Source organism: Candidatus Methanoperedens sp., assembly GCA_027460535.1.
In the GTDB taxonomy this organism is placed as follows: domain Archaea; phylum Halobacteriota; class Methanosarcinia; order Methanosarcinales; family Methanoperedenaceae; genus Methanoperedens.
This window is the reverse complement of the sequence record JAPZAR010000030.1, coordinates 1-57,671: the sequence shown is the minus strand read 5'-3', so window position 1 is coordinate 57,671 and position 57,671 is coordinate 1. Positions and strand designations below refer to the sequence as shown.

The 57,671-nt window shown below is 41.4% G+C and carries 56 protein-coding genes, 1 tRNA gene and 1 CRISPR repeat array (1 of these 58 running past the window's edge); of the genes, 18 read left to right on the top strand and 39 right to left on the bottom strand.

Annotation, left to right across the window (positions count from 1 at the left end; genetic code table 11):
* The 3 genes from O8C65_13915 to proS form a co-directional block, all read right to left on the bottom strand.
* On the bottom strand, positions 1-957 hold the 5' end (the start) of the coding sequence (locus O8C65_13915; GenBank protein ID MCZ7358016.1) for a beta-CASP ribonuclease aCPSF1. Its footprint begins 957 nt before the window's first position; only the first 957 of its 1,914 coding nucleotides appear in the window; it begins with the start codon at positions 955-957; its stop codon lies beyond the left edge, outside the window.
* Positions 958-999: 42 nt separating this feature from the next.
* Positions 1,000-1,629 carry an archaeal proteasome endopeptidase complex subunit beta gene (gene psmB, locus O8C65_13910; GenBank protein MCZ7358015.1) on the bottom strand — a complete coding sequence of 210 codons (630 nt, stop codon included), beginning with the start codon at positions 1,627-1,629 and terminating at the stop codon, positions 1,000-1,002.
* A gap of 88 nt (positions 1,630-1,717) precedes the next feature.
* Entirely contained in the window at positions 1,718-3,163 is a 1,446-nt protein-coding gene (gene proS / locus O8C65_13905; protein MCZ7358014.1) for a proline--tRNA ligase, read from the bottom strand.
* Positions 3,164-4,013: 850 nt separating this feature from the next.
* On the opposite strand from proS, the gene O8C65_13900 reads away from it, so the two are divergent.
* The gene (locus tag O8C65_13900) at positions 4,014-4,745 is read left to right on the top strand and encodes a hypothetical protein (GenBank protein ID MCZ7358013.1); all 732 of its coding nucleotides are present in this window, start codon (positions 4,014-4,016) and stop codon (positions 4,743-4,745) included.
* 357 nt (positions 4,746-5,102) lie between these two features.
* Positions 5,103-5,726 carry a hypothetical protein gene (locus tag O8C65_13895; GenBank protein ID MCZ7358012.1) on the top strand — a complete coding sequence of 208 codons (624 nt, stop codon included), beginning with the start codon at positions 5,103-5,105 and terminating at the stop codon, positions 5,724-5,726.
* 458 nt (positions 5,727-6,184) lie between these two features.
* Here O8C65_13895 and O8C65_13890 read toward each other — a convergent pair whose 3' ends face one another.
* Both O8C65_13890 and O8C65_13885 read right to left on the bottom strand, forming a co-directional pair.
* Complete coding sequence (locus O8C65_13890; GenBank protein MCZ7358011.1) at positions 6,185-6,346, bottom strand: hypothetical protein; 162 nt, start codon at positions 6,344-6,346, stop codon at positions 6,185-6,187.
* Positions 6,347-7,036: 690 nt separating this feature from the next.
* Positions 7,037-9,580, bottom strand: coding sequence for a HEAT repeat domain-containing protein (locus O8C65_13885; protein ID MCZ7358010.1), 2,544 nt, complete (start codon positions 9,578-9,580; stop codon positions 7,037-7,039).
* Between the two features lie 382 nt (positions 9,581-9,962).
* Here O8C65_13885 and O8C65_13880 point away from each other — a divergent pair, with 382 nt between their 5' ends.
* The 6 genes from O8C65_13880 (at position 9,963) to O8C65_13855 (ending at position 15,354) form a co-directional block, all read left to right on the top strand.
* Entirely contained in the window at positions 9,963-12,092 is a 2,130-nt protein-coding gene (locus tag O8C65_13880) for an SIR2 family protein (protein MCZ7358009.1), read from the top strand.
* A 709-nt stretch (positions 12,093-12,801) separates the two neighbouring features.
* Positions 12,802-13,053 (top strand): hypothetical protein, encoded by a 252-nt coding sequence (locus O8C65_13875; protein ID MCZ7358008.1) that lies wholly within the window; start codon positions 12,802-12,804, stop codon positions 13,051-13,053.
* Positions 13,054-13,442: 389 nt separating this feature from the next.
* Positions 13,443-13,760, top strand: coding sequence for a hypothetical protein (locus tag O8C65_13870; GenBank protein MCZ7358007.1), 318 nt, complete (start codon positions 13,443-13,445; stop codon positions 13,758-13,760).
* Positions 13,761-14,257: 497 nt separating this feature from the next.
* Positions 14,258-14,479, top strand: a complete 222-nt coding sequence (locus O8C65_13865; GenBank protein MCZ7358006.1) for a type II toxin-antitoxin system HicB family antitoxin — start codon at positions 14,258-14,260, stop codon at positions 14,477-14,479.
* Entirely contained in the window at positions 14,476-14,709 is a 234-nt protein-coding gene (locus O8C65_13860) for a type II toxin-antitoxin system HicA family toxin (protein ID MCZ7358005.1), read from the top strand. The genes O8C65_13865 and O8C65_13860 overlap by 4 nt, the downstream gene beginning before the upstream one ends.
* Before the next feature lie 318 nt (positions 14,710-15,027).
* Positions 15,028-15,354 (top strand): GYD domain-containing protein, encoded by a 327-nt coding sequence (locus O8C65_13855; protein ID MCZ7358004.1) that lies wholly within the window; start codon positions 15,028-15,030, stop codon positions 15,352-15,354.
* Positions 15,355-15,487: 133 nt separating this feature from the next.
* Here O8C65_13855 and O8C65_13850 read toward each other — a convergent pair whose 3' ends face one another.
* Positions 15,488-15,994, bottom strand: coding sequence for a hypothetical protein (locus tag O8C65_13850; GenBank protein ID MCZ7358003.1), 507 nt, complete (start codon positions 15,992-15,994; stop codon positions 15,488-15,490).
* 407 nt (positions 15,995-16,401) lie between these two features.
* Between O8C65_13850 and O8C65_13845 the strand changes: the two genes are divergently transcribed.
* Positions 16,402-17,037, top strand: coding sequence for a DUF6064 family protein (locus O8C65_13845; GenBank protein ID MCZ7358002.1), 636 nt, complete (start codon positions 16,402-16,404; stop codon positions 17,035-17,037).
* Between the two features lie 122 nt (positions 17,038-17,159).
* On the opposite strand, the gene O8C65_13840 is transcribed toward O8C65_13845, so the two are convergent.
* Positions 17,160-17,669: a flavodoxin domain-containing protein gene (locus O8C65_13840; protein MCZ7358001.1), complete on the bottom strand. Its 510-nt coding sequence runs from the start codon at positions 17,667-17,669 to the stop codon at positions 17,160-17,162.
* A gap of 392 nt (positions 17,670-18,061) precedes the next feature.
* On the opposite strand from O8C65_13840, the gene nikR reads away from it, so the two are divergent.
* Positions 18,062-18,484 (top strand): nickel-responsive transcriptional regulator NikR, encoded by a 423-nt coding sequence (nikR, locus tag O8C65_13835; GenBank protein ID MCZ7358000.1) that lies wholly within the window; start codon positions 18,062-18,064, stop codon positions 18,482-18,484.
* 8 nt (positions 18,485-18,492) lie between these two features.
* On the opposite strand, the gene uppS is transcribed toward nikR, so the two are convergent.
* Positions 18,493-19,440: a polyprenyl diphosphate synthase gene (uppS, locus tag O8C65_13830; protein ID MCZ7357999.1), complete on the bottom strand. Its 948-nt coding sequence runs from the start codon at positions 19,438-19,440 to the stop codon at positions 18,493-18,495.
* 45 nt (positions 19,441-19,485) lie between these two features.
* A complete protein-coding gene (locus tag O8C65_13825) occupies positions 19,486-21,687 on the bottom strand; it encodes an ATP-dependent DNA helicase (GenBank protein MCZ7357998.1) in 2,202 nt (733 codons plus the stop codon).
* Between the two features lie 108 nt (positions 21,688-21,795).
* Between O8C65_13825 and O8C65_13820 the strand changes: the two genes are divergently transcribed.
* Positions 21,796-22,281 (top strand): hypothetical protein, encoded by a 486-nt coding sequence (locus tag O8C65_13820; GenBank protein MCZ7357997.1) that lies wholly within the window; start codon positions 21,796-21,798, stop codon positions 22,279-22,281.
* Positions 22,282-22,867: 586 nt separating this feature from the next.
* A complete protein-coding gene (locus tag O8C65_13815) occupies positions 22,868-23,137 on the top strand; it encodes a hypothetical protein (GenBank protein ID MCZ7357996.1) in 270 nt (89 codons plus the stop codon).
* A 62-nt stretch (positions 23,138-23,199) separates the two neighbouring features.
* On the opposite strand, the gene thiC is transcribed toward O8C65_13815, so the two are convergent.
* Together thiC and O8C65_13805 are read right to left on the bottom strand one after the other, a co-directional pair.
* Positions 23,200-24,465: a phosphomethylpyrimidine synthase ThiC gene (thiC, locus tag O8C65_13810; GenBank protein MCZ7357995.1), complete on the bottom strand. Its 1,266-nt coding sequence runs from the start codon at positions 24,463-24,465 to the stop codon at positions 23,200-23,202.
* Positions 24,462-26,168 (bottom strand): ATP-binding protein, encoded by a 1,707-nt coding sequence (locus O8C65_13805; protein MCZ7357994.1) that lies wholly within the window; start codon positions 26,166-26,168, stop codon positions 24,462-24,464. Before O8C65_13805 ends, thiC begins: the two co-directional genes overlap by 4 nt.
* Before the next feature lie 92 nt (positions 26,169-26,260).
* On the opposite strand from O8C65_13805, the gene O8C65_13800 reads away from it, so the two are divergent.
* From O8C65_13800 to O8C65_13790, 3 genes are all read left to right on the top strand, one after another.
* On the top strand, positions 26,261-26,962 hold the full coding sequence (locus O8C65_13800; GenBank protein ID MCZ7357993.1) for a PspA/IM30 family protein: 702 nt from the start codon (positions 26,261-26,263) through the stop codon (positions 26,960-26,962).
* Positions 26,959-27,237 (top strand): hypothetical protein, encoded by a 279-nt coding sequence (locus tag O8C65_13795; protein ID MCZ7357992.1) that lies wholly within the window; start codon positions 26,959-26,961, stop codon positions 27,235-27,237. The genes O8C65_13800 and O8C65_13795 overlap by 4 nt, the downstream gene beginning before the upstream one ends.
* Positions 27,238-27,382: 145 nt before the next feature.
* A tRNA-Gly gene (locus O8C65_13790) sits at positions 27,383-27,454 on the top strand.
* 228 nt (positions 27,455-27,682) lie between these two features.
* Positions 27,683-30,514: direct repeats of the CRISPR family, unit length 30 nt; unit sequence ATTTCAATCCCTCCAAGGGCTGATTTTAAC.
* Between the two features lie 195 nt (positions 30,515-30,709).
* Here O8C65_13790 and cas2 read toward each other — a convergent pair.
* The 15 genes from cas2 to O8C65_13715 all read right to left on the bottom strand — a co-directional run bounded on the left by cas2 (position 30,710) and on the right by O8C65_13715 (position 44,512).
* Positions 30,710-30,973 (bottom strand): CRISPR-associated endonuclease Cas2, encoded by a 264-nt coding sequence (gene cas2 / locus O8C65_13785; protein MCZ7357991.1) that lies wholly within the window; start codon positions 30,971-30,973, stop codon positions 30,710-30,712.
* Between the two features lie 2 nt (positions 30,974-30,975).
* On the bottom strand, positions 30,976-31,965 hold the full coding sequence (gene cas1b, locus O8C65_13780; GenBank protein MCZ7357990.1) for a type I-B CRISPR-associated endonuclease Cas1b: 990 nt from the start codon (positions 31,963-31,965) through the stop codon (positions 30,976-30,978).
* Positions 31,962-32,528, bottom strand: a complete 567-nt coding sequence (cas4, locus tag O8C65_13775) for a CRISPR-associated protein Cas4 (protein ID MCZ7357989.1) — start codon at positions 32,526-32,528, stop codon at positions 31,962-31,964. Before cas4 ends, cas1b begins: the two co-directional genes overlap by 4 nt.
* 85 nt (positions 32,529-32,613) lie before the next feature.
* The gene (locus tag O8C65_13770; protein ID MCZ7357988.1) at positions 32,614-33,213 is read right to left on the bottom strand and encodes a nucleotidyltransferase domain-containing protein; all 600 of its coding nucleotides are present in this window, start codon (positions 33,211-33,213) and stop codon (positions 32,614-32,616) included.
* 223 nt (positions 33,214-33,436) lie between these two features.
* Positions 33,437-33,859, bottom strand: coding sequence for a PIN domain-containing protein (locus tag O8C65_13765; protein ID MCZ7357987.1), 423 nt, complete (start codon positions 33,857-33,859; stop codon positions 33,437-33,439).
* A complete protein-coding gene (locus O8C65_13760; protein MCZ7357986.1) occupies positions 33,860-34,090 on the bottom strand; it encodes a hypothetical protein in 231 nt (76 codons plus the stop codon).
* Positions 34,091-34,876: 786 nt separating this feature from the next.
* The gene (gene cas3 / locus O8C65_13755) at positions 34,877-37,057 is read right to left on the bottom strand and encodes a CRISPR-associated helicase Cas3' (protein MCZ7357985.1); all 2,181 of its coding nucleotides are present in this window, start codon (positions 37,055-37,057) and stop codon (positions 34,877-34,879) included.
* On the bottom strand, positions 37,029-37,682 hold the full coding sequence (gene cas5b, locus O8C65_13750) for a type I-B CRISPR-associated protein Cas5b (GenBank protein ID MCZ7357984.1): 654 nt from the start codon (positions 37,680-37,682) through the stop codon (positions 37,029-37,031). Before cas5b ends, cas3 begins: the two co-directional genes overlap by 29 nt.
* A gap of 1 nt (position 37,683) precedes the next feature.
* Positions 37,684-38,727, bottom strand: a complete 1,044-nt coding sequence (gene cas7i, locus O8C65_13745) for a type I-B CRISPR-associated protein Cas7/Cst2/DevR (GenBank protein ID MCZ7357983.1) — start codon at positions 38,725-38,727, stop codon at positions 37,684-37,686.
* Positions 38,724-40,115 (bottom strand): type I-B CRISPR-associated protein Cas8b1/Cst1, encoded by a 1,392-nt coding sequence (gene cas8a1 / locus O8C65_13740; protein ID MCZ7357982.1) that lies wholly within the window; start codon positions 40,113-40,115, stop codon positions 38,724-38,726. The genes cas7i and cas8a1 overlap by 4 nt, the downstream gene beginning before the upstream one ends.
* Positions 40,115-40,555, bottom strand: coding sequence for a hypothetical protein (locus tag O8C65_13735; GenBank protein MCZ7357981.1), 441 nt, complete (start codon positions 40,553-40,555; stop codon positions 40,115-40,117). The genes cas8a1 and O8C65_13735 overlap by 1 nt, the downstream gene beginning before the upstream one ends.
* A 128-nt stretch (positions 40,556-40,683) precedes the next feature.
* The gene (gene cas6 / locus O8C65_13730) at positions 40,684-41,451 is read right to left on the bottom strand and encodes a CRISPR-associated endoribonuclease Cas6 (GenBank protein ID MCZ7357980.1); all 768 of its coding nucleotides are present in this window, start codon (positions 41,449-41,451) and stop codon (positions 40,684-40,686) included.
* Positions 41,452-41,643 (bottom strand): hypothetical protein, encoded by a 192-nt coding sequence (locus tag O8C65_13725; GenBank protein ID MCZ7357979.1) that lies wholly within the window; start codon positions 41,641-41,643, stop codon positions 41,452-41,454.
* Between the two features lie 306 nt (positions 41,644-41,949).
* Positions 41,950-43,152, bottom strand: coding sequence for an LUD domain-containing protein (locus O8C65_13720; protein MCZ7357978.1), 1,203 nt, complete (start codon positions 43,150-43,152; stop codon positions 41,950-41,952).
* A gap of 109 nt (positions 43,153-43,261) precedes the next feature.
* Positions 43,262-44,512: a cation:proton antiporter gene (locus O8C65_13715; GenBank protein MCZ7357977.1), complete on the bottom strand. Its 1,251-nt coding sequence runs from the start codon at positions 44,510-44,512 to the stop codon at positions 43,262-43,264.
* Positions 44,513-44,598: 86 nt separating this feature from the next.
* Here O8C65_13715 and O8C65_13710 point away from each other — a divergent pair, with 86 nt between their 5' ends.
* Positions 44,599-45,369, top strand: a complete 771-nt coding sequence (locus O8C65_13710; protein MCZ7357976.1) for a methyltransferase domain-containing protein — start codon at positions 44,599-44,601, stop codon at positions 45,367-45,369.
* Positions 45,370-45,388: 19 nt separating this feature from the next.
* On the opposite strand, the gene O8C65_13705 is transcribed toward O8C65_13710, so the two are convergent.
* The gene (locus tag O8C65_13705) at positions 45,389-45,610 is read right to left on the bottom strand and encodes a hypothetical protein (GenBank protein MCZ7357975.1); all 222 of its coding nucleotides are present in this window, start codon (positions 45,608-45,610) and stop codon (positions 45,389-45,391) included.
* A gap of 4 nt (positions 45,611-45,614) precedes the next feature.
* A complete protein-coding gene (locus O8C65_13700; GenBank protein ID MCZ7357974.1) occupies positions 45,615-48,380 on the bottom strand; it encodes a heavy metal translocating P-type ATPase in 2,766 nt (921 codons plus the stop codon).
* Positions 48,381-48,577: 197 nt separating this feature from the next.
* Between O8C65_13700 and O8C65_13695 the strand changes: the two genes are divergently transcribed.
* Entirely contained in the window at positions 48,578-49,756 is a 1,179-nt protein-coding gene (locus O8C65_13695) for a TIGR03118 family protein (GenBank protein ID MCZ7357973.1), read from the top strand.
* Positions 49,757-49,986: 230 nt separating this feature from the next.
* On the opposite strand, the gene O8C65_13690 is transcribed toward O8C65_13695, so the two are convergent.
* The 5 genes from O8C65_13690 to O8C65_13670 all read right to left on the bottom strand — a co-directional run bounded on the left by O8C65_13690 (position 49,987) and on the right by O8C65_13670 (position 52,673).
* Positions 49,987-50,601 carry a lactate utilization protein gene (locus O8C65_13690; protein ID MCZ7357972.1) on the bottom strand — a complete coding sequence of 205 codons (615 nt, stop codon included), beginning with the start codon at positions 50,599-50,601 and terminating at the stop codon, positions 49,987-49,989.
* 68 nt (positions 50,602-50,669) lie between these two features.
* A complete protein-coding gene (locus O8C65_13685) occupies positions 50,670-51,059 on the bottom strand; it encodes a CoA-binding protein (protein MCZ7357971.1) in 390 nt (129 codons plus the stop codon).
* Position 51,060: 1 nt separating this feature from the next.
* The gene (locus O8C65_13680; GenBank protein MCZ7357970.1) at positions 51,061-51,183 is read right to left on the bottom strand and encodes a CcmD family protein; all 123 of its coding nucleotides are present in this window, start codon (positions 51,181-51,183) and stop codon (positions 51,061-51,063) included.
* Positions 51,184-51,883: 700 nt separating this feature from the next.
* Positions 51,884-52,462, bottom strand: a complete 579-nt coding sequence (locus O8C65_13675; GenBank protein MCZ7357969.1) for a methyltransferase domain-containing protein — start codon at positions 52,460-52,462, stop codon at positions 51,884-51,886.
* A 28-nt stretch (positions 52,463-52,490) separates the two neighbouring features.
* Complete coding sequence (locus O8C65_13670; protein ID MCZ7357968.1) at positions 52,491-52,673, bottom strand: hypothetical protein; 183 nt, start codon at positions 52,671-52,673, stop codon at positions 52,491-52,493.
* Positions 52,674-52,721: 48 nt separating this feature from the next.
* Between O8C65_13670 and O8C65_13665 the strand changes: the two genes are divergently transcribed.
* A complete protein-coding gene (locus O8C65_13665; GenBank protein ID MCZ7357967.1) occupies positions 52,722-53,366 on the top strand; it encodes a hypothetical protein in 645 nt (214 codons plus the stop codon).
* Between the two features lie 106 nt (positions 53,367-53,472).
* Here O8C65_13665 and O8C65_13660 read toward each other — a convergent pair whose 3' ends face one another.
* The 6 genes from O8C65_13660 to O8C65_13635 form a co-directional block, all read right to left on the bottom strand.
* Positions 53,473-54,579 carry a hypothetical protein gene (locus tag O8C65_13660; GenBank protein ID MCZ7357966.1) on the bottom strand — a complete coding sequence of 369 codons (1,107 nt, stop codon included), beginning with the start codon at positions 54,577-54,579 and terminating at the stop codon, positions 53,473-53,475.
* A 71-nt stretch (positions 54,580-54,650) separates the two neighbouring features.
* On the bottom strand, positions 54,651-54,935 hold the full coding sequence (locus O8C65_13655) for a GYD domain-containing protein (protein MCZ7357965.1): 285 nt from the start codon (positions 54,933-54,935) through the stop codon (positions 54,651-54,653).
* Positions 54,936-54,983: 48 nt separating this feature from the next.
* Complete coding sequence (locus O8C65_13650; protein MCZ7357964.1) at positions 54,984-55,256, bottom strand: hypothetical protein; 273 nt, start codon at positions 55,254-55,256, stop codon at positions 54,984-54,986.
* A gap of 494 nt (positions 55,257-55,750) precedes the next feature.
* Complete coding sequence (locus O8C65_13645) at positions 55,751-56,302, bottom strand: hypothetical protein (GenBank protein ID MCZ7357963.1); 552 nt, start codon at positions 56,300-56,302, stop codon at positions 55,751-55,753.
* 318 nt (positions 56,303-56,620) lie between these two features.
* A complete protein-coding gene (locus O8C65_13640) occupies positions 56,621-57,331 on the bottom strand; it encodes a nitroreductase family protein (protein ID MCZ7357962.1) in 711 nt (236 codons plus the stop codon).
* On the bottom strand, positions 57,328-57,671 hold a 344-nt coding region (locus tag O8C65_13635; GenBank protein MCZ7357961.1), incomplete at its 5' end, for a hypothetical protein. The genes O8C65_13640 and O8C65_13635, both read right to left, overlap by 4 nt.

Below are 57,671 nucleotides of genomic sequence, written 5' to 3'. Positions count from 1 at the left end.
ATCAGGAGCTATGTCGGTAACATCACCGTAATTCAATGTGATGGTATGCTTCAGAACCTCCCGGATCATGGCAGATTCATACGGTATTTTCCTGCCCTCACGGGCCGCCACATCGATGTAGTCCAGCTGCAGCAAAGCCATAAGATCACGGGTGGGTGGGGTGCAGTAGACCGGCCCTTCGAACCCGTATTTATATAACAGGGGCACAAGCCCTATATGATCAAGGTGTGCATGGGTCAGGATTACCGCATCGATCTGGTTTATGGGATGGGCTTCGGGCACGTATAGGTAAGGCGTGCCATTATCCTCTCCGCTGACGGATACCCCGCAGTCGATCAATATCCTTGTTTCAGGTGTTGATAGCAGGAAACAGCTGCGTCCTACTTCACGGCAGGCTCCCAGGGTTGTCAGTCTGACCCATTTGTCCTTGGAGGTGAGGCCGCGGTGTATTTTTCTGCCTATTGTCTTCAATATGGTCTTGCGTTCATCCTTGTTTGCACGCATGAACTGGCGAATATTGTTCACTGTAGTGGATTTCATTGGAGGCGTACGAACAACCTTTGATGTCCAGCCAATCTCTTTTGTGATCTCGCGCAGCGTCTCGCCGTGTCTGCCTATGACAAGACCCGGCTTTTCAGCTTCTATTACCACTTCTCCTGTGTCCACGTCAAAAAAGTGGTTGGAAATCCCCGACTCGGGAGGGACGATTCTTGATATTGCCGCTATAGCCTCTTCTGGCTGGGCCAGAACCTTTGGATCCGGTCTGACTACGAGACGTTTCCTGAGATCCTTTGCAAGGTTTTTTATGATATCCCCGTTGTCTGCGAATTTTCTTGGCTCTTCCGTATAAATAACGAGTTCGGGTCCCTCAAAATCTACATCCGATATTGTAATATCTTTTGGAAGTTGGGCTCTTATTTTGTGTTTCAGGTCGTTCAATACTTCATCAACTGTCATCGTGATTTTCCTTCTAAAAAATGTTAAAAAAATAAAAAAGAATTATGTAAAGGTATCGCGCAGCTTCTTGATCTCAGAATCTTCTACTTCGATATATCCTTCCGGTGTGATCTTAACTACATTGATACCGTCGCCGGAAGCAGAGTCGCGCTTCATGGCATTATGCAGGGCACGAACGGCCAGTTCTACCCCATCCTCGATAGGCATGTTTTCCACATATCTGTCCTCCAGCACTCCGTATGCCATCGGGGAACCTGATCCTGTTGACACGGCCTTCTTTTCTTCGATTATTCCACCAACCGCATCAAGTGAGTAGACGCTGGGTCCGTTCTTATCCACCCCTCCGACGAGGAGCTGGACAAAATAAGGATAGTACCTGTTGCCGCTCAGGATATTTGCAAGTAAACTTACTATCCCTTTCACTGTCATGGACTCTTCCCTGCGCATCTTGTAGAGTTTCGACTCGACCTGCATCCATTTTACAAGCCTCTGGGCATCCCCCACAGAACCTGCTGTGGTCATTGCGATCAAGTCGTCGATCTTATAGACTTTTTTGGCATCTTTACTAGCAATAAAGTGCCCCATCGTCGCTCTCCTTTCAGACGCTAAGACGACACCTGTATCGCAGACTAACCCAATTGTAGTAGTTCCTTTGTATTCCATATTCTCCATTTTAAATACCTCTCAAATACTCATCACTGAAAAATGAGAAAATTAGCAGCATATAATCTGATTAAAGGTATTTAAAGTTTATTCAACTCTAATATGTCTTGGCCATTATCACCATCTTTTCTGTCTCCTTTTTACAGATAGGACAGGCTCCGCCGCCGCTTCCGAGCTCACCCTCAGGTATTCCCAGAATGCCTGCACCGACCGATTCTTCCATGGCAAGGCCGCATTCACGTTCGCAGCACCATGATATCCTTGCGATGCCTTCCGGGATTTTTTCTTTCACTTCTTCCAGATTATTGCAATCGAATATGCGTTCCTTCAAAGATCTTTGGGCTTTCTCAAATAACTTATTATGGATGTCCTCAAATCGCTTTTGGATCTCTTCCACGATATTATCCAGCGGAACATTTTCCTTGCTTCCGCTGTCCCTTCTTACAACTGTAGCCACATTATTTTTCAGGTCCCGCGGTCCGATCTCCACCCTCAAAGGCACGCCCTTCATTTCCCATTTATAATATTTGGCTCCAGGACGTTCATCACTCTCATCAAGTGCCGTGCGGATCCCTTTTTCCTTTAATCGGTCTGCAACATCGCGGCATGCTTTCGTTATCTCATCGCTCTTCCCGAATAAGATCGGGATGACCACGACCTGGGTTGGCGCGACTTCCGGCGGGAATACCAATCCCTTATCATCCCCGTGGACCGAGATCAGGGCCGCGATGCTGCGCTCTGAAATGCCGTAGCATGTCTGGTGCGCGTACTGCTGCTCTCCGTTCATATCTTCATATTTGATCTCAAACGTCTTTGCAAAATTGTCCCCCAGGTGATGGGCCGTTCCGATCTGGAGTGTTTTATTGTCCGGCATCAACGTATCCACGGCCATCGTATAATCCGCACCCGGGAATTTATCCCATTCAGGGCGCTTTGAAACAATGGTGGGAATCGCAAGCCTCCTGTAGAATTCCTGGTATATGCGCGTGGCTTCCCTGACCTGCTCCGCAGCTTCATCCCAGGTGGCATGCACGGTATGCGCTTCCTTGAACGAGGTTATCTCGCGCAGGCGGATGAGGGGACGCGTGTGTTTTGTCTCGTACCTGAAGGTGTTCACTATCTGGTAGATCTTGATGGGCAGGTCGGCATGGGAGCGAACCCACACCTTATACATGGGATAGATGGCCGTTTCGCTTGTCGGGCGCAGGGCAAGCTTGACATCAAGCTCGTTCTTGCCGCCGCGAGTGACCCAGTAAACCTCATTCTCAAAGCCTTTTATGTGCTCTGCCTCCTTCATGAACTCGCTCTCCGGGATCAGAAGCGGGAACAGGGCTTCTTTGTGATCCTTGTCAAGCAGTTCTCTTATTATGGCGTAGGTTCGCTTCCGCACCTCGAACCCGAAAGGGAACCAGACGTAAAGCCCTTTTACAGGATAGCGCACATCCATTATCTCTCCCATCAGGAGAAGTTCATTATACCATTCGCTGAAGTTTGATTTTGAAGGGAGGACAGCTTTTTTTTCTTCGGTCTGCTTTTCTGCCATTTGGTGCTACTACTGTCTTATTGGCTATAAATTTTTTTAGGGATAATGTATTTTTAGATCGGTTTTTATGAATCTTCGGGAATGGTGTGATGATCTCCCGGCTGCTATCACGCTTCAGTTGGACAGGGCTGGGAAGTGGTCGAAAAAAACATTTCCTCCCAGAATTGGGAGAAATCTTTATAGCAAAAACGCTATCAAGCTCTGTATCCTTCAAGTATGGGGTTATGGTAAATTGAGGTTACGTTTATACATATTTAGCAATCCCCAATCATAACTGCAAATAATTTATAATTTAGGATATATGCATTTTTTAGGATAGTTTCAATTTGCCAACACATTATTTATATTAATGCAAAATATATAGTACAACTATATAGTTGAATAAATTTAAACTATAAGAAGAGTAAAAATGTCTCAACAAAGCGACTCATTCACTCAATTATTTTTGGAGGGTAAATTCCTCCTGCAAATATTTGATTTAATCTCATTTTTTATTTCGAATTTAGTAGTATTCTATTTAGTCAATCAATTTATTGAAGTTACATTAATAAAATTTTTACTAATTTTCCTGTTTAATTTGATTTTGATAAAACTAGACATAATAATTTTCTTTATCCGAAGTATAAATAAGATATTATTTATAACAATATCCAATTTAAAATCAATAAAATGGAATTTTATAATCAATATTGTTAATTATCTAAAAGTTATAATTTTCTCTGTTGTAAAATTACCTTTCTATATATACCACAAATTTTACATGAGTAAACTGGTTCTCATTCTAATTTTATTATTAAGAATTATTTTTTTAAACAGCATTCAATATCTATTATTTACTTTGATAATTTGGATGTTTTCTGTAGCTGTACTTATTAATTATGGATACATTCTTCTGAATGAAGGAATACCGACAAATTTTTACAATATAATAGGACTTGTTGGTATTTTAGCAGGATTTTTTCAATATTATATTCAAAGATATGAAGATAAGATTCAAACTAAACTGTCATTAAAAATGAATAGGTTGGTATCAATTTCAGATAGAGAAGTCTCATTTGGTAATTTTAAAGAGTTCTTGAATAAAAGTAAAAATTTTACTATACTAAATAAGACGTTAAAAAAAATTACTGAAGAAGATGAAAGGAATAAGCACAAATTTAAATTGGTTCAGTTCACATTGGCAAGAATGCCAGGAAAAGAAATTAACATATACCCTCTACTGATGCCACCGTCCAGACAAGATGAGTATAAGTTATTAGAGGATGAAATTGCAGGATATAATGACTCAATATATGCAGAGCTATTGGAAGCATATAAAAGATTTTTCTCAATAAAAAGGGGGGAAATTTTAGAGAAAATTAATAAAGAAAATGTTGCCAATGAACTTATCGAGATGCTATTCCTAAATATTAACTTCATAACCGAAGTCAAAAGTGATATTATTGGACTCAAAAAAGAAGATATAGAGAATTTAAAAAGTGCTAATGAATTTATTGACAACATGAAAGTAGAAATTTTTGATGATTTGTTATCGAACAGTTTTATAAAAAAACATCACGAACAAGCTAACCTTTTTTCATAAGAAGCTCCAGAATGCGACCTTAATTTATACAACTCTCATAAAAAATCCATCCCCCAATCCTGACGGTCAATTATTGTATATGAGCAAAGACGGAGCCATCAAAGCAATCATGAGGACTGCCCCCCGCCCTAAAGGGAGCACACAAAAGCGAATGTGCGCTTACCCCGCGAGAACAGCCCTTCAGGAGAGGTTAAACCATGTACACGTTTGTACCTTTTATTGACAAGTTTCATTTACGGGGTTATGATGAATTGAGGTTACGTTTATTCCATATTCATTAAAAAATACCATGTCCCGTAGAAGTTAGGAATGATTTATTGGAAAAATATAAGCCCTTATCAGACTAATAAATTTAAAATGATATATCCAGATGCTGAAATTCAGATAACTATAAACGATGAGGTTATAGAATTTATACCTTGGCAACCAAGTACTTGGCCAGATTCTCCTACAACATCTCAATTTCCTGAAATAATGAAAAAAATTTTCAAAGAGACAATGGTCGGGGAGATAAATGATGTAATAAAAGATATATTAAAGAGTAATAAAAGCCTAGTACATCGTGGTCATGCTGTTGCCATTCCTATGTTATGTGCCATTGATTCCTTATCAAAATATGCGTATGTGAACGTAAAATCTGAAGAATGCCCTAGCTGTGGTCGTTCAGATAGAGTTGGTCCAAAGTTCGCAAAGTTTATTGAAACTTATTTTCCCAATGAATATAAACCTTATTCCAATGAAATTTATAAGTTATATAGAAACGGTTTAGTTCACGAATGGAACCTTTTTAGAGCTAGTATGTGGCCAGACAACAGAAACATAACAAAAGATGGCGAAAACTTAAGTTTTGGATTACTTAATTTTTCCGATGCTTTAAATTCAGCAGTTGATGATTTTTTAATAGATTTAGCCAACGATCCAAAGCTACAAAAAAATGTTATGGATAGATATAGTAAATTGAAATCTATGGCTAGACATTAATATAAGATAAAAATTTTTCTAGAAGCAATCCATGACCAAACTACTCAGAGCACACAAAATTTTATAATACCAAAATATTCAAAAGATCACCTATCCAAACCAAAATCCATCTCCCGATATCAACGGTCAATTATTGTATATGTGCCAAGGATTTTTACCAAGACCTAGATTTAAAAAACAGCAAGATTGTTGAAATCGACAATGACTTTAAGGCATTTTTTCTAATTTAGCCATAGACTTAAAATAATCATTAATGATTACTGTCATTAATACAACAACAATTATTAATACAAAAAGAACAAACACTTTAGACTCTTTTGACATGGTTTTAATCAGAGATTCATTTTGCATTACACTCCAAAAAACAATCAAGAAAAATCCAAAAACTGCCGATAATACGAGTTTAAGTAAATCAAGGTATGCTTTTATAGAATCTGCTTATGACATTCTTCAATCCATTATTTAAGGTACTTATTTTTCAAATAATATAAAACAGCAGCATTACCAGCTATATAAAGAGGCCATCCAAAATAGCCATATCCGGGTGTAGTTTTAGTGAAGCCATCAACTATAACATAAGCCATATAATCGACTATAATAAATCCTATAACATCTTTCATTTAGTAACCTTTGAATACCTTATTGTAGAATAATATAGTTGTAGGGAGCAACGTGAAAGTAAAACTTTGATTCTTTTCACACACGCACGTATCCAGTGCCATGACACGTGGTACACTTACTAATATGCAAAAAATCTAACCATCCAGTTCCATTACAAGCACGACAAGAGACGAGTTTTTTACCTCCGGTTTTTGAGCCACTTCGGGGTTTAGCTCTTCTTATGTTGTTTTGCTCCATTTTGTTGATTATTGTGATTTTATCTGCCATTTAAACACCTAATACTTAAATATATAGATATGCGTTTATACTTTTCTATGTGTTAAGGGTACGCATAACCGCGCTATAATCGATTTGGATTTTTTGTTATCTCGATTGACCAAGACGGAGCCATCAAAGCAAAATCATGAGGACTGCCCCCCGCCCTACAGGGAGCGCGCAAAAGCGAATGTGCGCCTACGAACAGCCCTTCGGTCCAGTAACGCATGCACCAGTATGCCTCGGACGAAGGTCCGAGCGTGGTCACAGCGTTCTATGGGGTTGTGCGCATCCAAATAAATGAATAAAATCGTTATGATCTAAAAGATGGCACGGTTTTCTCAAATCGTCAAGATGAATCTTGAGTAAGTTTGATAAATTTTACCTTGACTCATAGGTCATTCGAGCAAATGCAACAAAAGTTAAGGCAGAACCTAAGAAATTGGTAGCTTTTTAATACGTTTCACACTTGGTTCCAGAGGCACTGAAGGATTTATTGGCCCAATAGTTTTAATAGTTAGATTGAAATCAGCGATTATAATTTCATCTTTTCCTTTTTTAGCTTCGCATAATTTAAACGACATATCTCCATCATCTTTACAGCCATCACCGATCAATCTATTAAAATAATTTTTATGAACCTGCCCAAAAATCGCGCTCCCTCCATAAACGCCTGTATTCGCTATCAATATGTAGGAAGGTTTTTTTGTAACATGGTTGTTGGCTTCAGCATGAAATCTGTCATTAGCTTCATTGAATGCCGGGCAAAATATAAAATCGATATCACTTTCCCTGAAATAATGAGCAAATCTATCAAAGTCCCTGCATATAAGAATCACAAATTTTCCAAACCGAGTTTCGTATTTGTAGATTCTATCTCCAGGTATCATCCCGTTTTCCCACATTTCCTTGTCTTCAGAAGCAGATGGCGTGATTTTTGCCTGAGGGACTATTTCTATATCGGATTTAGTTATTATGGGGCAGACGTTACTATTATTTTTATAAAATCCTCCACAAATAACGAGCATTTCAGGATAATTATTCTCTATTTCAGGTTTCCATTCTTCGCATAAACACAGTTCAGGAAGGCAAGCGATATTTGCATTATCTTTTTTTGCCATGTCAAGTCCTGAAAAAATCTTTGCTTTAACCATATCTTTATTTTTAATTACAGGAGGAAATGATTTTGTCAATTCATAACAGAATTGAATTACAGCTATTCTGACTAATTTTTCTTGGGTGCCACAGATATGAACCGTCTCGATGCGAGGAATATTAAGATTCTTGGAAATATCTTCAAAAATTTCAGAAATAATTATAACTTTTTCTTGAGTTTCCAGATTCTCCAGAGATTTGAGTTTCTCACATGCTGATTTCTTTTTACCTTCATACCCTATATGTTCGCACCACTCCTTTGCTGTGTTAATTATCCTCCCTAGCCCGATCTCTAGACCAACCGGATTTTTCAAAGATAATTCCTGCGCTTGCCTGCAAGTTCTCATTCCGATATCCATTAGAGGAGTATCTTTTGTATGGTTGTATATTGCTATAGCTTTATCACGAATTTCTGGCAGTATATTCTTTATCCTATTATCGATTATCGGTAGACTTTTCATAATCAGCCGTGTGGCATTTGGGGCCTTCTCCCCCGTTATTTCAAGAAGCTCAGATGCACGCTCGCAGTATCGCCTGTATGCTTTGAGGTCGGATTTCTCATCATTGAAATCCCGCGCTTTCTGCGCCTCTTTCAGCGCATTTCCCAGATTCTCAACAGCTACAAGGAGTTTTTCCCTGCCTTCTGAACTGCCGACTGCACTTCTGGCTTCATTAAGATATTCCTGGACTTTAGCCTCTGCATTGTCCTTCTCAAAAATAGTTGCATGGAACGATCTGTAAAATGGAAGACAAAATCTGGCAGGCTGCGAATATATTTCTTCATTTGAAGATTTCTCAAAAAATTTCAGAGCATTTTCTAATTCTTTTCTGAATTTTTCTATATCCTCTGCTTCTGTTGCCTTATAAATATGTACTCTCCCCAGTGAATGGTTGGCATATGCTCGCACAATACTATATTTGTCATTTGTCAGAGAAAGCAGGTCTTTCGCTGCCTGATCTCTATCTGTGAGGTCAGCAAAGGCGGAACCAAGGGCATATGCTACACCACTTCGCACATTCCAGTTCTCGTCCTTTGTCAGGGTTAACAGGTCTTTCGTTGCCTGGTCTTTATCAGTGACGTGAACAAAGGTGGAACCAAGGGCTTCTGCTGCTGTCTTTCGCACATCCCAGTTCTCGTCCTTTGTCAGGGCAAGCAGGTCATTCCATGCATGATCTTTATCAGTGATGTGAGCAAAGGCGGAACCAAGGGCTTCTGCTGCATTCCTTCGTACAAAGCTGTCTTTATCCTTTGTCAAAGTTAGCAGTTCTTTGGTTGCCTGATCTTTATTTGTGAGGTGGACGAAAGCGGAACCAAGGGCATATGCCACACCACTTCGCACATCCCAGTTCTTATCCCTTGTCAAAGTTAGCAGGTCTTTGGTTGCCTGATCTTTATCAGTGAGGTGGACGAAAGCGGAACCAAGGGCATATGCCACACCACTTCGCACATCCCAATTCTCATCCTTTGTCAGGGTTAGCAGGTCTTTGGTTGCCTGATCTTTATCAGTGAGGTGAACAAAGGCGGAATCAAGGGCTTCTGCTGAAACACTTCGCACATCCCAGTTCTCGTCCTTTGTCAGGGCTAGCATGTCCTTCCATGCCTGATCTTTATCAGTGATGTGAGCAAAGGCAAAACCAAGGGCTTCTGCTGCTGTCTTTCGCACAGAGCTTTCTTTATCTTTTGTAAGGGTTAGCATGTCCTTCGTTGCCTGATCTTTATCAGTGAGAGTTGAGAATTTTTTCTTGAGTTCATGCAGTGCTACTATGCGATCATACACATTTCCACTCTTCATCATTCTGTGAATTTCAGGTTCAGTAACCAAACTCCATCACCCATTAATCTGATAGAACCATGTATTCAAAATTCATTCTAAATATTTAAGTATATCTTTCTGATAACAAGAAACCATGTACAACATATAAATGCATATAATTCCAATAGTGATATCCAATTAAATGAATAATAAGTTATAATAAACCAGTTGATGAGGGGAAGAAAGATTGTACCAAGAAGGACTCTTGGCGCATAAGAACATCAAGAATTCATGTTATTCGACGACAATATGAAATTAACAAACATGCTCGATAGAGAAATTGATGAGCTTTTTCGAGTATGCCTTAATGCTGTCAGTAATGAAAATTGCAACGAATTCGATTTTTATGTGAATTTCCCTAAATATGTTTTAGAAGAAAAGAGGTTATCTTATGAATGGATTTAGCATAGACCCTGATGAAATCAATTATCTTTTAGATAAGGGAAAATCAGAACTTAAGAATGTTGACAAAGTTCTTGAGAAGGCGCAAAAATTAAAAGAGCTGAATGAACTAGAAATTGCTTCACTTCTCCATATAGATCCAAACACCAATAATAAAGATTTTCATAATCTGTTGAAAACTGCAAGGTGTGTCAGGAATGATGCGCTAGGACATCAAATAAATCTAATGGTTCCGCTTTACATTACAAATTATTGTATAAACAAATGTCCTTATTGTGCATTTAATTGTAATAATGACAGCCACAGCAGAACCCGCTTATTTTTTGACCAATATTGTAAGGAAATTGATTATTTGACGGAAGAAAATAGTTTTAGAACAATAGAATTGGTTTTCTCAGACGACCCGAAAATTGGCATAAAGGAAATGATGGAATATATAAGATATTTGAAAAATAAACTAACGCAGAAAGAAGGTGGTGGGATGATTGGTTTAAACTCTCCTCCTTTATCGCAGGAGAGTTATAGTTCGTTGAAGAGTGTGGGTTTAGACAGTGTGCTATCGTGGCAGGAAACATATCACCAGAAAACATACGACGAGCTTCATAAAGAGTGTGTTTCAAAAAAAGATTATCAGTACAGGCTAGAAACTCAAGAAAGAATTTGTAATAGTGGAATAAGAAATGTGGGGATTGGTGTGTTGCTCGGATTATATGATTTCAAATTCGATATCATGGCATTGATCAAACATGGATTGTTTTTAAGAAATAAATTCAACTGCTTTCCGATATTTGGGATACCTCGTTTGAAAACAGCTACTAGAATGACATTCCAGCCAAAGCATGAATATCAGGTCTCCGATAACCACTTGAAGCTTATCACCGCAATTCTTAGACTGGCATTCCCATATTCACATATTTTCATAAGTACAAGAGAAAAAAAAGAGATGATTATGGAATTGTTGAATGATGGCGGAGGATCTATCACGGCCGCTCTTTGTAGCGTAGCTCCAGGTTATATTTCCTACAAGAATTGCGAATTAAGTCAATTCGATGTTTTTTCATACAAACCCGCTGAAATGGAACAAGATTTAGTTAGAAATGGGTTTATTCCTACATATAATCCTCCCTTTTTTGATCAGATTAGTTTGAAACGATTAATTACTGAGATATTTGAGGGGAATGCAGTTTTATTTATTGGTTCCGGATTAACAGACGTTATCATGAATCGTGGCGGTAATTCCTCGATTTATGAAAAGATTGCAGATATTTTAACTATCAAAAATTCTATCACAACGAATAATGACTGCATTTTAGAAGATGCGATCAAAAAACGTAGAGGAAGAATTAATCTAATTCAAGAAGATAAAGACATGTTGGAGATGAAATCTGATACAACAATTTACAAAATACATGGTTCCTTTGATAGAGATTATATTATCTTCAATAAACTCGAGGAGCTTTTTTTCATAAAAACCATTTTATTTGTTGGATATAGTCTGGATGATGATAACATTAATAATATTATTAAAGATACCAATCGGCATTTAGAGAACAAGGTTCAGTTCTATGCCATTATGAGAGATCCAACAGAAGTTGAACTTAATTTTTGGGAGAGTAATAATACTGTAATTTTTAACATAGATATCAATCACTTCTTCGATATTTTAACTGAAAAACTCCGAACAGATTATAGAAAAGATATCTGCACTTTTGAAGCGATTTGGGAAGTCCGCAAACAGATGGAGTTAAGTTCAGTAAGACTGGCAGCAAAATATAGAGATACTCGGAACATAGAGGCTCTAAAGACCATTTTAGGAGAATTTGAAAAAGCTCTAGGAGATGAAAAAGCAAAGGAGAAGGATATATGGGAGTATGATTTTGACTTCCATGTGGGGATATCTGTCGCAAGTGGAAACAGTCTATTCTATGATATTTGCAGATTGTTATATAGATCATTATCTCCGCTAAGCAGACAAGTTCAATCTTTTGAGACTTTACGTCAACACAGCAAAATATTGGATGCTATCATCGACAAAGATGAAGAAAGAGCAATTAAGCACATGGAAGCTCATATCGATTATGTAAGGAGTGTCTGGGAACAAGGATTTAATGCTAAGTGATTATTCTTCTAATATCCTCAAGTGTACGGTCAACGATCTTATGGGATTCAGGTTCATGCATCTCACCACACCTAATCCTTTCAAATAACCGATTCGGTGTTTCCCACATTCTTTATCTCTCATAACTATATTTTTAAGGCATATTAATTTCTTTAGCAAATATTCTTGTCTCTGTGTCATATTGTTCCAGCATATAACACTTCCAAGACCCACCCCCCTGAACACGCTGCCCAGAGGGTTCGAGGATAGCCCAAACCCGTTTGCGGGCGTCCTTAGTGCGGTTGGGCGACAGTCCTACGCTCCAGCAGACAGAAGCGGTTAATTGTGTTTTCATTCATCAAAAGCACGCTTCGCAAAGGCAACGTATCGCCGTTGCATCAATCACAAAGTCTTGAAAATTGCCCCCCGCCCTAAAGGGATCATGCAAACGCGAATGTGCGCCTGCCAACAACCCTTCAGGTAGGCTAAGTGCATGTACCGGCGATGAGGGTTGTGTGCATCCAAAGAGTATATTATGCGGAGTACCAATTGCATCCCTAAAAAAAGGGCAGTGTCCTAATTTAGAATACTTAATTGAAATAATGCTCCCGATTCCATTGATGATTGGCCCCACACAGGCACAAGCTGCACCGCCCGCTCATAGGAAATTATAAATTCTCTGAGTACCATGAGTTTTGTTGAATAAAATAAATAGAAAGAAGAAATCGATATGGATGTTGCAGTAAAAGCCATTGAAACAACAGGAACTGTTGACGCACAGCACAGGCTTCTTTTAGACGAACCGTTGCCAGTTGCCGGTCCAACACGGGTTCGTGTCATTATCCTGCTCCCTGAAGATGCAGACATTGACGAAAAGGAATGGCTTTATGCAGCCGCCGCCAATCCTGCTTTTGATTTCCTGAAGGAACCTGAAGAGGATATTTATACATCCGAGGACGGAAGACCATTTCATGATAGGTAAAGTAGTCCTCGTCCCTTTTCCTTTCGATGACCTCACAGCGCAGAAGGTACGACCAGCCATATGCCTGACCCATTGGCTCTCATCATCATGTCGTTTTGGCATTTATCACAAGTAGAAAACCGAACGACTTACTGGAAACAGATGTTGTTTTGGACTCAAAGTCGGCGGATTTTAATGTAACCGGCTTGCGTGTTTCCTCTACGCTTCGATTACATCGCCTTATGACAGTCACAACAGCATTGATAAAGCGCGAATTGGGAGAGTTATCACCCGAAATGCGTTCTGAAGTGGTTAGCAAATTGCGTAATTTATTTGGTTTGAATAGTTAGTTAAACTCCACAAGCTGGAATTATGAGTAATGCGGATATGAGATATTTAGATTGCAGGATATGAATATCGTAGAAGAAATCAAACTGGAGCGCCAAAGGCTCAAGCATAAATACGGAGAACTCTACAACGAAATACTGGAGATACTGTTTCGAAATGATCCCATCGGAATCAATTTCGGAATCAATACTGACGAATACGAGCCAGAAGTTGGCACCATTTTCCCACGGCTAAAGGAAGCACGTTCGCCAGAAGATTTGCAGAACATACTTCATCAAGAATTTGTTCGATGGTTCGGCGCTGATATTGCAGGTTCAAAAGCAGAATACACTATAATTGCCCAAGAGATATGGGATGCATATAAGAAACACATTATCTAACCTCACCCGCTTCTCTTCAACAACGATCTCAGATCTATCCGATTTTTTATCCTTTACAATAGCAATCCTTATTCCGGATAAAGCATCGATGAATTCCTTCAACGAAAGACTATACTTTTTTGTCTTCCATGCTAGATATCTATAAAAAAGCAAACCCATGACTGCAAGGAAAACATGAACCCATGAGGATTGCCCCCCGCCCTGAAGGGAGCATGCAAAAGCGAATGTGCGCCTACGAACAGCCCTTCGGGATAACGCATGCGCCAGTATTGGCGATGCATCGGACGAAGTCCGAGCGTGGTCACTGAAGGCGATAGGGATTGGGTACATCCAAAGTGTATATTATGCGGAATACCAAGAGAATAAAACGTATAAAAGAACAGATTGGGACGAATGGCTCAAAAATAAGTAATATTTTCAAAATCTTGCGAGCCTGCAGAAATAAAGTATAAGACAAATCAATACCTATAACTCAATTGAAAATATCGAGGTTTCAAATGCCAACACTAACTGCATACATCGAAAAAGATCCTGAAACAGGCTTATACGTGGCGATTGTCCCGGGAATTCCTGGTGCCCATACTCAGGCGGAGACTCTCGATGAGCTTCAGGAGAACCTTAAAGAGGTACTGGAACTGTGCCTGGAAGAAATGGAGCCTGAGAACAAGCAATATTTACCTCAATTTGTCGGGATTCAGCAAGTTGAGGTGAGTATTTGAGCAGGCTTCAGATAATCGATGCCAGAAAAATGGAGAAGTTGCTGCTTACACTGGGATTTGAGAGAGTACGGCAGAAAGGGAGCCATGTGTTTTACAGGAATCCTGACGGAAGAACGACCAGTGTACCGCATCATCCTGGAAGAGATTTAGCACGCCCGCTAATAAAAGAAATTCTGAGGGAAATAGAACTTAGTGTTGAGGAATACAATAAGTGTTTGAAGAAATTGTGATAGCTCCGCTATATCGTATTTCCGTGCCCCCTCTTTAATGACAAAAGCCAGAACACCAATAAACGATAGAACCCTCATGCACCTGCGCCGTGATGCCCTTCATTGCGGAGTCCGTGTCTGAAGGCGATGGGTTTTTCATGCTCATAGTGGCGATATTAATTCAGAAAAACTTCTGTCAAGCTTGCACCTATCCGAAAAATATTGTAATCGGCAGTATGTGCTATTCGCCAAGGGAAAATTTAACTAAAACTTTTGACGAATAGATATAAATACCATTATTTCAAACAATAAATTGAATAATTGAGTGGAGGTGAATTAATGCCAGATTATTTATTGCAGGTGACATATACACCCGAAGCTGTAGCTGCAATGTTAGCAAAGCCCCAAAATCGTGAAGAAGCTATACGTCCTGCAATTGAAAAACTTGGAGGAGAAATTAAGAACTTCTGGTTCACATTCGGAAAGTATGACGTTGTATTAGTCGCAAGCTTTCCTGACAATGTGAGCACATTGGCCTTTTCAATGGCCGTCTTAGCCGCGGGTTCTGTAAAAACATTCAACACTACACCATTGCTATCGGTCGATGAAAGCATTGAGGCTATGAAGAAAGCATCGAAGTCGGGATACAAGCCACCGAGCAAATAGTAAGAAGAAATCACTTTTTTCTCTTTTACTTTGCTATCAATCAACTTTTCAGGTTGGTCAATGCTTGTGGTTATAGAACTAAGGGCAGGCGAATTTCAGGAACTATGTGAATTTAACCTTGCCTGGAGAAATCCTATGATGAAGTCTCATTTGTCCAGTAACTGAAGGATTGCCCGTTCTGAAGCGTACCCTCTATGAGCACGGTGGTAGTGCCGTTAGTATTCAAGACATCCACTGGGCCGACTATTGCACCTGAAGTCTCCGATGCATTTTGACCCGGCATTAACGGGTTCGACTGACTTATGTAAGGGAAGGTGAATTCGACGGGGATCTGGAAGGTCGGTTCAACCTCTTTTATAAGAATGAGCGTCGCAGAGAGGTGTGTTACTGGCATATTGGTGGAGCTAGCGTTCAACGTAAGCGTGAACGCTGGTCCCGCAGGATAACAACCATTATCTCCAAATCTAGCACACCCAGGTTCCACAGAAACAACACTTATTGGACGAAGTGTCTTATTGGGAAGTTTCTCCTGTGGGGGAACCGGCGTAGCATGTGGCTGCGTGCTTACGCATCCGGCAATGATTATGAATAAAACGATAGCAGCAGATTTTATAAAGTATTCCTTATTCCACTTAAACATAGATTAACCTTTACTAATATCATATTTAGGTTGATATTTACTTTAACTCCTCCATGCTTGTTGGATACTCATTTTTTGAATTCCTTCGATTTTGGTGCAATGAATTTTTAATTCTACTGCTATAATGCAAAGCGTGTTTTTAAATATTATTACTTATCAAGATTCCCCTCCCATGAAGGGAGCACGCAAAAGCGAATGTGCGCCTACGAACAGCCCTTCGGGACGCATGCGCCAGTATTAGCGATGCTTCGGACAAAGTCAGGGCGAGTTCACTGCAACGATAGGCTCTTATGCTCTCGAAAAGCGATGGAATTCAAACAACTTCTTTATAATGAAAATCAGGCACAAATCCTAAAATGAAGAATTAAACGGAAAGATTTTATAGTTTATGATTAAATTTTATTTACATGGGAGTACCATTTACAGCTGATCAATTTTTAGGAGTTTTTGAACAATATAACTTAGCTGTTTGGCCAATGCAGATTTTTTTATATCTAATTGCCTTGATTGCTTTAATTTTAATTTTATGGAAGGCAAAGAATTCAGATAAAATTATTTCAGGCATTCTAGCATTCTTTTGGTTGTGGATGGGTATCGTATATCATTTGATATATTTTACATCGATAAATAATGCCGCATATATTTTTGGAGCACTTTTTATCGTCCAATCAATATTATTTTTTATCTCAGGATTCATTAAATCTGACCTTTCTTTCAAATTTAATTTTAATGCATACACAATAGCAGGTGCCATTTTCATTTTATATGGATTGATAATTTACCCTATTCTTGGATATTCTTTTGGTCATGTTTATCCAAGAGCACCAACATTTGGGGTCCCTTGCCCCACAATAATATTTACTTTTGGGGTACTTTTATGGACAAATAAGAAATTCCCTAAATATTTATTAATAATCCCATTAATATGGTCCTTTTTAGGATTCAGTGCAGTATTAAATTGGGGAATTTTGGAAGATATAATGCTTTTAATCGCGGGTGTTCTTGGTACAGCTCTCATTGTATATAGGGATAGAAAATCGTAATTGAAAATTAAAGATGTGAAAAAAATAAAAATGCACATTTTTGTGATATTCTATTTTCCTTCTTTTAGCAATTGCCAAAACAACAGATGAAAGATAGAAATCCTCACGCAACCGTCTCTCTCTCAGTGACCTCCCTCACCCATTTTGACTTCCTTCATGGTTGCATCTTCAAGCTTTGAACCGCTTTCTGACTTGGTATATTTCTTTTTCACTTTATTAGCGATATCTTTTCCAAGCCTTTTACATTCTTCAAGATCTTTGTCTGTAGGTTGATACTGGATTCGCAATACGGGATCTATTATTTCCATGCCAAGCTTACGCATTTTTTCTGCGATCATTATAGGTGCTTCACCACTCCATCCGTAAGAGCCGAAAGCTGACCCTACTTTATTTGCTACATTTGCTTTTTCAAGGCTCTCAATAAATTTTTCCATAGGAGGCAGCATCTTGTAATAGAAAGTCGAAGAGCCAATCGCAATGGCATCCGCAGCTTTTATGTCCTCTATTCTTGCTTCATGGAAATTCATGGCTTTAGCGTCAATATTTCTTGATTTTGCACCTTCTACGATGGCATCTGCCATCGCTTTGGTGTTGCCTGATGTACTGAGATATACAACTACTACCTTTGGCATATTTTCCTCCCTTATCTTCTTGAATGGATGATCCTTCCACTCACACATTAATGTTATATGTTATCTGGGTAAAAGCTTTCGCTCAATTGGAGTTACAGAGACAGGTTTTTCAGAAAGTCTTATTTTTATTTCGAAAACTCTTTTTGCAGCCCTTTCCTGATCGCCATTAATATAGAGTGCACCTCTTTGCAGAAAAAAAATGAACCGGGGATAATGAAGACTGACAAAAAAATGCGAATCTTCGCCGGGATCGTATCAGTATTTTTTTTAGAGTCGTATCTGTGTCAGCTAAGGATAAAACAAAAAGTATCCATGCATCATACAATAATTGATGGCACATGAAAAGATTTATCAAGTCTTAAATTATATTTGACTGTCAGGAGATTGAATTAATGGAACAGGATCTGGCCCGAATAGGCGTTTCTCTTCCCGAGAACTTGCTTGAAAAATTTGATGAGATAATCGCCAAAAGAGGTTATTCTTCACGCTCTGAAGGCATACGCGATGCAATAAGGAGCTATATACGCTACTATGCATGGATGAGCGAGGTTGAAGGGGAAAGGTTGGGAACGATCTCACTTGTTTATGATCATAACCAGAGAGGGCTTGTCAACGCACTGCTTGATATCGAACATGAGTTCTCTGAAATAATACGCTCTTCCCTTCATGTTCACATAAATCACGATATGTGCATGGAAGTATTGCTGGTACGGGGAGAAGGCAGGGACGTTAAAAGCGTCACCGAGAGGATAATGACACTGAAAGGTGTGAAGCATGTCAAATTGACAACGATCATGCCCGGCGAAGAAATATAACTAAAAGGCTACCATTTTATCATTCTGCTTATTACGACATTCTTGTATGCCAGGTCGCGAAGTATCTTGATGATCTCATGTTTGGGGATGGCAATGGACTTTCTTGAAATACTGATAACATCCTCCACTTCCACCCTGCCATAATAACTCAGCAATCTCACGATCCGCATGACAGTGTTTTTTTGCCTCTCGCTCTCGCGCGTCTGGTATGTGCGGATGGCCCTGAGAAAATCGATCTTTCTGAACTCAGGCCAGTAGGGGGCGCAGAAATAAGCGGCGCACTCATTCCCGTTCGCCTGCCAGGGAAGAAAATTGGAGATCCTCTCATCCCCCCCTGTTCTGACAATAAGATCGACACAAGGTAAGGCTCCACCTGAGAGTGACAGGTTCTCGGTAATGGCATCTTCATCAATGTCTTCCAGGGACAGCATCCCTTTTTTGACCTTCGCCGCCATGGCCCTGGCTGCATCCACAAGCTCCTGTCTTCCCCCATAAGCAAGGGCAACATTCAGGTAAACCCCATCGTAATTCTTTGTTATTTCCTCAGCATGTCTTGCAGACGATTTCAGCGAGTCCGGAAGAAGGTCGGTGTTCCCCAGTATCCTGACCCTCATACGGCGTTTATGAGTCCTTGCATCCATGCATATCTTATCGAACTTTATACCTATAAGATCAAAAAGCCGCTTCTGTTCTTCAACCGGTCTTAAAAAATTTTCCGTGGAAAAAGCATAAACCGTGAGCTGGCTGATCCCCAGGTCAAAACTCCAGTCAAGCACGTTCTCGGTGGTATCCGCACCTTTGAAATGACCGTAATAGTACGCCATCCCATGTTTTTTTGCAAAGCGCCTGTTGCCGTCCATGATTATCGCAACATGCGAGGGGACTGGTTTTTCTTTTATTTCATTGGCAAGCAGCGTTTCATAACTTCCGTATATTAGATTTCCTGCAAAACTCAATATCTTCCTCAACTCATTAACAATCAAATGAGTATTAAAGTTTACCTAAAAATCTCCGAGTTTGCTCTGTTCTTTTTCTGCAGGTTCCTGTTCCATTGATGCACGTGTTCCTATTTGTCTTAAGATTTTCTGGGCTGTTTTCGTACCGATTATTTTTGCGATAATTTTCGGCTCTGCCACCCTGAGCGCTTCCATGTCCCTGAACCCTGCATCGTACAGCCTCCTGGCACGCACCCTGCCGATGCCCCTTATCTGGATAAGATCAAGCAGCTCGGGGCTTGCACCGTATTCCACGCGCTCCACAAGTTCCCTTGCTTTTTGCGCGCAAGACCTTTTCTGGAATGAACCAAGCTCTGCCATCGAATGCACGAGCCACTGTGTGGTTTCGGCCAGCGCCCTGATGTCCCCTTCGCCGATGCCGTATTTCTTGACGATCTCTTCTTCCTTTTTCTCGGTAATCCAATCAATCATAACGCATGCCGTCTTGACCTCGGACAGGAACCATTCATAATCCACCTTGAACTGCGCGGGGATCTGCACGAATTCGGTATGGTGCTCCATCACAATGTCGCTCAGAGGGTCATAGTCATTGGAGCGAAGGTAGAGTTTGCGCATATCCGGGGTACTGCAGACAAGATGGAGCAAGGTCAATTCAGTAAAAAATATCCTCTTTTCTTCTATCTTCTCCATTCCCTCAATTATCATCGAAGCTGAGAGGGGATCGATATACAAACGGGAGACCAGTTCCCCGAGGCGCGTCGGGAAAAGCCCATCTTTCTCAACGACCATTTTCTTATCGACCAGAAAACCGATCACCTTATCAATAACAACCTTCAGGCTCCAGGGCTCCTGCTGGCAGGAATAGAACGTGGCGCCCATGAACTCAAGGAGTTCTTCCATGCTTCTCGCGAAACCTGTCGCAATGGTGGAGAGGATGTGTGTTCGCAGGGCGTTCTCGCTCCCTAGCTTTGACCAGATCTTTTCGACCTTCGCAAGGACGTACTCCTGCATGAGTCCCTCCATTTCATCGTATGATTTTGCCACGAGCACTGATTCGCCATACGGGTCAAGGTGCGGACGTCCTGCCCTCCCCGCCATCTGCTTGTACTCAAGCACGGGTATGGGCGTCAGTCCGAAGTTGGCGTCGTATCTGCGGTATCCTTTGATCACGACCCTCCTCGCGGGGAGATTAAGACCCGCAGCAAGCGTTGGCGTAGCCGAAAGTGCTTTTATCGTTCCGGCTCGGAAGCCTGTCTCAATTATTTTGCGCTGCTCCGAGATAAGACCTGCATGATGAAATGCGCTTCCATTCTCGATGCAGAGGGCAAGTTTTTTTGCGGTGTCCACTTCGCTTGATTCGCGTATGTCTGCGGCCAGCAGTTTGAGTTTCTCTTTTGTTTCACTCGGAATAAGCGGGGATATCGCTGTCCCGATGCGGGAAGCCAGACCCTCGGCGTTCTTCCGGCTGCTCTCAAAAACAAGTATCTGCCCGCCTTCGGTGAGTGTATCCACCACGAGGGAAATGGTGCTGTCCCTTTGCGTTTCCTTGATCTCCCGCTGGCCGTTGATGAAATTTATCGCCCTCCCGAAAAAGACGCCTTCCTTTAATTCGATAGGGCGCCAGTCGCTTACCACCAGTTCGGCATTCAGCCATTTGGCGATCTCATTTGCATTCCCGATAGTGGCTGACAGTGCAATGATGTTCATTTCGGGATTGATGCGCATCAATTTTGCAAGAACGATCTCAAGTGTCGGGCCGCGGTCGGGAGAATCAATTAGATGGACCTCATCCGCGATCACGATAGTTATCTCTTCCATCCAGCGGCTCCTGTTGCGAAGGAGCGAATCCACTTTTTCAGAGGTTGCAACTATGATGTTAAAATTCCCCAGCCACTCGTCAGTTGAATCAAAATCGCCGGTCGCGATACCGCATGATACTCCCTTGCCATCACTTTTTTTTATGCTTTCAAAGCTTCTGAACCGATCGAACTTCTCACTGGCAAGCGCCCGCAGGGGAACGATGTATAATGCTTTTCCTTCCTTTTTTTCATCCAGTATTGATTTAAGCATCGCGAATTCCGCCAGCAGGGTTTTTCCTGAGGCTGTAGGTATCGCAGCCACGAGATTTTTGCTTTCAAGAAGTCCGGCCTTGATGGCTTCTGCCTGCGGCGGGTAAAGCTCTGTTATGCCTGAATCGTGATAGAACCGGATAATATTGGCGGGAAGTTTGAGGTCCTGGATTTTCATTTGTGATGCTAAAGGCATGTATGCTTAAAAAGAATTTCCAATGGCTGGATTTTTTGAAAAATGTAATATATTCGGAGTGACAAAATGCAATAAAGGGGGCTAAAATGTATGGAAAAGCTTTACGAGCAATCAGAAACGGGTTGTTGCCCACGATTCGATCCAGAGCCATGGGATGAAAAAGAGATCATCTGGCAGGATAAGTTATTCCTCAAGGACCATGTGACGAGCTTCTTACACATCCCTCTCAATTTCGAGAAGGTGATGGTGAATAATATGGAACGGATAAAAACTGCAGGCGCTCTTGCTCCGCAACCCATCACGCTCTCCGATGAAAATTCGCTCTGGGGAGCCGATGTTTATATCGCAGTGAGCAGGGAAGTGCCCGGGGCGAAGATGCAGAGGATATCGGGGACTTTTCTTTCGAAAGTGTTTGAAGGACCCTACAAGAATGCCGGGAAATGGGCAAAAGAAATGATTGCGTATGCGGTTTCAAAAGGCAAAGGGCTCAAGAAATTGTACTTCTTCTATACCGCTTGCCCTAAGTGCGCTGAATATTACGGAAAGAATTATACGGTGCTGCTGGCAAAGATTTAGGAGATAATAAATAAATTCCGCGTTTTTCGAGGAATTAGCAGTCGCTTCACAGGATTAAATATAATTTCGCAATTGTATAAGGCCGCGGATAAAAGCAGATTTATAAATCGATATCACTTTTTATCCCTTCAAATTACGGAATTAATTGAATCATCATATTTCAAATAATCATGAATAATCATGATAAGTCTTAAATACAATGAATAATCATTAATTAATGGGTGATCAAAATGGAGACTTTAGTTCAACCAGACTTTGTAATGAAAAGGAAGAAATGTGAGAATTGCGGCGAAGGTACTTTTGAATTCGGCGATGATATGAGATTCGATAAATACACCTGTACAGATTGCTCGCCACGAAAATAATCTTGGTTCAATCATTTTTTTAATTTATATTTACTTAATTTTTTTTTCAAATAGGATAATCCTTAGATTTGAAGAATTTATTTGTTTAACATTGATTCATGATATTGTGACAAGTTACAATTGTCAGGAAGAAGTTGCCAATGGCTCCTGGTAGGTTTGGTAACCATCAATAAGTATACTAGTAGAAAAGTATATTAAAATAAAAAGTATACTAATATACTATGGTCACAACAATCAAAGTTACAGATGAAACAAAGCAGCTACTGGATATGATCCAGGCAAGGATAACCCTGGCCCGGCACAAAAAAATGACGCTCACTGAGCTTATCGATGCCATGACCCGGCTTGCGCTAAAGCATGAGGATGAGCTATTTAAGATCGAGGATTCGGCGCCGCCTCAAAAAGAACCAGAGGTCAAACCCGGCATCGTGAAGATACCCAGAAATGGGTACGGCAAAGTGGAAGGAATGGATGTTTGCACAGAAGAATAAATGAACGATAGAAATTTCCTACAGTAAAGAGAGCATATTGCAGCAGTGCCGGAGCTTACAATTCACTTCTTCATCACTTCTCTCATCATCTTGATCGAGCACAGCTCCCCGCACATGCTGCACGTATCCACATTCCTGCTCCTGGCATGGATCTTCCTGGCTTTCTCACTATCTATGGCTATCGCGAACTGCCGATTCCAGTCAAGGTCCCGCCGTGCCAGCGCCATCTCACGGTCATAGGCTCGCGCCCGTTCCCTCACGCCTTCCTTTGTCAGGTCGGCTGCATGGGCAGCTATCCTTGTCACTATCGTGCCCTCCCTGATGTCCTCCAAGTCCGGAAGCGCAAGATGTTCGGCAGGCGTGGTCATGCACAGGAAATCCGCGCCGTGCATTCCTGCCACCGCGCCACCCATCGCGGCGGTTATATGATCGTACCCCGGCGCGATATCGGTAACAAGCGGGCCGAGAAGATAGAGCGGGGCGTTTCCTGTCAGGTGCTTCATCGCGCTCACCGAAAGCCCGATCTCATCTATCGGGACATGCCCCGGGCCTTCTACAAGAGTCTGGATGCCAGCCGCCCGCGCCCTTTTCACAAGCTCGCCAAGGGTAATGAACTCCTGGAACTTCGCCCTGTCCGAAGCATCGTTGATACACCCGGGGCGCATGCCGTCACCAAGGCTGAGTGTGAGGTCGTATTCTCGTGCAATCTCAAGCAGGTAATCATATTCTGAATAAAACGGGTTCTCCTTGCCGTTGTGCTCCATCCATGATATAGTGAACGCACCTCCACGGCTGACCACATCGAGTATCCTTTCACTGTTTTTCAGGCGCTCGAATGAACTTCGGGTCACCCCCGCATGCACTGTGATAAAATCAATGCCGTCTTCAGCATGCTTTCTTACGGCATTGAACATATCATCGGAGGTCATATTCTCGATACCCTGGCTTGCTGCCTGGTATATCGGAACGGAACCTACCGGGACACTGACAGCATCCATAATACGCTTGCGCACAAGGTCAAGGTCTCCGCCCGTGGATAAGTCCATTATGGTATCGGCGCCGTATTTTTCAGCGGTTTTTGCCTTCTCCACCTCTGCATCGATATCCGCGTAATCCCTTGAAGTGCCAAGATTTGCGTTGATCTTTGTCCGCATCAGTTTTCCTATGCCGACTGGAAGTGATCTGCTTTTGATATTCTTCGGGATGACGAGCAGCCCCTGGGCAAGGAGCGTCCGGACCGTTTCTGCGTTTACCCCCTCATTTGCAGCAACACGCTTAATCTCCGATGTCACAAGACCTGCATGCGCCTGCTCCATCAATGTGGTCATTTCTTCCTCGAACCGAACATTTTAGCATAAAGGCTCATTTCACGCTTTGATCTTTGTTTCTTTTGCACTGGCTTTTCCCCTGATGGATTTTCTGGCTCTTTTTTTTCTAAATTATCCCTGTTTTTTTCTATGATGGGTAAAGGCATGAGCTTTTTCAAAATTGAAGGCGATGCAGGGGAAGTCTGTTCAGCTTTTACAGGCAATGTCTCTTTTTTCACTTCTGTAACCTGGGCTTTGACAACAGGAACGCTGGCTCCTCCATGCTTGCTTTTCCTTGTCCTGATATCCACCAGTATGGGACGCTCGATATAGGTACTTACTATCATCGCAACGCCCGGTGCAAGGCGCTTGATATCCTCTTCCACATCTGAGCTTATACCTTCAAGTCCTTTGCTTATCGCTTTCAGGTCATTGGGATTCGTCACCTTCATAATGATCTGTGTATTGCACTGAGAAAGGATGTTCTTATCCACTCTTGCCGGGCGCTGTGAAACAACCATCAGGCCCAGACCGAATTTCCTCCCCTCCGAGGCGATTGTGCGAAGGATATCCGAACTCACCGTTCTCCCGAATCCCTTTTCAGGACAGAAATTGTGCGCCTCTTCAAGCACCAGCATCAGCGGAGGCACGGTGTTGAGCTTTCGAGCCTCGAAAAGGTCTCCGCACAACTTCGCAACTATCATGGCTTGCATATCGGGGTTCACACCCTTCATATCAATTATGGAGGCCCTGCCATCCTGAACGAGCTCGGAAACCGTCGTCGCCCTGTCTGATAATATACCAGTCTCCCTGAGCCCCTCCAGTTTATTGATAACGTTCCATTTGACCTTGCTTTTGTTCTGTCCCACTTCGAAAATAATATCGTCGATGGTATATGTCGATTTCTCGGCCTTGAGCTTCGAGACAGCCTCGTAGAGTATACCTGTCTGGTTCTGAGAGCTTTCTTCAGAGAAAAATTGCGCCAGGTCTTTTATTCCAAGGTTTATGCCGTTTAACCGAAAAAGCGTATCTGCCGCAGGATTAAGCATCTTATTGGCAGGCGTATATACTGTAACCTGCGTGGCGTAGCCTTTTGGCGTTATGCCGTACCGCTCAAAGGAAGACGCTTTCTCCTCATTCGGAAATTTAAGTGTGGAGTATTCCCCGTGCGGGTCAATGATGAGAAGTGGCACGTTCTTATCGAGAAGTTCTTCGAGTATGACCCCGCCGGTATAGGATTTGCCCGCGCCGGTCTTGGCAAGGATGCTACAGTGCTTCTGAACAAGGTTGTTGGCATCCAGATTAACATGTATATTCTGCCCTTCAAGGAGACCGATGTAAACATCCCCGCGCATCAGACCCAGCGTTTGTCTTATGAGCATCTCGTCTGCGTTGAAGACCTTATCTCCAGGGCTGAATGGGGATTTCGGCACGTTCAGGGTTCCCTCCTTGCTTCTTGAACCGATGACAGTTGCCTCGGCAATGATCCTCTCATCCATATCACCCATCCTGGAACCGCCCCCGGCTACGTCAACGGCTTCCTCTATGTCGAAATCCTCGCTGGAACTTGTGATGGATGTGACCTGGGCAAGTATCCATCCGTCAGATTCGTGCCAGACTTTAACATAATCAGATTTATTTGTGTTAATGATGTTGGAAACCGCGAACCTGAAGTTTAAAGAATCCGTTTTTCCGAATATGACGCCGACTGAGTCCTTTACCATTATCTATCAGAATTATTCCATTGAGTATTATAGTTTCCTTTTAGAGAAAGTATTTAGCCGTAGAAGGAAATTGAATTAATGAGGTAAGAATCATGGGGCTAATAGAAAGAACAAGTACGATCATAAAATCAAAAATAAACAAGATCTTAGGGAAATTCGAGGATCCGAGGGAAACTCTTGATTACTCTTATGAGAAACAGCTTGAACTCTTGCAGAACGTAAAGAGAGGCGTTGCGGAGGTCACGACCTCGAAGAAACGGCTTGAAATCCAGAAAGTAAAACTCGAGCAAAACGTGCAGAAACTGGACGATCAGTCGCGAGAGGCGGTAAAAGCAGGAAGGGAGGACCTTGCCAGGATCGCGCTTGAGAGGAAGAGCACATCGCAGGGCGAAATCGCAAGCCTCACCCAGCAGATCGCAGATATTGCAAATCAGCAGGAGAAGCTTACAGCAACTGAAAAGCGACTCTCCACGAAGATAGAATCCTTCCGCTCCACAAAAGAAACGATAAAAGCCCAGTACAGCGCGGCAGAGGCGCAGGTCAAGGTCACGGAAGCCGTCAGCGGCATCGGGGAAGAGATGAGCGATGTGGGCCTTGCAGTCCAGCGGGCGCAGGATAAGACAGAGACCATGAAAGCGCGCGCGGATGCGCTGGATGAACTTGTTGATGCAGGAACGCTTGAGGATGTGACTGGAGGAACGAAGGATGATATTGACAGGGAGCTTTCAAAGATAAAATCCAAGGGAGATGTGGATGCGCAGCTTGAGGCGCTGAAGAAGGAGATGGGAAAATGATAGTGAGATTAATGGGAGAAGGACAGTTTGAGATCGATAAGAAGCATGTGGATGAGATAAATAAAATAGACAATAATATTGTGAAGATCGTTAACAAAGGGAATGAGAAGGTCTTTAAAAGCGAATTCAAGAAGCTCAACGATTATGTGCGAAAGTACGGGAAGCCGATTCCGCATGAGATCCTGAAGCCGAGCGATGTGATAATACCGCCAGGGGATATCACGATCGAGGAGGCTAAGAAGATATTCAAGGGGGAGGGGCTGTTGCCGGATTAGGGAATTTCACCATATCAACTCTGTGCAGTCCATATGTCATACTGCACAAAATTTTATTTATAATTAGCAAACATCCTGTATGGAAATTGCTGATTTCCCAATACGAAACAATTAAATCCTTTTACTCACTTAGGAAGGCATCGTAGCACCGATGGTCTAGCGGCTATGACTTTAGCCTTCCAAGCTAATAACTCGGGTTCAAATCCCGATCGGTGCATTTCGGTTTTAAAAAAAACCGGGCAAAAAGATTATCGATACTTTTGAACGATTCCTAATGCTTCAAAAGAATCTAAAATGAATCCACTATTTATTATCATCTTTCTAGCATTAAAATATTCATGGACAGCGGTTATTTATTGATGATTTCTTATTAAATGTTAACCGGACAAAATCAACATCAAGATATGCAAATTAATGCCCTCGGTGCCCACATGATAGATACTCCATTTCAATCCCTCCAAGGGCTGATTTTAACTAAGTGGGATACTTGCCCCAGCTAAGATTACGTCTGCATTTCAATCCCTCCAAGGGCTGATTTTAACCGACCAGGGCATTGAGGTCCGGGAGCGCCTTGATCACATTTCAATCCCTCCAAGGGCTGATTTTAACCCTCGTCCGGGCATGACGGCATGTTTCCAGGTATTCGATTTCAATCCCTCCAAGGGCTGATTTTAACAAGGGATTAATATAACAACATCCCTATGATATCATTGATTTCAATCCCTCCAAGGGCTGATTTTAACGCCGGGATTATTTCATCTGGTTCTTTTTTGGTTACATATTTCAATCCCTCCAAGGGCTGATTTTAACATCATATACAGAGCCGTTAGTTAGTTTAACTAATCTATTTCAATCCCTCCAAGGGCTGATTTTAACTTCCGCACGGACTTGGTGTCGTGCCTCGATTCGCTATATTTCAATCCCTCCAAGGGCTGATTTTAACACCTGCAATTCCGTTTGTGTTGTATGTCACTATTGTCATTTCAATCCCTCCAAGGGCTGATTTTAACCACGCTCGTGATATTTGCAAATGGAGCAGTCGAAATATTTCAATCCCTCCAAGGGCTGATTTTAACCGAAGCCTTCCTCCTTGAACGGTTTGCTTGATTAATATTTCAATCCCTCCAAGGGCTGATTTTAACATTCTTTTGCACATACTCAGGTAGCTTGCTAAAGACCCATTTCAATCCCTCCAAGGGCTGATTTTAACACGGATGGGCGAACTTCACCAATCAGGAAGTATCAAGATTTCAATCCCTCCAAGGGCTGATTTTAACTCAGCACAGCAAGCGGGAACGTCGAAGTAGTTATAAATTTCAATCCCTCCAAGGGCTGATTTTAACGATTCACACGGTTCGCAGTTGTAGCAGCACCTTGCATATTTCAATCCCTCCAAGGGCTGATTTTAACTTGGTTCTGTATTTTATCAAGAAGCTCATCAAACCGTATTTCAATCCCTCCAAGGGCTGATTTTAACTTGTATGCCTGCAGAAATCTTCATCTCCATTCCTTATTTCAATCCCTCCAAGGGCTGATTTTAACATTGAGCATTATCTTAAGTGTGAGGTGCAAGTTGATGATTTCAATCCCTCCAAGGGCTGATTTTAACCATGGTGACTTCAATTCCATCCGCACTCGTCCACTTCATTTCAATCCCTCCAAGGGCTGATTTTAACGTTTTATAGGGAACCATGACCGAGAGCGAGGGCGAATATTTCAATCCCTCCAAGGGCTGATTTTAACGAGAATTACCCGGGCTGCTCGGTATCGTTGTTTGCTATTTCAATCCCTCCAAGGGCTGATTTTAACATGAAATAACAACCAAGGGTAGAGGAGGTTCTTATTGATTTCAATCCCTCCAAGGGCTGATTTTAACCTCGATACGCTCAACTTCCTCAAGGGCTACAAGTGAATTTCAATCCCTCCAAGGGCTGATTTTAACAAGAAGTCAGGGAAGAGGCAAGGAAAGCCTAGGCGTATTTCAATCCCTCCAAGGGCTGATTTTAACATTTGAAGTGCGCTCCCTGGATGTTCTTTACATCGCTATTTCAATCCCTCCAAGGGCTGATTTTAACTCGTGTAGGTCTGGTTGCTTGTCGTCTGTGCTGAGACATTTCAATCCCTCCAAGGGCTGATTTTAACTCCTTATGATCTACTCTCAAAACATAATAATTATGATATTTCAATCCCTCCAAGGGCTGATTTTAACAATATTTCAAAATTTCTATATCTGAAAAAACAGATATATTTCAATCCCTCCAAGGGCTGATTTTAACTTCTTACCGATCTGCTCAAAAGACGACATAGTCTTAAATTTCAATCCCTCCAAGGGCTGATTTTAACTGGTAGTATGAACCCCCGATCATAAGGATCATAGAGAATTTCAATCCCTCCAAGGGCTGATTTTAACAACGCGTGAACAAGATCGGAAACGCACTGCATACGCAGATTTCAATCCCTCCAAGGGCTGATTTTAACCGTCCATGAAGGTGATCCTGTTCGAGCGTTTTGCCTTATTTCAATCCCTCCAAGGGCTGATTTTAACATAACGCCACGACGGATTTTGTGCGTGTTCGTTCCGTATTTCAATCCCTCCAAGGGCTGATTTTAACGCACGCTATGGGGTTGAGGGGAGCACGTGGTACCACGATTTCAATCCCTCCAAGGGCTGATTTTAACTGGCGGAACTGACCTCGGAAAAGTTCGGGCTCACACATTTCAATCCCTCCAAGGGCTGATTTTAACGCTCCCCAGGGGCGTTCGCAGCTTCACGATCTCAGTAATTTCAATCCCTCCAAGGGCTGATTTTAACGTGATACAGCAGCCAAAGGCTCAGCGCCGGAGAGTCATTTCAATCCCTCCAAGGGCTGATTTTAACCAAGGAGGCTGCCCTCGCGCACAAGGCACCATATCATATTTCAATCCCTCCAAGGGCTGATTTTAACGATATATCGCGTGGATGCATTTCATACGATCACCGCCATTTCAATCCCTCCAAGGGCTGATTTTAACCTCAAGGAAGGCGGCATCGCCTGAGGAGCAGAATAATTTCAATCCCTCCAAGGGCTGATTTTAACCAGCATACATATCTATGTATGTATGCACGTATATAGTATTTCAATCCCTCCAAGGGCTGATTTTAACTGACAAACCTTGACGCGAACACCGGGTACATCTACGTATTTCAATCCCTCCAAGGGCTGATTTTAACTTTATAACAGATTTAGGCAAGAGCATTTCCTCCAGGATTTCAATCCCTCCAAGGGCTGATTTTAACCAAGCTTTTTCCAGCTGGATTTTCGGTTGAATTTGGTTGAAAAAACAGACAATTTTTCAGGTATCGTCTATTGATTTTCTCTCAAATATAAATAGAACTCATTCCACAAAAACCTTTGCAAAAATAGAATTTTCAGTCGTGCATCCCAGGTTTTGTATTTGCTTTATAAAGATCCACGACTTTAGATCATCGACATCAGATTATTGTTGTGATCTCAGCCTTTTTAGTTCCTATTTCATCAATAGCGAGATACTTCCGATCTCTCGATTTATAACAGATAACATTATCCTGGGATTCATCTATTACATCCCTGAGCCCATTCATTATCTTCATGTATTCAGGTTCTGTAAGCTCCCCTTCCAGCACACTATTCTGCACCCAATTAAGATACTGCTTGAGGTAAATCCTCACCTTGTTCACCCTTTCCACCCCCACATCATAAACAATTATTACATACAAGATTACCACCACATAATGAGAGGTTTGTAATCCTTTTCACCAAGGCAATGCTTCACGAGTTTATACAATTCAAGTCTTATAAGCCGTTTGAAAGAAACATTTTGTTCCAGTCCTCTGTGTTTGATAGTTGTGGAAAGCTTCTCATTATATTCTGCCAGGAACAGCTTTTTCCCTTTTTCACTGAGCAGCATATCTCCTATCTCCCCCCTGAAACAAGCATCGTCAAGCATGTTCTTATTCACAAGCTTCAGGATGATCCTGTCGATAATTATGGGTTTGAATATCTCGCTTACATCAAGAGCAAGCGAGAATCTCCTTTCAAATGGCTCATGAAGGAAAGAAATAGTGGGGTTTAACTGGGTATTGTATATTTCCGAAAGAGTTGTTGTGTACATCAGGGAATTCCCGAAACTGATTAACGTGTTCATCCTGTTCGCCGGCGGCATCCTTGACCTTTTGATTATCCTGTAATTCTCAGGGAATATCTCATCAAGCGCCGTATAATAAATATTCCTTATCCGTCCTTCTACATTCATGACCTCAGGGATAGTTGCTGTCCCCGGCAGTCTCGCGATCTCGGATTCGATGCCGCTGATATGTGTTTCAAGACTTTTCATCTCCCGCGCGTAATAGTTGAGATTTTTCAGGATATTGCCGCAAGCGCCTTCAACAAAGGATTTTGCAAGTATCAGTCTCTTTGCGCTGTCGAGATAATTCGATGCCTGCTTCACGGTCAGATCGCCGCTTATCAGCGTTTCGCGCGGATAGAATGAGCCTTCGTAAAAACCATAATAATTAAAGAAGTGTATCGGTATCCCGCTCTTTGCAAGATAATCCACGACCCCGGATGAAAAGCTGAGCCTGCCGTATGCGTATATTGAGTATATCTTATTTACCGGAAGGGCGCGTTTTGTGTTTTCGTTCTCGAAATATACCGTATTTTCATGCCTTGTAAGGCCGCCGTCCTGTGTGATATAATAATCTTCCTTCATACTTCATCTCCAAAACAGAATTCGAAATAAGCGCATTTCGGGCAGATCTTTATCCTTTTAGGTTGCGGCATCCTTCCCATTGCGATCTTCCTGATATCATTTATCACATTTTCCATTTCCAATTCATCTTTTTCAAGAAGCACTATCTCTTCTTTCCTGCTAACGAGGGGATAATTTATTTCGCCTGTGGCGCTGATACCTTTTGATTTCAGGTAATACAGGTAATATAGCATCTGCCAGCGATGTGCCACTTCCATGCTTTTTGTTTTTTTTATTTCATGGAGAACAATGGTATCACCCTTCCGGATGAAATCGATGCTTATCGTCTGGTCGATTGTTATCTCTTTTGAGTCGCGCTTATAGCGGTCTTCATGCAGGAGTTTTCCAATATTCACATTGTCATTCTCTTTCTCAAGCGTGATATTGTGCGAAAACAGCCAGAGTTTGGTATGGCAGATGAAGTAGTATGTTACTTTAATGCCTGTGATGCGCATGGCACCGGCCATGATGTCTTCAGGTTGGGGTCTTTCTTTTTCTTCCAAAGTTACATCTTGCGGATTCATGCCACCATGTTCCTATTTTCAACCCATTCCACTAGACGTTCTGCATCCCTGAACATTTCCTGTGCAGGTTTTGTTGATAGACCTTTCACCATTCAAATCCCTCGCGCTTAAAGAGTACTTCACCTCTTTTTAATTCTTTGTATATTGAACTGCTTCTTATGTCTTTCATCTCTGTATCATTCTTTATCATCGGCGATACCGGGTTTCCGAATTTATTTCCGATAACCTGGATCAGGTTTTTCATCTCTTCTTCCACCTGTGATTTATCTGCTTTACAGACGATGAAAATATCTATATCGCTGTCCGCTCTCTCAGTGCCTTTTAAAACGCTTCCGAAGAGTACTGCTAACTCTATCCCAGAAAAGCTTTCAATCGAACCTTTAAGCGACTTTTTAAGTTCAGAGAGAAGGTTTTTTTCATTCTCAAAAATGTTCTGTAGAAGAGCATAAAGAATATGCTCTTTGTTCAGCGAATACAGATTTGCCTTTCCGATGCGTTCCCTGTCAAGAAGTCCATTCGCGAGGAGAAACTTTACGTTCCTGTGAACGCTCGCCTGCGGTATCCCCGCTATCCTCTGGAGTTCGCTTTCTGTGAATTCTTTTTCAAGATAGGTGAAAAATGCCCTTAGCAGCTTCACCTTTGTTCTATTGCCTAATATCTCGTCAAGAACATTGTGGAATTTCATAGTTATATAACCATTTTTGAATGAATTTATTCATTTTTGAATTTATAAAGGTTTGGGATGAATGAAATATACGGTTGGGTTCATCTTTTTAGATGACTCTTTGTCCTTGCACAGATTGGTACGAATCGTACCCACCGCAGAGGGCGCAGAGTCCGCAAAGAGCTGGCGGCGCGGGGGTGAGGGAGGATGGGGAGCGGGGGATAACAAAATAATACAATATGAACTATTCAAATTCCATTAATTTTATTATTTCCCCTGTAGATAGCACATCAACTACAAACTGCTTTTTTAATGCCTTGTCATTAGACCAAATAGCCCCATTTAATTTCATAGCAAGCGCAAAATACTGAACATCATTGGGATCAGGAGATATTTGCTCTGCTTCTTTATAGAATTCTTCAAACTCTTCAAATGAAACAAATTCAATTTCTTTTTCAAGAAAATCAAACACCTTTCCAATCTCTTCTGTTGAAAGTCCAGTTTTCTTAATAATCTCACTGGTGTGTTTTTCAACTTCCACCATAAGAAATTCAGGAGCTACAAAATCAAATCTTTTTTTAGCTTTATTCAAAAAAAAAATGTCTAATGTTTTCCCACCTTTTATGAGAACCGAAAAAACAACGTTGGCATCAACAATGAGGAGCATTTATCCCATCGCTGAAGTTTTGAATTTTTTTGCAAGTGATTTATTAACCTTTCTACCAAGCTCTAACGCATCCTCGTCGGTCATCTTGCTTTTGGAAACAATGGATTTCAAATCACTCAGTTCATTGACTTTCTTTTTGAGAAGATCTCTGGTGATCGCATGCCAGTCTATTTCAAAGCTTGCCATTTTTCTCCAGAGTTCTTCAGGAATGGTAACTTTCAATTCAGCCATATATTATAGTTTGATATTGTCTTATATAAGCATTGTTATGGATCAAAACAACCTCAGACGCCTTATCACAAAATTTTACTGTGCTTCAATAAATTTTTAGAAAGAATTATATATATAGCACCAGATAAATTTCTGGCGCTTCATGGAGACCGGAGCAACCACAAAAACGCAAAAAATATTCCAGAGAACAATGGTTAATCACTCTCCGAAAAACGAATCCGCAGATTTCACAGATTAACGCAGATTTATTGCAAGGGCATATATCGCACTCTTCAGACTGTTTTTTTCTGCGGCGCTGTGCACGAATCAGGGAGCACCACCGCAAAGCGCGCAGAGTCCGCAAAGAGCAGGCGGCGCGGAAGTGAGCGCGTATCGGCGGGTCGGGGAAGAACGTGCAGGAGGGCGGGCTCCTTACAGTCTTTGAGGTGAAATTTTATAAACAGAATGCGATAAATTTCCGGCGCTTCTGCGAAAAACGAAACCGCAGATGGACGCAAAACTTTATGAAAGTTTTATCAAACGAGGGATATGCTTCGCATACCCCAACACTGCGTAAACCGAAGTTCCGGTTTATGAACGCGGATTTATTGCATGGGATATATCGCATTTGCTAGGATGTTTTTCCATGCGGTGCCATGCAAGAATCAGGAGGCATCACCGCAAAGGGCGCAGAGTCCGCAAAGAACTGGCGGCGCGGGGGTGAGGGAGGATGGGGGGCGGGGGAGTGGATGTGGCAGGGCGACACCATATGAAACGCAATAAGAGATGAGATTTCTTGATGCAATTTTATATTATATTTTGATTCTCTTCATGTTCATTTATCAATAATCCCAATTCTGGATCATACTTTGCCTCTATAAAAATCTTTTTTTCGAAATCAACCCGTCCTTCTTTGAGTAGTTTTTGAAATTGACCGTTCGTTAATTGCAGACAATATTGCATAGCATCGAATAACTTTTTATTTCGGATACAATCAAGATATTCATGCCGATATTTTTCAGGAACCGCTTCTATGGAATTAAATAAATCATAAAAGTCTGATTCTTTTGTGTTTGAATTATTGAAAGGTACTATACGATCTATCATTTTTCTAAATGAAGTTTTGGTATCTTCAAATTCTTTTAGTTTATCGCCAAAACCATTAATGTATATTTCATCGACTGCTTCATATAATTTATCTTCAAACAATAAATCAATTTCATTGAGAACTTTTAAAGTTTTATTTACAATCTCTGTATCATAGATATATCGATCATTTTCAGAACCTTTTGAAAAAACAAATACATCGCAAATGCCTTTGAGTGGTAATCCATCGCTGTTTTTTCGTCTGTTAATTCTTCCAAATCGCTGAATTAAAGCATCAATTGGAGCTGGTTCAGAGAAACATACATCATAATCGATATCCAATGAAACTTCAATGACTTGTGTACCCACTAATAAATTCAGATTTTCAAGATTTTTTTCAATTGCTTCTCTATCTTTCAAGATAAATCTGCCATGCAACAAAGCAGAGTCGTTAACTTCATCTCTCAATAATTTATAAACATCCTGGGCTCTATTTACTGTATTACACACAACCAATACTTTTTCTTTATTCTGCAATCTTTTTATTATTAAATCAATATTTTCAAGGATATCTCCATCGATTATCTTGCATTTGTGGCGAAGGTATTTGCTCAACTCTTTTTTATCCATAACCATTTCATTTTCAATATGAAGATTATCTAAAAACATATTTTTCAGAAATGATGGCATCGTTGCAGACATTATCAATATCTTAGCATCATTCTCTTCTATCAAATACTCGCACATTGATAATATCAATCCCGCTGTTTTGGCATCATAGGAGTGTATCTCATCAAAAATATATCTCCCGCGGTACATTTCTAATAATCCCATCTCATATCCTTTCAATGAAAAGAAGTGTTTTAAACATTGAAAAGGCGTCATTACTTTGTATGGACTATAAATTTTTTTAGATAAATTATGTATTTCTCTAAAATCACCATCCTCGAACATCTTATATAAAAAATAAGTCGCTTTTCCATGTAATAGCGATACACAACCATCATCTGAATAATATGGGCTTAATTTCATCAATAATCGCCTATACATTGCGTTTATACTCGCAGTGTAGGGTAAAACATAAAATATTCTATTTCCTTGTGATTTATCGAGATTATTTGTAGCCCAGAACAGAGATGCTTCCGTTTTTCCAGAACCAGTTGGTGAAATAATTATCGCATTACCTTTTGTTGATAAACATTTTGCCTGAACACTCGTAAAGGACTTAAAATTATATACTTCACTCAAGCTTGGTAGTGGTTTAAGTATCTTTTTTATCCCACTTGAAGCTAAATAATCACAAGAATTTATCATCCCTTTTCCAAAGATTCCTATTTTTGATGAAAAGTTCATTCTTTTCTTTTGTATTATTTCCTCCCATATCGACTTATCTTTTGATATTTTCTCTATAATATCGACCTTGCATTCTATTGAGCCTAATATCTTTTTAGAGATTTCTGGATATTTCTTTATTATTTCATTCAGTGCATTTATATTAGGTTTGATTTCCTCTAATCGTTCTTCATAACGAATCCCCAAAAAATCATTATCTTCAATATATTCGACTAATTTATTAATATCTTTATGGTGAGTTAGCACTAAGATCTTGACAAAATCGAGATTTTCTTTGTTCAGGCAGTTAATAAAAGGTGTTGAAAGAATTTCATGCCTATACTTCCATTTTTCTCCTTTTGGAGATAATGATTTTTGAAAACCTTCTGCAGCTTTACCAAAATCATGAAAAAACAAAGCATCAAAAGCATCACTATAAAAAGAAGGATAATTTGTAAATTTTTGTAAATCTGGATAAATATCCTTTAGTTGAGCAAAAATATTAAGGCAATTATTTATATGTTCTTCAAGTGATTCGCCATTACTTTTGGCTTTTATTGTTGAACTCATGCATAAAAACTCCCTTATTTAGCTCAGTATCATAGTATCCCCTTTCAATCTGTTGTTTTGATTCTACGATACAATAAGTTCTTACTTCAATTGGTTTTCTTTCAGCTTTGTCAGTATAATCAGAGGGTAAAGCAACGATTTGCCCTGGCACTCTTCCATCGAAAGGTATAATTGTATTATATATTTCAACATTTTCTTTTGGAATCAATTTCACTTCTTTTATCTTTGTTATCTTAGCTAAATCTGATTGCCTTCCAAGTAAAAGAGTGAAACGTGGATTCTCTAAATATTGTTTAAAATCTAGATCAGATATATATAATGTCAATATACAATCATATAAAAATTCCCTGTGTATTATATTGCTACCAAGATAGGAAACGGGTTTATTTTTGTCTCCTCCACCGAACTCCAGAATGCGCTCCAGATCAACGCCACTTCCTCTAGATGTAAAATCATAACCAATGGATAAATCATAAATACTGACTTTTTCACCCTTTGCAGCGGAGAGCAAACCGTATATCGTAGATATTGGAGGAATTTTATATGTAGGCTGATAAGATACCACAAACATGGGGTATCTAAATGAGGCTGTAATTGCCCGTATTTCAACACGAAGAACTTCCATTTTACTCGCCAATAATTTTATTATTAGTTAATATCTCCTCTATGAATTGATCTATTGCTTTAACTGGAGTCGTAATTACAACATTAACTCCCGATGGTGCTTTGAAACTCTCTAATTCTTTGTCTTTATCTGATCCAAAACCCGATAATTTACCGATATAGACTTTGCTCAACAGTGATTCCTTATAATCCTCCAACATCTCAGATAATGCATCGATATTGACCAATCCATTATCGTATTTATTGTGAGGCATTACATCCATGAATATGTTATTTCCATTATTCAATACTGCCAGCATAATTAACTTGGGAGTTACATCAGTATGATGCAATGTCTGCATTGCCCCGCCATTCAAAAACTTCAAGGCTTTAATGGTATCAGAAATTCGCGTCTTCTTTTTTTCTAACGGAAGTGAATATGTTTTTTCATCTTTTTTTAATCCATTTTTTTCATATTTTTCTGCAAGGTCTTTTGACAAGTTTTTGCTACCAGGTTTATCAATTGTTGTGAATTTCCCTACGGAATCAATATCCAGCGCAAAAATACCTTTAAAGATATTGCTATAAAATTGATGAGTAAAAAGTATTGGATCAGTTTCAAGTTTTCTCACTAATACACCAAAATCTGAAGTAGGTCGTATTGGAAATCCAATTAAAGGCGAGCATTTTAATGGAGATACCCTTGTCACGGTTACATTTTCCATCTTTGGCTTATCACTTTTATCCTTCTCTCCCGTATCAATTTTTCTGGCACTCATATACCCAAAAATATCATCATCATCGTATTCCAGCGGATCACCTTTAGTAACAGCTTGATTTTTTCCAATTTTTTCCACAGGTGAGCATTTCCATCCAAATTTATTTTCTAAAACCATTCTCCACCAGTATCTTAACGCTTGTGCTGAAACGTATGGCCTCATTCCTTCTGGAGATTGAATTACTTTGGTTGCTACTTCATTCTCGTTCGCTGCTCCCTGATCTATTCCTCGATTATTCAGCGCCGAAAAAGGCGCATCAATTAAGTAAGTTCCTATTATAGTTTTCATTCTTCATCACCTATTGATTTTTCTTGTTCGACATCATCAATTACTCCACTCGATAGCATATTATGCAATTTTTCGTATAACCTTATAATTATCAAATCCTGAACTTCTTTCCAATTGGAATAATCTTCCGGGATGATTGCTGAGATATAATCTTCATAAGTTATCATAGGTTGCTCCTTACCTAATTTTTGCCAATCCCTGAAAACTAATCTCAATTGATTTCTAAAAGTTGGAAAATCTCTGGCTGAAATAATATCATTAACTCTCTTTTTATTATTATTCTCTTCGATGCAGATGGCGATTTTATCAGCCAGATTTTTGATACCCTCAATTCTCTGTTTATTCATATTTCTCACTAACTCCATATAGGACTCAACTATAATCCATGGTAATGTTGGTTTCTTTTCGTTATCATCTCTGAAAGCCCATAATATGCTTTCATTTTTTAATAAAGAATCATGAATCCTATTATAACTGACTTTCCAGACTGGAAAATCACTTTTTGCATCAGATTTCGCATAATGTTTTGAAAGTAAATCATACCAATTTTTTTTATATTGAGGACTTGTCATCACATTGATAACAAATCTGAATATATTATTCGGTATTTTATGTATTGTAACTCCGGCCGGATTTTGATTGTAATTATCAACGCGATATATTACAATTTCTTCGTTTTGTTTTAAAAGTCCCAACTTTTTATATTTTGTAGAGGTTTTATATGCTAAATGAAACAAGGCATTTTGTGTTGATTTAAAACCTTCATCAAATATGCCAGAAACGTCTTTGGATTTATAACCACCCAGTAATTTTTTTTGAGTAATATATCCTATACATTCTTCTCCAAATGTTTTCATAACGTCCGTATTGTTACAGCTTATGCAACTTGGTTTTCCACCAGTTTTATAAAATAGAATAGGTGCAAATTGAATTGCCAAAGCGCATTTTGCACAAATATCAATGCCATTTTTAAATGATGGGGAAAAATTAGTAAAATCAGATGAACCGACTAAAGGTATTTGTGTTTTGACGAAAGGTTTATTATCTTTCCTCTTGTATGCATGTTTCCCACAAAAAATACAATAATCCCCATCATTTTCAGATTTATCTAAACCTTCTATTAATTCATATAGAAACTCTTTGGACTTTCCTTCTCTATCATAATTCTTGGCATATTGAACATAAGTGCTATTTGGAAATATGGATAAAATATCTTTTGACCAAGCAGGTGTTAGATAAAGCTCAATAAGTTCATCTGTAATCTTTTTTAATTCTTCTTTTGAACAGTCATTTATTTCTTTATTTCCCAATAATTTAATTGCGAGCAAACCGGAATCAACGATTGGATCCCCAACAAATTCATTTCTCATTTCGATATCGTTATTCATCACTTCCCCTCCCCCATCCTCCTCTCCCCCCTTATCCCCTCCGCCAGTTCATCCAGAAACTCCGGCGGCATCCCCGCACTTATCAAAAGCCCCAGCATCGAAGTTGCCCCCCGGAGATAGCTCTGTTTCGCAAGCCTTTCATTATCAAAATGCTCTATACCGTATTCCAGCACTTTATTCCAGTAGCCATCGAAGGTAAGATCCATCAACAGCATTGATACCTCATCGCATCCGGGCAAATGCTGCGCTATATCCTCAGGGCTCATCTTCAGTTCCTCAGGCTCATAGCCTTCAGCCATGAGATCAGTACATTGCGCGCAGAAATGCCGCTCCGCCCCCAGCATCGATTCCGGGCAGTCCATGTCCATGCCGCAGATAGAGCATGCTACTGTCAACATTTTTGTGCTCTTTGCTTTTCCACCTCTTTTCTCCACCATCATCAACACTTTAAATTAACTGCGAGGTTATAAAACTTTGTGGAGCGGGGTGAAACTATTTTCCCGCACATCTCTTAGTTTGGCTTTCTTGCAGGTAATCGGAATGTAGAGCCCAATTAATAAATCTGCGTTCATCTGCGTTTATCTGCGGTTAAATTTTTCATATGTTGACCCTGATCCACAACATCCACACATCCGAACCCCATCGCATTCTTCTCCCCAAGCCCTGCATCGTAAGCGAACTTCAAAAGCTCAGGACTTGCCTGGATTCGCAGACTCATGAGATTGCATCGCCTATAGCCTTCTGATATTTTGATGCGCTTTGGCTTGATGCCCTCAGTTTCAATTACATCGAAATGATCAAGGGGTGCTTTGCCATAAAATTCAGTGAAGCGTTCTGTCAGGTTCTTGTGGAGGTTCTCGTAGAACTTCGGCTCAGTAGGATAGAGATCGACCTCTTTCAAACTTTCATTCTCTTTACGCATGGTCTTGACATAGATTGGAGATACGGTCTTGAACCAGCACTCGTCGCCTAAAGATGGTTCTTTCAGTATTTCGATGCGCTCAATTACGAAATTTGCTCTGCCGTCTGGTCCATCTAAATAGAATTCTGAGTGTTGGAGAAGACCTTCGGTAAAACTCTTGATGAATCTGTCATCAGGTGAGGACAGGATAAAATATGCCCTCTCAAAACAAAGACCTGATTTACAGGTTTTTCTATTCATCAACACAAGATTGGAGAATGTATAGAACTTGAATCCCTGATGAGCATGAGTTTCGTTAGCCAGCTTGACATCCGCGCCGGCAAGTTTGAAATAGAGCATTGATGCCAGACCATACTGATAATCGAAATTAACAGGAAGGTTTGAGATGTTTCTGACTGTTATTTTACTTCTCAATTAGATTCTCCTTAGTTTTCTTATTTTCTCAATTCCACCTTCAACTTTAGCGAGGCGCTCATAGAAAGTATTTGCCATGATTATCTGCGCGTCTATCAGAGGTCCAACCTCCCTGATCCAGATTGAGCGAGGATGTGTTTTTATAAATTTGGCCCATCGCTCGATATGCTCGGTATGAGTCCTGTCTTTCATGATAACCGCAACCTTCGTCCGCTCTTTTATTTCTCTGCTTATTCAGGTTATTTAGTATATTTACGAGATGATATGCCTTGTTACATGCTGAGGGCTTCAAAAACACCATGAATATGCGAACAGGAGCGCAGGATTCAGAGCGGCGCCATGCTGGAGAGCGGGGTGATCTGCGGAGCTTGATTTTTGGTGGGAGGTGTGGCTCCGTGCAAGAATCAGGAGGCTTCACCGCAAAGTGCGCAGAGTCCGCAACGGCTGCGCGGGGGGTCGAGTGTCGGGGGCGGCGGTTCAAATCTCGATCGGTGCATGCTACTTGCTTTCCATCCCTAATCTAAGACAGGTCTGGTAATATACCCACATCGCATGCGATTTCAAAAAATAATATATCTCTGAAGAAATTCCCTCACTTCTGATCTTTTTTATCAGAGCTGGAATATCAAGTTCTACAGGGCAATTATCTTTGCACTTACCGCATGTGAGACAGAGTTCCAGCTTCTCGTTCTTTTCGTTATTGCAGAGGGAATAATATGCGATCCCTTTCCCTCCGAGGTAATTATCCAGAGCGAATTCATTGCCAACAGTATTATACATCGGGCAGCAGAGCAGGCAATTCCCGCATCCCACGCACTGGAGAAGTTCCTTGAACCCTTTCGCCGCAAGCTCGCTCCTTTTATTATCCAGCAGCACCACGACGACCTCAGAAGGATAATGAACGCCTTTTATGAATTTCTTCTCCACATCCGCGGTCTTGCTGACCCCGCTTATCACCTCAACGAAAGAAGGGATGGTCGAACCCGTGGCATTGTAGCATAAAATTTTCAGCATGTTCATCGCCGATTCGATATCGGGATATATCTTATCTATCGAGGTCACAACTATATGCTTTTCTTTTCTCATGACCTCGTAGATATTCCCCTCATTATGGGTCAGCACGATGGACCCTTCCTCGGCTGTTATGGCATTGGCCCCGGTGATGCCGATCTTTGCCTTCCCGATGTTCAGGATCACATCCTCCCTGACTATTCTCACAATGTCTTCCGGAGTTTCCTTTATAGACGTACCATAGTGTTTTGAAAGTCCATGTGCTATTTCTTTAGCCGAAAGGTGAGTTACAGGGCCCGTAGGATGGGAAGGTTTCGCATGTAGCAGCTGCAAGATCCGATCTCCGATATCGGTCTCAACCACGGTCAATCCTTTTTTCTCAAGAGCTTTGGTCAATTCTATTTCTTTGGTGACATTGGATTTGGACTTTACAACGAGTTTTTCCTTTCCTATCTCATCGAGGATTACGTTTATAGCCTCATTTTTTTCCTTTACATAATGAACTGTTATGCCGTTTTTCCTGAGCTTGTCGATAGTCCTCGCAAGAAGCTCTTCATTCCCGACGCAGAACTCCCTGTCAGCTTTGAGCCTCTTTTTCCTCCCCTTAAAGTCTCTGGGCACATTCTGTGCCTGCCTTTCTTTCACCGACTTAAAGGCTTTCCTAAGAGCGATGACTTCTTCAAAGTTCATACTGAATTCACTTGGTAATTGAATTGTACTTAATCCTGTTTCGCACTATATAGATTTTCTCGGTGAATAAAATCTGAATTGGGTTACGGATTATCTGTCAAGTTTTCATTCATTTAATGATCTTTCTAAGAAGGCTGGGAGTCATAAAAGTGGTGATCAGGCACATCGCCACAAGCATGGCATAAACACTCTGGCTTACAAGCCCGTTTTTGAGTCCGATTTCCAGAATCACAAGCCCCATCAGTCCCCGGGCGTTCATTCCAATACCTACCGCAGCGGCGTCCCTGATCTTCATATTGGCGAGCAGACCACCGATGAATGCCCCGCCGCTTTTCCCTACCATCGCAAATAATAATGAATTCATGAAAAAGAATAACTGGTAGAGATTTTGAGATGTGAATGGATTGGTGTAGTCAAAAACCGATTTCACGTTCATCAGCAATCCCATGTACGCAAAGAAAATTGGTGAAAATATCCCGAACGTAACGGAGGATATGACATCGTGAGCATGCCTATACGCTTTCTCACCGATCGTTGAACCTTTTATAAGAGTTCCTGCATAAAAGATTCCAATGATGAAAGTAATTCCCAGCATTCCTCCAAGGTATCCAATAAAGATACCGAAGACGAGGATATAAAAAAATTGCGATTCCTTGGTTAATTTGCCCAGGGACCTGATGATATACGGTACCTGATCTCCACTTTTCATGGTCAGGAATCTATTTAAAATATAGACCACTGATAAGAATAGTATTATTTTTATTAGCGTTGTGAATATAAAACCAATTTCCAGATTCTTGATACCACTTTCCACAATGAATAGGACAAGAACAAATAGGAAAATACTGAAAATATCATCGAGTATTGCTGAAGCCACGATGATTTTCCCTGTGGGCGAATCCAATTTCCCAAGATCCATCAATATCTTTACACCAATGGGCAGAGCAGTAAGAGAGAATACGATGCCGATGAATAACGAACCTATAAAATCCATATTATAGATTTTCCCCACAGCAAAACCAGAAATAATGGCCAGATTATTCCCCATAAAAGCAACAAAAAAGGCGGGGCGATAATACTCCTTCATGCTCGCCAGGGACATCTGCATTCCTGCGAACAATACGAGAAAGAAAACCCCGAGGTCTGCCAGGGCATCCAACCCGTTTGCCTGCGGACTTACGAGATTGAGGATAGATGGACCAAGTGCAATCCCTGCGACCACCTCTCCGATGATAACAGGCTGGTTGAAGTGCGCAAAGATCCCACTGAATATCTTTGCTAACACTATAATTATGAGTATAGTTATTATGATGTCCATTGTAAGCTTATTATATCCTTTCATTATATTATTATTATCCATCCCGGTCGCCCCCCGGGCATGGCGGGATTTTCCAACGCGCCAGTAACATAAATTATATATCTCCGCAGGGTATTCCACCGGCTGCAATGGGAGTTAAAGAAAACGCGATAAAACAGTTCGGGAAGAGAGCCGAAGCATATTCAAAAGGGAACATTTTTGTGGACGGGGTTCATCTCTCCGAGGTGGTCAAAAGAAGCGGGGTAAAGAAGAACCACATAGTTCTCGACATCGCTACAGGCTCAGGATTCCTGGCGTTTGAGTATGCCAAAATAGCGAACACTGCGATAGGCTGTGATCTTACGCGCAATATGCTGCTCTTTGCCCTTGAAAAGCAAGAAATTTATGGACTTGAGAATACCGGATTTCTTCTTTCTGACGTTGAATCTCTGCCTTTTCCCGACAGGTCATTCGATATCGTATCATGCAGATTTGCATTCCATCATTTTCCCGACCCAAAGAAAGCTCTTTCCGAAATGAAACGCGTAACCAAAGGACGAATCGTGCTTGTAGATGGCGTTTCATCTGAAAACCCAGGGAAAAGCCAGTTTCACAACAGGATCGAAAAGATGCGCGACCCATCCCATGTCCGGATATATCCTTTGAGCGAAATGAAAAATATGTTCAATGATATCGGAGCGGATATCATCGATCTGACACACTGGGATATACCTCAGGATTTCGATGAGTGGATCAGAAGGGCAGGGACTGATGAAACAAAAACAAACCTTATTGAGGATTTAATGAGGCAGAGCGCGATAGATGATGCCACAGGTCTCGGAGTAAACCTCAAAGACGGGAAGCTTGGGTTTGCATATGACACTGTCATCCTGGTCGCAGAAGTTGTAAAATACGGATAGGATATGCAGCCTTTCGCAATCATTTCATTAATTTTTTCTCGATAATTCCGGGCCATATCGATGCCGACACGATCATGGAAAGAATGAATACATACACCATTCCCGCATACACATCAACTCTTGTGTACACATTGGGACTGGTGCTGATCTTCGTCAAGGAAAGACCAAAGAACAGGAGCACAACTATTATTGAGGTAACAAGGCTTGCAAGCACGCTGTAATACCCGAGCTTTTTATCCATTTTTTCACTCCTTTAACCTGATCCGTTTCATGCGAAGGGTATTAATCGTCACGGTGACAGAGCTGGCGGCCATGGCTGCTGCCGCAATTGCCGGATTGAGCAGGAACGGCGGGTTCGTGAATGGATACAGGATACCGGCAGCAATGGGTATCCCCACCGAGTTATAGAAGAATGCCCAGAAGAGGTTCTGCTTTATCTTATTCAGCGTGAGTCTGCTAAGGCGTATGGCTTTTGCCACATCGCGCACGTCGTTCTTTATCAGCACGATCTGGGCTGATTCGATGGCAACATCGGTGCCGCTTCCAATGGCTATGCCAACGTCCGATTGCGTAAGTGCGGGTGCATCGTTGATACCGTCGCCCACCATCGCCACGTTCCTGCCCTCTGCCTGCAGTTTCTTTATTTCCGCTGCCTTATCCTCAGGAAGGACTTCTGATAATACTTTATCGATGCCCACCTGTTTTGCGATAGCATCGGCTGTCCTCCTGTTATCGCCTGTTATCATGGCCACAGAAAAACCCATCTCATGCAGTTCATGCACAGCGTCCGCAGAATTCTCTTTCAGGGTGTCTGCAACTGCTATTATTCCGGCAATCTCATTATCTTGCGCCACAAGCACGGCCGTCTTGCCGTTGTGTTCGAGTTCTTCCAGCTTGCCGGCGAAGTGAGCGGTATCCATGTCGTTCTCTACCATCAGCTTCCGGGTCCCGATTAGTATCCTTTTACCGCCGTATCTCGCCTCGACACCCCGGCCGGGGATCGCCCTGAACCCATTTGCATCCGGCACGTCTATTCCGCGCGCCTTCGCACCTTTAAGTATGGCCTCTCCGAGCGGATGTTCAGACCCCTTCTCAGCTATTGCTGCAAGCTTCAGGACTTCATTCTCATCGCCTTTGATGGCTATCACATCCGTCAGCGCAGGCTCGCCTTTTGTCAACGTGCCTGTCTTATCGAACACAATGGTATCCAGCTTCTGCGCCTTTTCAAGCACCTCGCCGCCCTTAATGAGTATGCCATTCTCAGCCCCTTTACCTGTGCCCACCATGATCGCAATGGGTGTAGCGAGTCCTACCGCGCACGGACAGGATATGATGAGCACCGTTATTGATATTAACAGCGAGAAAAGAAGCGGGGAAGTGGGCCCCATGTTCATTGCCAGAGATGTGGACAGCACATTGAAGCGCTCAAATCCTATGAAGAACCAGAAGAAAAAGACAACGAGAGCTATAACGTGTACTGCAAGTATAAAATGTCCTGCAACTATGTCTGCTAGCTTCTGGATGGGCGCCTTTTGTGTCTGTGCATCCTCGACCAGCTTGATTATCTGGGCAAGAGCGGTGTCCGAACCAACTTTAGTGGCTTTGAACTTTATCATGCCGGTCTTGTTCATTGTGGCGCCTATTACTTCCGAACCCACGGGTTTCTCAACCGGTATGCTCTCTCCCGTGATCATGGATTCATCGACGGCTGAAAGACCTTCGACTACCTTGCCGTCCACTGGTATTTTCTCGCCTGGACGGACGACCACGATATCATTGACCTTGACGTCCTCAACAGGGATATCCTTCTCTTCCCCGTTCACGATTATGCGCGCTGTTTTTGCCGCAAGCCCCATGAGCTTCCTGATAGCTTCCGAGGTCTTTCCCTTTGTGAGCGCCTCAAGATAACGACCGAGCACGATGAACATAATAAGCAGTGCTGCTGTGTCGTAGTAGGTGTGCTTATAAGCCGCGCCAAGATCAAGGAAAGTGGCGGCAACGCTGATGGCATAAGCGGCTCCTGTTCCTGTGGCGATCAGGAGGTTCATATCCGTCATGCCGTGTCTCAATCCTTTATACGTCCCTTCGAAGAACTGCCGCCCGGGGAACATCATCACCATAGTTGCAAGGATGAAAAGCACATAATCATTTTTCAGGATGTCAGGCACAAAAGTCCATCCGAGATTGCGCCCCATGTCGCCCAGTGAGATAGGGACTGCAAGCAGGAGTGCTATGATAAAATTAGTTCTCTGCCGCTTTATGTCCTCTTCGCGCGCCCTCTGCTCCCTGTCCGCATCTGACCTCTCCAATTTCTCAGAAGCCGAATAACCCACACTCTCGATTACTTTTTTAATATCTGAAACAGAGATGAGTTCCTGGTCATATGAAATCTTTGCCCGTTCAAGCGGGAAACTCACATTCGCGGAAACCACCCCGTTTGTTTTCTTAAGCGCGTTCTCGATATTGATAGCACAGGAGGCGCAGTGCATCCCACCGACTTTCAGTGTTATATCGCTTTTGGCAACTCCATATCCCAGTGAGGTTATGGTGTTCTCGAAAACTGCTGGGTTCACCTTTGATGAATCGTACTCGATTCCGGCTTTCTCGAATGAGAAATTAACAGATGCATTTACCACTCCTTCTATCTTATTAAGCGCCTTCTCGATGTTCTGGGCACAGGAAGCGCATGTCATCCCTGTGATCTTGATGGAGCTTTTTCTAAAGCCTCCCTCCCCCTTTGGTTTCTCTTCAGCTTCAGACTGTATCACAGGCTGCCTGGCGGGGAGCGGGCAGGCTTCTTCTTCATCTATTACCTCATAACCCGATGCTCTGATAGCGCTATGTATTACTTCAAGGTCCGTGACTTTTGTGTCATAGGAAACTCTTACTTCGCCTTTTTTATGATCTGCCCGGGCTTTCGTCACTCCTTTAACACTCATTGCAGCTTCAGTAACTGTTTTTTCACAGTGGCCGCACATCATGCCCTTGATTTTAACGGTAACGTCTTCCAATGATATCTCCGGACTTTATTTTGAATAATATAGTATATAGTTACTTATGCTGGTTCCGGTTAAAAAAATGAAAATTAATGATCCAAAAATCTGAGTTATTAAAGAAAAAGAATGCAGAATTTTAGATAAAATTACTCATGTTACCTTCGAGGATTAAGTTTATCAATATTCAGAATTAATGTTCCTGTGGTGAGAATATGGTTAGTAATGACAAAATCGATGAAATGAAATTCTATCCGGTCAGGATATCAAAGGAAAAAGAGATGACTGGAACCATTGAAAAAAGGCTAGCATGGCCAATGTTTGCAATACTGGCGTTTCTAGCATTAGGAGCTGTCGTGAGTGCCTCTCCTGCCATGGCAGGGAAGCAGTATCAGCAGACAAATCTTGTTTCTGATGTCCCTGGAATGGCACAAATTACCGATCCAAATCTCGTGAACTCCTGGGGCATTGTGCACGGCCCAACGACGCCATGGTGGGTAGCAGATAACGGTATGGGAGTTTCAACTCTGTATAATGGAACAGGTGTACCTTCCTCACTGATCGTTACGATACCTCCGCCTCCGGGTGGGAGCAGCCCTTCTACCCCAACGGGAATCGTTTTCAATGGCCTTCCTGAATTCAACGTTACGCCCGGTAATCCGGCACGGTTCATCTTTGTAACGGAAGACGGGACAATCTCGGCCTGGAACCCTGCCGTTGATCCCAACAACGCAACGCTCATGATGGACAACTCACCCGGCGCAGTTTATAAAGGTGCAGCGATTGCCCGGAACGGCAACCAGGACTTCCTCTATGTCGCGAACTTCCGCGGCGGCAGCGTGGACGTTTTTGACACAGACTTCAACCCGGTCATGATGGCTGCCGGCGCCTTCACCGACAAGAAAATTCCTAGAGGGTTTGCCCCCTTCAATGTGCAGAACGTCAACGGAGAGTTATTCGTGACCTTTGCGAAGCAGGATGCACAGAAGCACGACAACCTGGACGGTCCGGGTCTTGGCTTTGTGGATTGCTTCGATCCAAATGGGAAACTGATGATGCGCCTGGAACATGGGAAATGGATGGATGCACCATGGGGAATAGCGCTCGCACCATCTGATTTCGGCAAGTTCAGCGATGATTTGCTGGTGGGTAATTTCGGAAGCGGCCAGATAGCAGCTTTTGAGCACGAGAATGGAAATTTCAAAGGTTTGCTGAGTGGAGATCATGGAAAGCCTATCAGCATCGACGGGCTCTGGGGACTGGGCTTCGGCAACGGCGCGAGGGCAGGACCTGTTAATACACTCTTCTTTGCCGCGGGAATCAAGAAGGAGCAGCATGGGTTGTTCGGCACCATTACACCGATTTCTCATAAAGACAAAAAGGATAAGGACTGAAATTCTGAAAAGGGGAGTTGAACTCCCCATTCAATTCTATGTCTTATGAAATAATTCACAAAAATTCAATAAGTTAAGAGTGGATTATGACCATCCAAGTGCTTTATGAAAAAAATCAGACATTAAGCCTGTGAAGTAACCCGGCCAGAAAAAAGAATAACATAAATATTCTTTATATATTTGGTAAATCCATTTTTTGATGTCAATGAAATAAACGATATTCGGTATTGCTAAAATCCCAACTTCTCATTTACAAAAATGAGAGTCACTTTTCGGCTTGGATTCGTTTCCTTCTCAAATAGCAAAAATTTTCCTAATGTGCTTCCCGGATATCCGACGCTTTTCATTCTTTTGTCTTCCAGGGGGAAACAATACTCACGGAGGCGCTTGAAACCCTCTTCCACTGCGGGCACTATTTTTTGCGTCCCCGCTATCCAGATAACATTATCAGATGAGAAGGAGTATGCGGGAATTGAGCTGCCGCTGGCGTTCACTACCAGAACTTCCCCTGTCTCCACAACCGCATGCACGCTGCCGATCATGTATTCTGCGGTCACACTTTTCTTTCGAAGCTCCATCTGTTTGGCAGGGTCTTTTTCTGCCAGTATTGCATCTTTCAGGTTTTTCCAGGGATGTCTTCCTGATTTGAGCATTTCCGTAAAGCCAATCTGGTCAAGAGTTGTCGAGCCGCCCGTCATTACCTCCGCGCCTGCCGGGATCATTTTTTTTAATCTATTGAGTGCATCTTCTTTCTTATTCAAAAATTCAGCATTGATGCCACGCGGTCTCAAAGCCTTAATTGTTTTATCAACTGTTTCTTTTGATGCTAATGTATCATATTCCATATTCTTTCCCCCGTTTGAAGTATCTTGACACCATTAAGCGTATGCCAACGATTACTTTCGCAATCGAGCTAACCTTTCAGTCTGGCATATTCCTTTTTCATGCACCTGTCCATGACGACCTCGATACCCGCTTTCCTTGCCTTCGCAGCAGCCTCCTCGTTCACGATGCCTTCCTGCATCCAGACTACTTTTGCTCTTATTGCTATCGCCTCATCCACGATAGGCGGCACTGCCTCCGAGCGCCTGAAGATATCCACCACATCCACTTTAACAGGTATCGATCGAAGATCTGGAAAGCATTGTTTGCCTTCCCACTCTTGCAGCTTGGGATTGACAGGGATGATGTTAAAACCATGCCTGGCAAGGAAGGTTGCCACGAAATAGCTCGGCCTTTCCGGGTCATCCGAAATGCCTACCACTGCTATGTTCTTATAATTAAGGATCGTCTCAATGCTCATATCACGTTATATTTTCCAGGGCTTTAAGTTCATTATTCAGGGCTCTTCGCAGCCTGATAAGATTTAAAATATAAGCGATCAGTACAACCCACACAATTATAAATGCAGCCTGTAAGTAACTCATGATAGCCAGTTCTATTCGCTTATTACATAAAGGTACGTAAATCTATCGGTTAATAACAAAAATGTATGTAAATCTATCGCTTAATAACCTTTTTCGGCTTTAATTTTACGTGGCAAAGTGAGATAATTCTGGGTATCTCTATCGAAAACCAATAAGGTCCCTCGTGCAGGGAAGATAATTGTGATTATCTTTGGGATGCTTTGGGGATCTGGTTTCATGTGAAAAGAAGTTAAACGAGAAGGGAAAAAAGAATGGTTACAAAAAGAGGACTTGAAATGGTTACTGACAACGAGAAAAGAATATATAAGGTGCTACTATCTGCATCTTGCTGTCGATAATATATGCGAGAATAAGGATCGGATAAAAGGCGGTAAAGACAATTGCATAAATATCTGGGGTAAAAACCGTGCAGTTATTGTTCCGGGAAAAGAACCCCATCTGAAAGATGTGTCAGGATTTTTGAGAAATAATAGCGAAAAAATCAGACAGATTATTTTTCCTGAATATGATAGTGGATGAATACTTTTAAAATATCATTTATAAAGCCTTAGTTGATTAAACACCTTTCTAATGACCAGTAAAATCATAGAAGAAACTGACCTTGGAAACAAAAGAAGTAATCTGGCTCTTCATTTACAGGGTCTTCCCTTGCCTTTCCTTTTCTTGTGACGGTTTAGTACGCATGTAATCAGGCGATAATCTACAAACAAGTGATAGAGGATAGCCAGGCTTTCACACTTTCTGCACCAAACATTGTTTCAAACTCCGCTTCCCTTATATAATTAATCTTCCAACCTTTGCTGAACTCGGCCCGTATCTCAGCCTGAGTTACCCTCCTTGGCCCGTAGGATCCCGGCTCATGCTCACTGAAACAGAGCATGAAATACTGGCCACCGGGATAGAGCACCGAAGATAAACTTGCAGCATAAATCGGGCGCTCCTCATCCGAGAACACATGAAACAGGCCGCAGTCGATTATGGTATCGAACTTATTCTGAAGTAAATGAAGTTTAAGAGCGTCGAAAACGAGAAAGTTTATCGTTAAGCCGCGTTTTTTGGCCTTCTCTTTTGCTTTTTTGATGGCAGAAGGCGCTGCATCTATGCCCCAAACTTCAAAACCCAGACCGGCAAGATATAAAGCATTCTCTCCCGTTCCACATCCCGCATCAAGCACTTTTCCGCTTATTTCTCCTTCTTCCGCAAGCTGGATGGTTTCCTTCTGTGGGCGCCCGATATCCCACGGCGGAGTGCCCTTGTATGCAGAATCAAAAAAATTCATGATTGTCACTCTATCAATCCCATGGTTATTACTTCTTGCCTATGTAGTAAAGCCGATTAAAATCTACCCTTCCCCCTGTTGACTGCCTTTCGATTTCTTCCTTTATGCTGTTATTGAAAGCTGCGATATAGTCATCATCAATCTCAATATCATGATATTTTTTTCCTGTTACCTGTTCGATCGCTTTAAGATATACTGATTCCAGAATCATGCCAGCGTAACTTTTAAGTAACGCAAAACTTACGATATAATAGGACAAATGAAAAAGAAAATTATATTAACAATATTTTTGGTGTATATTTCTATTCTTGTAATAAATAACGTCCATGCACTTGAAAATGGTTTCACAAATCCATTGGTAATGTATAGAATTCCAGATAATGGAGAAGAAGGGATTCTTAGCGCCCGTGTTATTGTCACAAATGGAACAGGACATATTTTTGTAGATACCAGTCCTTATACAAAAGTAGATCTTCTTACACGAGGTATATCAATTTTAGTAGTCATTGCGACTCGCATAGCCCCAATTTTAGTGGTTATCGTAGCTTTCATAGCCCTCCTCCAGAGGGCCAATAAGCACAAGATTGAGTTCATTAAAGAGAAGTTCTACGAGCCCACAAAAAAACCTGTGGATAGCGATTGGGGAATAAGGATTTTCTACCCTAATAGACCTATTGAGAAGTGTATCATTTTGTATAACAACACTCCCCTCCCATGGTGGGATAACGACAAACCCTATTATGAAAAAAGAATTGAACCAAATAGTAGCGGGATTGTGCGGGTTCCAAAAGTGATTCAGAAGGATGGTGCAAAAGTTAGATTTAAAAACGGTAAGAAGACCCTGTTGAAGGTCAAATTTGAGCATCTAACAAATGCGAAGCCCTATGAACCAATTACCGATTAACCCCGCCAAACATCTTTACTCAGGTGCATGCAAGATACTTCGGGTACAGGGCGTCCTAGATGCAGGTGAAAACACCAGGTTCCACACTTTAACCCGTCTGAATCACTCATTTTTTATTCTTTCCCGGATATGCTGACGCTGAACGAACGCCCGATTTCACCCACATCTTTGACATCTTATTAAACGTGTCAGCGTACATCTTAGCCATGACCTTTACTGACTCCATGATATCTTTCATAGGGCCACCTACTGTCGGCATGTCCTCAAAAAAGCTATCGAAAGCCTTTCCATACATCTTTACCCATAGATTATAGAATTCTTTATATGCCTCTGGATCAGAGGTTTGTTTCGACAGCTCCTTAGCCTTTTCTGACATTTTTTCAAGTGCAGCTATCCAGGACTTGTATATGTTCACATAAATATTGGTGCTCTGAACAAAATGCTCAAACATTTCTTTAGTAGGTTCCATGGACTGGATATGCTTTCCATAGATTTCCTGATATGTATCCACCCATAAGGTATAAAATTCCTTATAGGCTTCGGGGCCTGTATCTCCCCGAGAGATTTCTGCCATTTTCTCGGAAAGTTTCAGCATGGATTCATTCAATGGCTGCGCGTATGATTTCTTCCATAGTTTTGACATCTGCAAAAAGCTCCTTGAGTAGATATCTGGTATGCCCATGTAATTTCCAAATATCTCTTTTGTACTTTCTTGAGCAGGTAGTTCTAAAAGCTCATCGAATATTTTTTCATAAGACTTCATCCACATATCATAGCATTCTTTATGCTTTGCCGGATCTGGTTCGCCCTGGAGTATCTCTTTTGTCTTCCGGGAATTCTCTTCTAACTCAGCAATCCAGGATCTGTAGAGTTTATTGGATTCCTCTGCGCTTAAGAGGAATTTTTCAAGCGTTTCTTTATTGGAATTCAGTGTTGGGATTGGATAAAATTTACCAAAGGTATTCTGGTATGTTTTAATCCATTCATCATAGAATTCTTTGTATTTCTGTGGAGTAGCTTCTTTTGAGAGAAGAGATGTCTTCTCAAGCATCTCCCCTGTGGATTCAATCCATGGCTTGTATAGATTTAGGTAGGAATCCTCCCACATTTTTGATACTGCTGTATAACTGTCAACCCATGTCTTGAAAATATCCTTCTTTTCCACGCTGTCTTCTTTTAGTCCTTCTTTTCTTCCTTCACTTTTCTTGACCATATTATATCACTCTTTTTATTTTTCATACCATAAGCTATTGCAAACGTTTTTATAAATTTATTCTTCGGAAATCACTTAAGTGATTCGATGAACTCGTCGATAGGTATCGCTTTATATGTCGCTGTTTTGATGCTGCCACGTGATGCAATTTCAACAATTGCCTTGGCGATCGTAGTTTCATCATCGGCTTCCACGATGGTCAAAAAGTCAAAATTTCCTAAGATAGCGTACTGATCTAGCACTTTTACATCCATGTCTTTGAGCTCGGCATTGACTTCTTTCACTCTGCCGGGATTCTTCTTGAGAGTCTTAGCACCTTCATCTGTCAGGTTAGAGATTATGATATATCTTGCCATAATTTATACCCCCATTCCCATAATTTGAAACACACAAATTATTTTATTTTAAGATGTTGCTATTTCAATAAATTTTCTGCAATTATTACTGCATACCAGTAATTGTTCACCTTTTTTTATTTCAGACCCTTGCGCTTCATCTATATCAACCACCGCACCGCAACATACTGTCCCTGCATTCCAACCAAATTCTACTTTTATATTGTCGGTTATCTCACTATCAGTTTTGCCATGCATTTCTTCCAGCAATTCATCTATATTTAATAGATACCTTTCTCTTTCCCGATATATCTCCGCGAACGTATCTACAAATTCTCCCATTACTTCACTTACCTCCCGTTATCCATAATAATATAGGCTTTCTTAAATGATAAGACTTTCGGTGAGAGCCGGCGCATTGTAGATTTGATTTAAATATCCCCTCACTCTGAGATTCTTACTCACATAAGGCGCTCCCATCCCCTATTTTATTTCCCTCTTCAGGTGTTCAGGGATGCTATTTATTCCGACATCCAGAAAACCCCCGACTATTACGGAGGTTGCCTTCCCGCTATCTTGCCATCAGATACTGAATTTCTTCCTCCGCAATCTTGCCGACCGCTATCTCATGGGACATATCAATATTATTAACCTTCCCTTCAAGTTCAGGAATTGCATGAATACTTCCCTTTTCTGAGAGTATAATTCCTCTGCACTTATCGGCTCACCGCCAAGTGCGATCTGCCAGTCATACTTTATAATCGAATCAAAACCGAATATTCCTCTGCCGGTCTTGAGATCGCGCTTTGGTTTTCAATACTCCTATCCTGAGTTGTTTAAAAATCATAGGGCTTAACCAGATATTCCCTCAGTTTAATGTCAAAAAATTTATTTGAGGAATTTGCCGAAATTACGGCAGCAGTATCTGCTCCCCTGCCTGTTCCAGCTACTGCAATAACATCTGAGAATGGAATCAATCCAGCATCCGCACTCATAGCCACAATCTCAACTACAACTTTTGTTCCCTGACCAAAGATTCTCAGGGCATCAGCCACTATCTGTTCATAAGACTGATTGCCTCTTTCCTTAAGTGCAGTACCAAGACCTCTTAAAACCATTGTTCCAGTGTGAACCTTTCCACCCATATTCTCGATTTTCTTTTTTATTTCCTGGTCAAAAGTTTGAAGATCCGGCTCTCTAATGCCTGTATTATGCGTAACCACAACAAGTTTTATTCCTGTGCCTTTCAACATCTCAGCAGCAGCAAGTGCTGTATCTCCAAATGTTGATGCTACAACTATGTGATTTATTCCACGCTTTAATGCCTCTTCTTTAGCAATTTGCAAAGTTCTTTGGGTATTCTCTTTACCTGCTTTTTCAAAATACATCTTGTTCACCTTTTTCAAAGCATGACCTTAATTTCAATGTATAGGATGTAATTTCTGCCAGATTACTTGAATTTTGCCATTATATCAGCGAGATCATAGGCACGATTAAACTTATTTAATATGCTTTGTATCGCTACTTATAGAAATAATTCATTTAATATTGATTCTGGCTTTGTCTCCCACATTTATCTTATGCCTTTATGCTTATTCATTCACAGTTACGCCACTTCTTGAGCCGATGGATGCTGTGGTTTTATCGATAAGAACAATAAAATTTCGATTAAAACATCCATTAGAAAAAAAAGAAATGAAAAATTTTCAGGCTAACCATTTTTCCCCAAACTTATTATGATGCGTGAAAGACCCTATATCCCGTCTTACCCTCAGATATTTTGTTTCTGAAACAGGATAGCCTAATTTGCATGCAAATCCAAGTTCCATAAATTCAGGAATATTAAGTATCCTCTTTAATTCTTTCTGCACACCACCAAACGCACTCATTATATGCACGCTTACACCTAATGACTGAGCCATTAACCATATATTTTCCATCACACAACCGAGGCTTAAGAAACCCAGAACGTCACCCTCGGATGCCGGAGCTCTTTTTCTTCTATCATAAATAATTAAAAGTATAGTATTCCCTCCCCTGATGGTATCGCTAAGAGGAGCAGGGGTTCTTTCCTTAATTGCTTCATCCAGTTTAGAAGCTTCTCTCCATTTTGGTGGAAATTGGGTTCCTAAAATCCCTACTTTTTTTCTTTTCAGCTCTTCTTCTGACATAGATAGCTGCTCAAAGTTTTCTTTAATAAATTCTTGTGATATAATGGATTCGATTTTTCCAAGAGTTTCGATAACCTTTTTATCATCAATTACAATAATATCAAAGTTCTGCATGTTGTGTGCTGTTGGGGCCCAACGTGCTGCCTCTATTATCATCTTTAATTTATCCTTTGGAACAAGCTTTTTTGGATCAAACTGGCCTCTGCTGGAATGTCTTTCCTGGATTAGATTAATTATATCTGTCATTCTTTATCACTTCCAATTTTCAAAACAGCCCTAAAGTGAACTTTTGCAGTCATCATCTTTTCAAAAGCTAAAGCGGCCTGCTCCAGCGGGAAAACCTCAACCATTGGCTTTATTTTAGAAACGACGCTAAACCTTAATGCGTCTTCAGGAGTTCCTCCAACCCATCCGCTAATTGATCTCTGACCCATCATTAATATAACAGGCGGTATGGTCATTGGTTCGTTTGAAAAGGTGACTATAATCATCTGACCATTTCTGGCTAAACCATTTACAAGTTCTGCCATTGATTTGCTGTTTGGAGCAGTGCAAAGTATGACATTTGCTCCACCCAGTTTCATTA

Coding starts and splice junctions, on each gene's coding strand:
- psmB (MCZ7358015.1), bottom strand. CDS start 1,629: ATGGAGAATATGGAATACAAAGGAACTACTACAATTGGGTTAGTCTGC.
- proS (MCZ7358014.1), bottom strand. CDS start 3,163: ATGGCAGAAAAGCAGACCGAAGAAAAAAAAGCTGTCCTCCCTTCAAAA.
- O8C65_13900 (MCZ7358013.1), top strand. CDS start 4,014: ATGTTTTCTGTAGCTGTACTTATTAATTATGGATACATTCTTCTGAAT.
- O8C65_13895 (MCZ7358012.1), top strand. CDS start 5,103: ATGATATATCCAGATGCTGAAATTCAGATAACTATAAACGATGAGGTT.
- O8C65_13890 (MCZ7358011.1), bottom strand. CDS start 6,346: ATGAAAGATGTTATAGGATTTATTATAGTCGATTATATGGCTTATGTT.
- O8C65_13880 (MCZ7358009.1), top strand. CDS start 9,963: ATGAATGGATTTAGCATAGACCCTGATGAAATCAATTATCTTTTAGAT.
- O8C65_13875 (MCZ7358008.1), top strand. CDS start 12,802: ATGGATGTTGCAGTAAAAGCCATTGAAACAACAGGAACTGTTGACGCA.
- O8C65_13870 (MCZ7358007.1), top strand. CDS start 13,443: ATGAATATCGTAGAAGAAATCAAACTGGAGCGCCAAAGGCTCAAGCAT.
- O8C65_13865 (MCZ7358006.1), top strand. CDS start 14,258: ATGCCAACACTAACTGCATACATCGAAAAAGATCCTGAAACAGGCTTA.
- O8C65_13855 (MCZ7358004.1), top strand. CDS start 15,028: ATGCCAGATTATTTATTGCAGGTGACATATACACCCGAAGCTGTAGCT.
- O8C65_13850 (MCZ7358003.1), bottom strand. CDS start 15,994: ATGTTTAAGTGGAATAAGGAATACTTTATAAAATCTGCTGCTATCGTT.
- O8C65_13845 (MCZ7358002.1), top strand. CDS start 16,402: ATGGGAGTACCATTTACAGCTGATCAATTTTTAGGAGTTTTTGAACAA.
- O8C65_13840 (MCZ7358001.1), bottom strand. CDS start 17,669: ATGCCAAAGGTAGTAGTTGTATATCTCAGTACATCAGGCAACACCAAA.
- nikR (MCZ7358000.1), top strand. CDS start 18,062: ATGGAACAGGATCTGGCCCGAATAGGCGTTTCTCTTCCCGAGAACTTG.
- O8C65_13825 (MCZ7357998.1), bottom strand. CDS start 21,687: ATGAAAATCCAGGACCTCAAACTTCCCGCCAATATTATCCGGTTCTAT.
- O8C65_13820 (MCZ7357997.1), top strand. CDS start 21,796: ATGGAAAAGCTTTACGAGCAATCAGAAACGGGTTGTTGCCCACGATTC.
- O8C65_13815 (MCZ7357996.1), top strand. CDS start 22,868: ATGGTCACAACAATCAAAGTTACAGATGAAACAAAGCAGCTACTGGAT.
- thiC (MCZ7357995.1), bottom strand. CDS start 24,465: ATGACCACATTGATGGAGCAGGCGCATGCAGGTCTTGTGACATCGGAG.
- O8C65_13805 (MCZ7357994.1), bottom strand. CDS start 26,168: ATGGTAAAGGACTCAGTCGGCGTCATATTCGGAAAAACGGATTCTTTA.
- O8C65_13800 (MCZ7357993.1), top strand. CDS start 26,261: ATGGGGCTAATAGAAAGAACAAGTACGATCATAAAATCAAAAATAAAC.
- O8C65_13795 (MCZ7357992.1), top strand. CDS start 26,959: ATGATAGTGAGATTAATGGGAGAAGGACAGTTTGAGATCGATAAGAAG.
- cas1b (MCZ7357990.1), bottom strand. CDS start 31,965: ATGAAGGAAGATTATTATATCACACAGGACGGCGGCCTTACAAGGCAT.
- cas4 (MCZ7357989.1), bottom strand. CDS start 32,528: ATGAATCCGCAAGATGTAACTTTGGAAGAAAAAGAAAGACCCCAACCT.
- O8C65_13770 (MCZ7357988.1), bottom strand. CDS start 33,213: ATGAAATTCCACAATGTTCTTGACGAGATATTAGGCAATAGAACAAAG.
- O8C65_13765 (MCZ7357987.1), bottom strand. CDS start 33,859: ATGCTCCTCATTGTTGATGCCAACGTTGTTTTTTCGGTTCTCATAAAA.
- O8C65_13760 (MCZ7357986.1), bottom strand. CDS start 34,090: ATGGCTGAATTGAAAGTTACCATTCCTGAAGAACTCTGGAGAAAAATG.
- cas3 (MCZ7357985.1), bottom strand. CDS start 37,057: ATGAGTTCAACAATAAAAGCCAAAAGTAATGGCGAATCACTTGAAGAA.
- cas5b (MCZ7357984.1), bottom strand. CDS start 37,682: ATGGAAGTTCTTCGTGTTGAAATACGGGCAATTACAGCCTCATTTAGA.
- cas7i (MCZ7357983.1), bottom strand. CDS start 38,727: ATGAAAACTATAATAGGAACTTACTTAATTGATGCGCCTTTTTCGGCG.
- cas8a1 (MCZ7357982.1), bottom strand. CDS start 40,115: ATGAATAACGATATCGAAATGAGAAATGAATTTGTTGGGGATCCAATC.
- O8C65_13735 (MCZ7357981.1), bottom strand. CDS start 40,555: ATGATGGTGGAGAAAAGAGGTGGAAAAGCAAAGAGCACAAAAATGTTG.
- O8C65_13725 (MCZ7357979.1), bottom strand. CDS start 41,643: ATGAAAGACAGGACTCATACCGAGCATATCGAGCGATGGGCCAAATTT.
- O8C65_13720 (MCZ7357978.1), bottom strand. CDS start 43,152: ATGAACTTTGAAGAAGTCATCGCTCTTAGGAAAGCCTTTAAGTCGGTG.
- O8C65_13715 (MCZ7357977.1), bottom strand. CDS start 44,512: ATGGATAATAATAATATAATGAAAGGATATAATAAGCTTACAATGGAC.
- O8C65_13710 (MCZ7357976.1), top strand. CDS start 44,599: ATGGGAGTTAAAGAAAACGCGATAAAACAGTTCGGGAAGAGAGCCGAA.
- O8C65_13705 (MCZ7357975.1), bottom strand. CDS start 45,610: ATGGATAAAAAGCTCGGGTATTACAGCGTGCTTGCAAGCCTTGTTACC.
- O8C65_13695 (MCZ7357973.1), top strand. CDS start 48,578: ATGGTTAGTAATGACAAAATCGATGAAATGAAATTCTATCCGGTCAGG.
- O8C65_13690 (MCZ7357972.1), bottom strand. CDS start 50,601: ATGGAATATGATACATTAGCATCAAAAGAAACAGTTGATAAAACAATT.
- O8C65_13685 (MCZ7357971.1), bottom strand. CDS start 51,059: ATGAGCATTGAGACGATCCTTAATTATAAGAACATAGCAGTGGTAGGC.
- O8C65_13680 (MCZ7357970.1), bottom strand. CDS start 51,183: ATGAGTTACTTACAGGCTGCATTTATAATTGTGTGGGTTGTACTGATC.
- O8C65_13675 (MCZ7357969.1), bottom strand. CDS start 52,462: ATGAATTTTTTTGATTCTGCATACAAGGGCACTCCGCCGTGGGATATC.
- O8C65_13670 (MCZ7357968.1), bottom strand. CDS start 52,673: ATGATTCTGGAATCAGTATATCTTAAAGCGATCGAACAGGTAACAGGA.
- O8C65_13665 (MCZ7357967.1), top strand. CDS start 52,722: ATGAAAAAGAAAATTATATTAACAATATTTTTGGTGTATATTTCTATT.
- O8C65_13660 (MCZ7357966.1), bottom strand. CDS start 54,579: ATGGTCAAGAAAAGTGAAGGAAGAAAAGAAGGACTAAAAGAAGACAGC.
- O8C65_13655 (MCZ7357965.1), bottom strand. CDS start 54,935: ATGGCAAGATATATCATAATCTCTAACCTGACAGATGAAGGTGCTAAG.
- O8C65_13650 (MCZ7357964.1), bottom strand. CDS start 55,256: ATGGGAGAATTTGTAGATACGTTCGCGGAGATATATCGGGAAAGAGAA.
- O8C65_13645 (MCZ7357963.1), bottom strand. CDS start 56,302: ATGTATTTTGAAAAAGCAGGTAAAGAGAATACCCAAAGAACTTTGCAA.
- O8C65_13640 (MCZ7357962.1), bottom strand. CDS start 57,331: ATGACAGATATAATTAATCTAATCCAGGAAAGACATTCCAGCAGAGGC.